General features: G+C 69.0%; 55 protein-coding genes and 3 tRNA genes (2 of these 58 running past the window's edge). 22 read left to right on the plus strand and 36 right to left on the minus strand.

Annotated elements, in window-relative coordinates:
* The 7 genes from OG878_RS19870 to pdhA form a co-directional block, all read right to left on the minus strand.
* Positions 1-687 carry the 5' portion of an NAD(P)H-quinone oxidoreductase gene (locus OG878_RS19870; protein ID WP_328888034.1) on the minus strand. 303 nt of this gene lie to the left of the window's left edge, so 687 of the gene's 990 nt are visible here — the first part of the coding sequence; the start codon lies at positions 685-687; its stop codon lies off the left edge, out of view.
* A gap of 104 nt (positions 688-791) precedes the next feature.
* Positions 792-1,925, minus strand: coding sequence for a potassium channel family protein (locus tag OG878_RS19875; RefSeq protein ID WP_328888035.1), 1,134 nt, complete (start codon positions 1,923-1,925; stop codon positions 792-794).
* Entirely contained in the window at positions 1,883-3,796 is a 1,914-nt protein-coding gene (locus tag OG878_RS19880) for a molybdopterin molybdotransferase MoeA (RefSeq protein ID WP_328888036.1), read from the minus strand. The genes OG878_RS19875 and OG878_RS19880 overlap by 43 nt, the downstream gene beginning before the upstream one ends.
* Before the next feature lie 158 nt (positions 3,797-3,954).
* Positions 3,955-4,803 (minus strand): NTP transferase domain-containing protein, encoded by an 849-nt coding sequence (locus OG878_RS19885; RefSeq protein WP_328888037.1) that lies wholly within the window; start codon positions 4,801-4,803, stop codon positions 3,955-3,957.
* 74 nt (positions 4,804-4,877) lie between these two features.
* On the minus strand, positions 4,878-6,281 hold the full coding sequence (locus tag OG878_RS19890) for a dihydrolipoamide acetyltransferase family protein (RefSeq protein ID WP_328888038.1): 1,404 nt from the start codon (positions 6,279-6,281) through the stop codon (positions 4,878-4,880).
* Positions 6,281-7,309 carry an alpha-ketoacid dehydrogenase subunit beta gene (locus OG878_RS19895; protein ID WP_328888039.1) on the minus strand — a complete coding sequence of 343 codons (1,029 nt, stop codon included), beginning with the start codon at positions 7,307-7,309 and terminating at the stop codon, positions 6,281-6,283. The genes OG878_RS19890 and OG878_RS19895 overlap by 1 nt, the downstream gene beginning before the upstream one ends.
* Entirely contained in the window at positions 7,306-8,469 is a 1,164-nt protein-coding gene (gene pdhA, locus OG878_RS19900) for a pyruvate dehydrogenase (acetyl-transferring) E1 component subunit alpha (RefSeq protein WP_328888040.1), read from the minus strand. The genes OG878_RS19895 and pdhA overlap by 4 nt, the downstream gene beginning before the upstream one ends.
* 264 nt (positions 8,470-8,733) lie before the next feature.
* Between pdhA and OG878_RS19905 the strand changes: the two genes are divergently transcribed.
* The gene (locus OG878_RS19905) at positions 8,734-9,240 is read left to right on the plus strand and encodes an Lrp/AsnC family transcriptional regulator (RefSeq protein WP_443049262.1); all 507 of its coding nucleotides are present in this window, start codon (positions 8,734-8,736) and stop codon (positions 9,238-9,240) included.
* 130 nt (positions 9,241-9,370) lie between these two features.
* Here OG878_RS19905 and OG878_RS19910 read toward each other — a convergent pair whose 3' ends face one another.
* Complete coding sequence (locus tag OG878_RS19910; RefSeq protein WP_328888042.1) at positions 9,371-9,964, minus strand: TetR/AcrR family transcriptional regulator; 594 nt, start codon at positions 9,962-9,964, stop codon at positions 9,371-9,373.
* A 123-nt stretch (positions 9,965-10,087) separates the two neighbouring features.
* Between OG878_RS19910 and paaN the strand changes: the two genes are divergently transcribed.
* Entirely contained in the window at positions 10,088-11,788 is a 1,701-nt protein-coding gene (gene paaN / locus OG878_RS19915) for a phenylacetic acid degradation protein PaaN (RefSeq protein ID WP_328888043.1), read from the plus strand.
* 87 nt (positions 11,789-11,875) lie between these two features.
* Here the strand turns inward: paaN and OG878_RS19920 are convergent, their stop codons facing one another.
* The 3 genes from OG878_RS19920 to OG878_RS19930 are packed head-to-tail and all read right to left on the minus strand — an operon-like array spanning position 11,876 to position 14,669.
* The gene (locus OG878_RS19920) at positions 11,876-12,625 is read right to left on the minus strand and encodes a TrmH family RNA methyltransferase (protein WP_443049137.1); all 750 of its coding nucleotides are present in this window, start codon (positions 12,623-12,625) and stop codon (positions 11,876-11,878) included.
* The gene (locus tag OG878_RS19925; protein WP_328888044.1) at positions 12,622-13,860 is read right to left on the minus strand and encodes an HTTM domain-containing protein; all 1,239 of its coding nucleotides are present in this window, start codon (positions 13,858-13,860) and stop codon (positions 12,622-12,624) included. Before OG878_RS19925 ends, OG878_RS19920 begins: the two co-directional genes overlap by 4 nt.
* Before the next feature lie 32 nt (positions 13,861-13,892).
* The gene (locus OG878_RS19930) at positions 13,893-14,669 is read right to left on the minus strand and encodes a DUF5819 family protein (RefSeq protein WP_328888045.1); all 777 of its coding nucleotides are present in this window, start codon (positions 14,667-14,669) and stop codon (positions 13,893-13,895) included.
* 115 nt (positions 14,670-14,784) lie between these two features.
* Between OG878_RS19930 and paaA the strand changes: the two genes are divergently transcribed.
* The 6 genes from paaA (at position 14,785) to OG878_RS19960 (ending at position 19,665) form a co-directional block, all read left to right on the plus strand.
* On the plus strand, positions 14,785-15,840 hold the full coding sequence (gene paaA, locus OG878_RS19935; protein ID WP_328888046.1) for a 1,2-phenylacetyl-CoA epoxidase subunit PaaA: 1,056 nt from the start codon (positions 14,785-14,787) through the stop codon (positions 15,838-15,840).
* Positions 15,837-16,127: a 1,2-phenylacetyl-CoA epoxidase subunit PaaB gene (gene paaB, locus OG878_RS19940; protein ID WP_328888047.1), complete on the plus strand. Its 291-nt coding sequence runs from the start codon at positions 15,837-15,839 to the stop codon at positions 16,125-16,127. Before paaA ends, paaB begins: the two co-directional genes overlap by 4 nt.
* On the plus strand, positions 16,124-16,825 hold the full coding sequence (gene paaC / locus OG878_RS19945; protein ID WP_328888048.1) for a 1,2-phenylacetyl-CoA epoxidase subunit PaaC: 702 nt from the start codon (positions 16,124-16,126) through the stop codon (positions 16,823-16,825). The genes paaB and paaC overlap by 4 nt, the downstream gene beginning before the upstream one ends.
* Complete coding sequence (gene paaD, locus OG878_RS19950; RefSeq protein ID WP_328888049.1) at positions 16,819-17,325, plus strand: 1,2-phenylacetyl-CoA epoxidase subunit PaaD; 507 nt, start codon at positions 16,819-16,821, stop codon at positions 17,323-17,325. Before paaC ends, paaD begins: the two co-directional genes overlap by 7 nt.
* A complete protein-coding gene (locus tag OG878_RS19955; RefSeq protein ID WP_328888050.1) occupies positions 17,326-18,384 on the plus strand; it encodes a 2Fe-2S iron-sulfur cluster-binding protein in 1,059 nt (352 codons plus the stop codon). It begins immediately after the preceding gene.
* 126 nt (positions 18,385-18,510) lie between these two features.
* Positions 18,511-19,665 (plus strand): acyl-CoA dehydrogenase family protein, encoded by a 1,155-nt coding sequence (locus OG878_RS19960; RefSeq protein WP_328888051.1) that lies wholly within the window; start codon positions 18,511-18,513, stop codon positions 19,663-19,665.
* A gap of 95 nt (positions 19,666-19,760) precedes the next feature.
* Here OG878_RS19960 and OG878_RS19965 read toward each other — a convergent pair whose 3' ends face one another.
* From OG878_RS19965 to OG878_RS19980, 4 genes are all read right to left on the minus strand, one after another.
* Complete coding sequence (locus tag OG878_RS19965) at positions 19,761-20,105, minus strand: rhodanese-like domain-containing protein (protein WP_030930368.1); 345 nt, start codon at positions 20,103-20,105, stop codon at positions 19,761-19,763.
* Positions 20,106-20,151: 46 nt separating this feature from the next.
* Positions 20,152-21,120 (minus strand): J domain-containing protein, encoded by a 969-nt coding sequence (locus tag OG878_RS19970; protein ID WP_328888052.1) that lies wholly within the window; start codon positions 21,118-21,120, stop codon positions 20,152-20,154.
* 58 nt (positions 21,121-21,178) lie between these two features.
* On the minus strand, positions 21,179-22,630 hold the full coding sequence (locus OG878_RS19975; RefSeq protein ID WP_328888053.1) for a DUF2252 domain-containing protein: 1,452 nt from the start codon (positions 22,628-22,630) through the stop codon (positions 21,179-21,181).
* Between the two features lie 136 nt (positions 22,631-22,766).
* Positions 22,767-23,906: a hypothetical protein gene (locus OG878_RS19980; protein WP_328888054.1), complete on the minus strand. Its 1,140-nt coding sequence runs from the start codon at positions 23,904-23,906 to the stop codon at positions 22,767-22,769.
* A gap of 77 nt (positions 23,907-23,983) precedes the next feature.
* On the opposite strand from OG878_RS19980, the gene OG878_RS19985 reads away from it, so the two are divergent.
* A complete protein-coding gene (locus OG878_RS19985; protein WP_328888055.1) occupies positions 23,984-24,460 on the plus strand; it encodes a MarR family winged helix-turn-helix transcriptional regulator in 477 nt (158 codons plus the stop codon).
* A gap of 49 nt (positions 24,461-24,509) precedes the next feature.
* On the opposite strand, the gene OG878_RS19990 is transcribed toward OG878_RS19985, so the two are convergent.
* Complete coding sequence (locus OG878_RS19990) at positions 24,510-24,857, minus strand: winged helix-turn-helix transcriptional regulator (protein ID WP_277327278.1); 348 nt, start codon at positions 24,855-24,857, stop codon at positions 24,510-24,512.
* A gap of 130 nt (positions 24,858-24,987) precedes the next feature.
* Between OG878_RS19990 and OG878_RS19995 the strand changes: the two genes are divergently transcribed.
* Positions 24,988-25,599, plus strand: a complete 612-nt coding sequence (locus tag OG878_RS19995) for an FMN-dependent NADH-azoreductase (RefSeq protein WP_328888056.1) — start codon at positions 24,988-24,990, stop codon at positions 25,597-25,599.
* 229 nt (positions 25,600-25,828) lie between these two features.
* On the opposite strand, the gene OG878_RS20000 is transcribed toward OG878_RS19995, so the two are convergent.
* Positions 25,829-25,911 (minus strand) — tRNA-Leu (locus OG878_RS20000).
* 325 nt (positions 25,912-26,236) lie between these two features.
* Here OG878_RS20000 and OG878_RS20005 point away from each other — a divergent pair.
* The 7 genes from OG878_RS20005 to OG878_RS20035 all read left to right on the plus strand — a co-directional run bounded on the left by OG878_RS20005 (position 26,237) and on the right by OG878_RS20035 (position 35,091).
* Positions 26,237-27,112, plus strand: a complete 876-nt coding sequence (locus OG878_RS20005) for a DUF3662 and FHA domain-containing protein (RefSeq protein ID WP_328888057.1) — start codon at positions 26,237-26,239, stop codon at positions 27,110-27,112.
* Positions 27,113-27,122: 10 nt separating this feature from the next.
* Complete coding sequence (locus OG878_RS20010; RefSeq protein ID WP_277327275.1) at positions 27,123-27,638, plus strand: FHA domain-containing protein FhaB/FipA; 516 nt, start codon at positions 27,123-27,125, stop codon at positions 27,636-27,638.
* A 129-nt stretch (positions 27,639-27,767) separates the two neighbouring features.
* Complete coding sequence (locus OG878_RS20015; RefSeq protein ID WP_328891307.1) at positions 27,768-29,273, plus strand: Stp1/IreP family PP2C-type Ser/Thr phosphatase; 1,506 nt, start codon at positions 27,768-27,770, stop codon at positions 29,271-29,273.
* Between the two features lie 22 nt (positions 29,274-29,295).
* The gene (locus tag OG878_RS20020; RefSeq protein ID WP_328888058.1) at positions 29,296-30,714 is read left to right on the plus strand and encodes an FtsW/RodA/SpoVE family cell cycle protein; all 1,419 of its coding nucleotides are present in this window, start codon (positions 29,296-29,298) and stop codon (positions 30,712-30,714) included.
* Positions 30,711-32,165, plus strand: a complete 1,455-nt coding sequence (locus OG878_RS20025; protein WP_328888059.1) for a peptidoglycan D,D-transpeptidase FtsI family protein — start codon at positions 30,711-30,713, stop codon at positions 32,163-32,165. The genes OG878_RS20020 and OG878_RS20025 overlap by 4 nt, the downstream gene beginning before the upstream one ends.
* Before the next feature lie 173 nt (positions 32,166-32,338).
* The gene (gene pknB / locus OG878_RS20030) at positions 32,339-34,336 is read left to right on the plus strand and encodes a Stk1 family PASTA domain-containing Ser/Thr kinase (RefSeq protein WP_328888060.1); all 1,998 of its coding nucleotides are present in this window, start codon (positions 32,339-32,341) and stop codon (positions 34,334-34,336) included.
* A gap of 248 nt (positions 34,337-34,584) precedes the next feature.
* Complete coding sequence (locus OG878_RS20035; protein WP_328888061.1) at positions 34,585-35,091, plus strand: restriction endonuclease; 507 nt, start codon at positions 34,585-34,587, stop codon at positions 35,089-35,091.
* Positions 35,092-35,172: 81 nt separating this feature from the next.
* Here OG878_RS20035 and OG878_RS20040 read toward each other — a convergent pair whose 3' ends face one another.
* The 6 genes from OG878_RS20040 to OG878_RS20065 are packed head-to-tail and all read right to left on the minus strand — an operon-like array spanning position 35,173 to position 39,693.
* Positions 35,173-35,904: a class E sortase gene (locus tag OG878_RS20040; RefSeq protein WP_328888062.1), complete on the minus strand. Its 732-nt coding sequence runs from the start codon at positions 35,902-35,904 to the stop codon at positions 35,173-35,175.
* A gap of 26 nt (positions 35,905-35,930) precedes the next feature.
* Entirely contained in the window at positions 35,931-37,334 is a 1,404-nt protein-coding gene (locus tag OG878_RS20045) for a class E sortase (protein ID WP_328888063.1), read from the minus strand.
* On the minus strand, positions 37,331-37,969 hold the full coding sequence (locus OG878_RS20050; protein WP_328888064.1) for an aminodeoxychorismate/anthranilate synthase component II: 639 nt from the start codon (positions 37,967-37,969) through the stop codon (positions 37,331-37,333). Before OG878_RS20050 ends, OG878_RS20045 begins: the two co-directional genes overlap by 4 nt.
* Positions 37,966-38,148 (minus strand): hypothetical protein, encoded by a 183-nt coding sequence (locus tag OG878_RS20055; protein WP_328888065.1) that lies wholly within the window; start codon positions 38,146-38,148, stop codon positions 37,966-37,968. The genes OG878_RS20050 and OG878_RS20055 overlap by 4 nt, the downstream gene beginning before the upstream one ends.
* Before the next feature lie 56 nt (positions 38,149-38,204).
* A complete protein-coding gene (locus OG878_RS20060) occupies positions 38,205-38,900 on the minus strand; it encodes a class E sortase (RefSeq protein ID WP_328888066.1) in 696 nt (231 codons plus the stop codon).
* A gap of 25 nt (positions 38,901-38,925) precedes the next feature.
* Positions 38,926-39,693 carry a DUF881 domain-containing protein gene (locus tag OG878_RS20065; RefSeq protein WP_328888067.1) on the minus strand — a complete coding sequence of 256 codons (768 nt, stop codon included), beginning with the start codon at positions 39,691-39,693 and terminating at the stop codon, positions 38,926-38,928.
* A gap of 141 nt (positions 39,694-39,834) precedes the next feature.
* On the opposite strand from OG878_RS20065, the gene crgA reads away from it, so the two are divergent.
* Positions 39,835-40,089: a cell division protein CrgA gene (gene crgA / locus OG878_RS20070; RefSeq protein ID WP_277327263.1), complete on the plus strand. Its 255-nt coding sequence runs from the start codon at positions 39,835-39,837 to the stop codon at positions 40,087-40,089.
* 289 nt (positions 40,090-40,378) lie between these two features.
* On the opposite strand, the gene OG878_RS20075 is transcribed toward crgA, so the two are convergent.
* Entirely contained in the window at positions 40,379-41,275 is an 897-nt protein-coding gene (locus OG878_RS20075; RefSeq protein WP_328888068.1) for a rhomboid family intramembrane serine protease, read from the minus strand.
* Between the two features lie 154 nt (positions 41,276-41,429).
* Complete coding sequence (locus OG878_RS20080; protein ID WP_328888069.1) at positions 41,430-41,957, minus strand: peptidylprolyl isomerase; 528 nt, start codon at positions 41,955-41,957, stop codon at positions 41,430-41,432.
* Between the two features lie 377 nt (positions 41,958-42,334).
* Here OG878_RS20080 and OG878_RS20085 point away from each other — a divergent pair, with 377 nt between their 5' ends.
* On the plus strand, positions 42,335-43,048 hold the full coding sequence (locus OG878_RS20085) for a DUF5324 family protein (RefSeq protein WP_328888070.1): 714 nt from the start codon (positions 42,335-42,337) through the stop codon (positions 43,046-43,048).
* A 247-nt stretch (positions 43,049-43,295) separates the two neighbouring features.
* Here OG878_RS20085 and OG878_RS20090 read toward each other — a convergent pair.
* Positions 43,296-43,368, minus strand: a tRNA-Ala gene (locus OG878_RS20090).
* Positions 43,369-43,539: 171 nt separating this feature from the next.
* Here OG878_RS20090 and OG878_RS20095 point away from each other — a divergent pair.
* Both OG878_RS20095 and OG878_RS20100 read left to right on the plus strand, forming a co-directional pair.
* Positions 43,540-44,088, plus strand: coding sequence for a helix-turn-helix domain-containing protein (locus OG878_RS20095; RefSeq protein WP_328888071.1), 549 nt, complete (start codon positions 43,540-43,542; stop codon positions 44,086-44,088).
* Between the two features lie 79 nt (positions 44,089-44,167).
* Positions 44,168-45,511, plus strand: a complete 1,344-nt coding sequence (locus tag OG878_RS20100) for a serine/threonine protein kinase (protein WP_328888072.1) — start codon at positions 44,168-44,170, stop codon at positions 45,509-45,511.
* A gap of 52 nt (positions 45,512-45,563) precedes the next feature.
* Here OG878_RS20100 and OG878_RS20105 read toward each other — a convergent pair whose 3' ends face one another.
* The 3 genes from OG878_RS20105 to OG878_RS20115 all read right to left on the minus strand — a co-directional run bounded on the left by OG878_RS20105 (position 45,564) and on the right by OG878_RS20115 (position 47,836).
* Positions 45,564-46,916 carry a hypothetical protein gene (locus OG878_RS20105; RefSeq protein ID WP_328888073.1) on the minus strand — a complete coding sequence of 451 codons (1,353 nt, stop codon included), beginning with the start codon at positions 46,914-46,916 and terminating at the stop codon, positions 45,564-45,566.
* A 149-nt stretch (positions 46,917-47,065) separates the two neighbouring features.
* On the minus strand, positions 47,066-47,374 hold the full coding sequence (locus tag OG878_RS20110) for a hypothetical protein (RefSeq protein WP_328888074.1): 309 nt from the start codon (positions 47,372-47,374) through the stop codon (positions 47,066-47,068).
* A 327-nt stretch (positions 47,375-47,701) separates the two neighbouring features.
* Entirely contained in the window at positions 47,702-47,836 is a 135-nt protein-coding gene (locus tag OG878_RS20115) for a DLW-39 family protein (protein WP_003958712.1), read from the minus strand.
* A gap of 275 nt (positions 47,837-48,111) precedes the next feature.
* On the opposite strand from OG878_RS20115, the gene OG878_RS20120 reads away from it, so the two are divergent.
* The gene (locus OG878_RS20120; RefSeq protein WP_328888075.1) at positions 48,112-48,477 is read left to right on the plus strand and encodes a DUF6344 domain-containing protein; all 366 of its coding nucleotides are present in this window, start codon (positions 48,112-48,114) and stop codon (positions 48,475-48,477) included.
* 358 nt (positions 48,478-48,835) lie between these two features.
* On the opposite strand, the gene OG878_RS20125 is transcribed toward OG878_RS20120, so the two are convergent.
* From OG878_RS20125 to gnd, 7 genes are all read right to left on the minus strand, one after another.
* A tRNA-Ile gene (locus OG878_RS20125) sits at positions 48,836-48,909 on the minus strand.
* Between the two features lie 70 nt (positions 48,910-48,979).
* Positions 48,980-49,558 carry a DUF3566 domain-containing protein gene (locus OG878_RS20130; protein ID WP_328888076.1) on the minus strand — a complete coding sequence of 193 codons (579 nt, stop codon included), beginning with the start codon at positions 49,556-49,558 and terminating at the stop codon, positions 48,980-48,982.
* A 90-nt stretch (positions 49,559-49,648) separates the two neighbouring features.
* Complete coding sequence (gyrA, locus tag OG878_RS20135) at positions 49,649-52,267, minus strand: DNA gyrase subunit A (RefSeq protein WP_328888077.1); 2,619 nt, start codon at positions 52,265-52,267, stop codon at positions 49,649-49,651.
* Between the two features lie 46 nt (positions 52,268-52,313).
* Positions 52,314-54,383 carry a DNA topoisomerase (ATP-hydrolyzing) subunit B gene (gene gyrB, locus OG878_RS20140; protein WP_328891308.1) on the minus strand — a complete coding sequence of 690 codons (2,070 nt, stop codon included), beginning with the start codon at positions 54,381-54,383 and terminating at the stop codon, positions 52,314-52,316.
* 416 nt (positions 54,384-54,799) lie between these two features.
* On the minus strand, positions 54,800-55,402 hold the full coding sequence (locus tag OG878_RS20145) for a DUF721 domain-containing protein (protein ID WP_328888078.1): 603 nt from the start codon (positions 55,400-55,402) through the stop codon (positions 54,800-54,802).
* The gene (recF, locus tag OG878_RS20150; protein WP_328888079.1) at positions 55,399-56,529 is read right to left on the minus strand and encodes a DNA replication/repair protein RecF; all 1,131 of its coding nucleotides are present in this window, start codon (positions 56,527-56,529) and stop codon (positions 55,399-55,401) included. The genes OG878_RS20145 and recF overlap by 4 nt, the downstream gene beginning before the upstream one ends.
* A gap of 85 nt (positions 56,530-56,614) precedes the next feature.
* Positions 56,615-57,010, minus strand: the final stretch of a protein-coding gene (gene gnd / locus OG878_RS20155; protein ID WP_328888080.1) for a phosphogluconate dehydrogenase (NAD(+)-dependent, decarboxylating). The gene runs 483 nt beyond the window's last position; only the last 396 of its 879 coding nucleotides appear in the window; its start codon lies off the right edge, out of view; it ends in the stop codon at positions 56,615-56,617.

A 57,010-nucleotide genomic window follows, 5' to 3' on the forward strand; every position in this document is an offset into this window, starting at 1 on the left:
CGCGAGCGCCTGCACATTCCGGTCCAGGTACTTCGCGCCGACGATGTCGAGGATGACATCCGCGCCCGCCCCGTCCGTCGCCTTGTGCAGTTCCTCGACGAAGTCCTGCTCCCGGTAGTCGATCAGGATGTCCGCACCGAGCTCCGCGCAGCGCGCCAGCTTCTCGGGGCCGCCCGCGGTCACCGCGACCCGCGCACCCACGGCCTTGGCGAGCTGGATCGCCATGGTGCCGATGCCGCTGGAACCGCCGTGCACCAACAGCGTCTCGCCGGGACGCAGATGGGCCACCATGAAGACGTTCGACCAGACCGTGGCCGTCACCTCGGGCAGCGCCGCGGCCACCGCCAGATCGACGCCGTCCGGCACGGGCAGCAGCTGGCCGACAGGCACGGCGACCTTCTCCGCGTAACCACCACCGGCCAGCAGCGCGCACACCTCGTCGCCGACCGACCAGCCGGTGACACCGGGGCCGATCGCCGCGATCCGGCCCGCGCACTCCAGACCCGGGTACGGGGACGCGCCGGGCGGCGGATTGTAGAAGCCCTGCCGCTGCAGCACGTCGGCGCGGTTGACGGCGCTGGACACGACCTCGACGAGGACCTCGCCCTCGCCGGGTACGGGATCGGGGACCTCGGCCCACACGAGCGCTTCGGGGCCACCGGGTTCGGGGATCGTGATCGCATGCATGGCGGCGAGGCTACTCCGTAACCTCGGCGCGGCAAGTCTCCGACCGGCTCACACGACATGTCGCGGGCGTTCGCCGTCGGGGGACGGCGGGCGCGCGCGGGCCGTCACCCGCCTTGCCGGTGCGGCGTGTTCAGCGACTGAGCGTCGCCCGAAGCCCGCGCGATGGTGATCAGCCGATCCGTCAGCTGCAGTGGGCTGGCCGACGGATCGTCGTAACCGATCAGCCGGTGGCCGCGCAGCACGCTGACGACCAGATCGTCGGTCTCCCGTACGCTTTTTCCGACCTCGGCCTTTATCACCGGCCGTTCGACGAGATCGAGGCCGCTTCCCTGCTGGATCAGATCCTCCATCACCGTGCCCGCGCTGGGGCTGAGCACGGAGAGGCCGAGCAGCCGGCCCGCAGCACTGGCACTGGTGATCACGGCGTCGGCACCGGACTGCCTCAGCAGCGGTGCGTTCTCCTCCTCGCGCACTGCCGCGACGATCTTCGCGCCGCGGTTGAGCTGCCGCGCGGTCAGCGTGACGAGCACCGCTGTGTCGTCGCGCTGGGTGGCGATGATGATCTGACGTGCTTTCTGGAGCTCCGCCCGCAGCAGCACCTCACTGCGTGTCGCATCCCCGACGACGCCCACGAACCCTTCGGCGTTGGCGGCCTCGATCACCTTGGTCGCCGGGTCGACGATCACGATCTGTTCCTTCTTCAGACCGGTGGCGCAGAGCGTCTGGATGGCCGAGCGGCCCTTGGTGCCGAAGCCGACGACAACGGTGTGCTCACGCAAGTTTGTTCTCCAACGGTTCAGCCGGAAGTCCTCCCGGGTCCGCTCCGTCAGGACCTCCAGGGTGGTGCCGACCAGAATGATCAGGAAGAGCACGCGCAGCGGTGTCACGAGCAGCACATTGATCAGTCGTGCGCCGTCGCTGTACGGGGTGATGTCGCCGTACCCGGTGGTGGAAAGCGTGACCGTCGAGTAGTAGACCGCATCCAGCAGGTCCACCGAGCCATCGGCGGCGTCGTGGTAACCGGAACGGTCGGACCAGACGATCAGCACGGTGACGGCCAGCACCAGCAACGCCATCAGCAGCCGTTTGACCACCTGCCGGATGGGCCGGTCGACGACACGGCGCGGGAGCAGGATCCGGGTGGGGGCGACGTGCTCGTCGACCCGCCTGGCCATCGCATCGTGGCCGGGAAGTTTCACGTGAAACACCCTCCCGTCCACGGTGTCGCCGAGCCCCACGGCAGTTCGAGGATCTGCAGCTCGTCGCCGGATCCCGTGCCGCCCGGAGGTACGACGGCGAGCCCGTCGGCGGCGGCGATCCCGCGGAGCATGGCCGGGCCGTTGTAGTGCAGGGGTACGACATGCCCTGCATCGCCACCGTCGGCCGCGCGGCCGGCGCCCTCTCCGGCAGCGACCCGGTGGACGACGGGGACCAGGCGGGTGTCGTGCGGGTGGCCGTGTACCTCGTCGCGTACGACGACCCGGCGCGTCTCCTCCGGTGGCCGTCCGGCCAGGCCGCGCAGGAGAGGTTCGGCGAGCGTCAGAAGACCTGACACAGCAGCGAGCGGGTTGCCGGGCAGCCCGACGAGATACGGGCCGCCGGAGGGCAGCCGGGCCAGCAGCATCGGGTGGCCGGGGCGTACGGCGACGCCGTCGACCAACAGCTCTGCGCCGGTCTTGGCGAGAACGGGATGGACATGGTCGACCGGGCCCGCCGCGGTGCCGCCGGTGGTGATGACGAGGTCGGCGTCGGAGGTGGTGAGGGCGTGCCGCAGAGCCTCCGCGTCATCGCCCAGACGGCGTGGGGCGGAGACCTCGGCGCCCAGGGCCCGCAGCCAGGGTCCGATCATGGGACCAAGGGCATCCCGGATCAGCCCGTCATGCGGCAGACCGGCGGTGAGCAGTTCGTCCCCGAGGACGAGAACATCGACGCGCGGGCGGAGGACCGTCACCAGCTCGTCGTAACCGGCGGCCGCGGACAGGCCGAGGACGGCGGGCGTCACCAGGGTCCCGGCGGGCAGGAGTTGTTCACCGGACCGGCACTCCTGGCCGCGCGGCCGGATGTCCTGCCCAGGAACCACCTGGTGCTGCGCATACAGCAGCCTCTTGCCCTCGTCCGTGTGAGCGTGTTCGTTGCGGATCACGGCGGTGGCGTTCGCCGGGATGCGGGCGCCCGTGGCGATGCGTACGGCATCACCGTCGGGGAGCGGGGCCGGCGCACTGTGACCGGCGAGAATGCTCAGCCCCGGGGTCCCGTCCTCGCCCGCACGGACGGTCCAGGGTCCGGGTCCGGCGACGACCCAGCCGTCCATGGCGGAGGTGTCGAAGGACGGCAGATCGGTGAGGGCGGTCACGGGTTCGGCCAGCACGTGCCCGAGGGCCAGGTCGAGGGCGACTCGCTGCGTACGGGGGGAGCCTCCGCGGCCGGCCTGCGCCGCCCGGGCACGGGCCTCGCTCCAGACGGCGGCATCTCCGCGTGGGACGCGAGCGGGGGTCTGACCGGAACTGTGGCCGGGACTGTGACCGGAGTTCCGCGCTGCGGCGCCACAACCGGGACCGTGAGCGGAGCGCCGGCCGGAGCCGTGGGTGGGGTCGGGCACAGGACCGGGACCGGAGTCGGGGCTCGGGTCGGCGTCCTGGCCGGCCCTGCCGTCGGAGCTCTGTTGGAGACTCCGCGTCGTGGCCCCCGCGAGCGGCTGCGGGCGAGCCGAAACCCGGCCTCCCACCAGCGCAAGGGCCTCGTCAACGGCACGGTCTTCCTCCGCGACGCGAGCCTGCTCAGCAATGCGGGCTTCCTCGGCCGCGCGGGCTTCCTCGGCCAAGCGGGCTTCCTCGACACCACGAGTCCGCTCCGCCGCACGAGCCTGCTCCGCGACACAAGCCACCTCCACGACGCGGCCCTGCTCAGCCGCACGGGCCATGTCCGCCGCGTGGGCCTGCTCAGCTGCATGAGCCCGCTCCGCGACACTGGCCTGCTCAGCCGCAGGGGCCTGCCCGACCGAAACGACCACCTCGGCGGCGTTGGATTCCTCAGCAGCGCGCGTCTGCTCCGCGACGCCACCCTGCTCTCCAGGAGGGATCTCCCTCGCAGCACGGGTCGCCTCGACCACGCGAGACTCCCTGGGAGTCAGCGGCCGGGCAGCAGATTGCTCAGCCCTCGCGACGCCCGCGGCCCCGTTCACCGGGGCCGGCGGAAGCAGCGGATCCGGCGGTGCTCCCGACGCCCCGTCGGTCGACGGGGCGTCACCGGCCTTGCCTTGATGCGCCGTCATGGCGTCTCGGTCTCGGCCTCGTCTGCCCAGCGGAGGGCGAGAGCGGCCGCCTTGCGAGCCGCCTCGGCCACCGCCTCAGCGCCGCCGTCGCTCGCCTTCGCCGCCGCGTACCCGACGAGAAACGTCGTCAGGGGCGCGGCGGGCCGGGCGACGCCGTGGGCGGCATCGCGGGCGAGGTCGAGCAGGACGCCGGTGTCGACGTCGAGTTCGATGCCCAGTTCGTTCTTGACTGCGGTGATCCATTCGTCCAGCACGGTCCCATGCTCTCTGATACGGGCCCGGGCCGCGGCAATGTCTTCCCAGGTGTCGCAGTCGAACGAGGCGAGGGGACCCGCCTCCACGCGGGCGAGGTCCAGTTCATGTGCCAGCAACCGCAGCGGCAGCCCGGCCAGACTCCCGTGCTCCGTGGCAAGAAGTGCCAGCTCACGGCGGAGTGGCTCGGCACGGTAGACGGCGACGAGTGGCTGGTCCCGCCCGTCCTGGTCGACGGACAGGGCCCCGTCCCGTTCTCCGTGTCCGGTCGCCGCCAGCAGTGCCTTGACCGTGCCCTCACCCAGGAACGGCAGATCCGCGGAGAGCACGAGCACGTGCTCCGCCGTCGTCTGCCGCACCCCGGCGCCGAGTGCCGCCAACGGCCCCCCGCCCTGGGGCTCTTCGCGCGTCCAGGTCACAGCGCGCAGGGTGGGCCGCCGTCCGCCCACCACGACGGTGACGGCGGCATCGGCACAGGCGGCGAGCACCCTGTCGAGCAGTGCCCGGCCGCCGACGCGGACGGCCGGCTTGTCGGCGCCGCCGAGGCGCTTGGCGGCGCCTCCGGCAAGAACGATGGCGTCATACACGGTCATGCCCCGAGTATGCGTGCCGTGCGCCCCCGTTGGGCCTCCTCGTTCCCTCCCTTCTCGTCTTCCTCCCCTTCCCCCTACAACGTGCGCAGCAACAGGGCCGGCTGTTCCACGCAGTCGGCCACGTACCGCAGGAAGCCGCCCGCCGTGCCTCCGTCGCAGACCCGGTGGTCGAAGGTCAGCGAGAGCTGGACGACCTGGCGGACGGCCAGCTCGCCCCGGTGCACCCACGGCTTGGCCACGATCCGGCCCACACCGAGCATCGCCGCCTCGGGGTGGTTGATGATCGGTGTCGATCCGTCGACCCCGAACACCCCGTAGTTGTTCAGCGTGAACGTGCCGCCGGTCAGCTCCGCCGGGGTCAGCGTGCCCGTCCTTGCCGCCTCGGTCAGTCGGCCGATCTCGACGCCGATCGATTCCGCGTTACGGGCCTGCGCGTCCCGCACGACAGGAACGACCAGCCCCCGCTCGGTCTGGGCCGCGAAGCCGAGATGCACGGCGGGCAGCCGTACGATCTCCCGTGCCTCCAGGTCCACAGTGGAGTTGAGCTCGGGGAACCTGGCCAGAGCCGCTGTGCAGATGCGGGCCAGCAGGGCGAGCACCGACACCTTGGGCCCCGCGGAAGGACCACCGGCGCCGTTCATCGCGGCTCTGGCGGCCATCAGCTCGGTGGCATCCGCGTCGACCCAGCACGTGGCGTCGGGTATCTCACGTCGACTGCGCGCCAGCTTGTCGGCGACCGCGCCCCGGACACCGCGCAACGGAATCCGTTCCACGGCGGCCGAAGACGACACCGGCACCGAGGCCGAGGCCGACACCTGAGCAGTCGCCGACACCGCGGGAGAAATCGGAGCCGACGCAGCCGCCGCCCTCCCCGCCTTCCCGTCCGCCGCAGCCCTGATCGCGGATTCGACATCGGCACGCAGGATCAGCCCGTCAGGCCCCGATCCCGTCAACTGCCGCAGATCGAGATCATGTTGCCGCGCCAGCTTCCGCACCAGCGGAGAGACGACCGCCACGGGTCCCGGCACCACCTCCGGAACCACAGCGGAGACCGGCCGCGGCACATCCGGAGCCACCACCGCCGCAGCGGCAGAGGCCGAAATCGCCTCGGGTCGCACCCGCCGGCGACGTGCCCTGGGCGCCCCGGTGCCGTACCCGACCAGCACATTGCCGGACGACTCGGTCTCCGCGACGCCGGCGGCGGAAGGAACCTCGGCACGGTCTTCCTCCGCGGACCCCACCGCCACCGTCAACAATGGGGCCCCGACCGGAAGTTCCGCACCCTCCTCGCCGAAGCGGGCGGTCACGACACCCCCGTACGGACACGGCACCTCCACCATCGCCTTGGCGGTCTCGACCTCGACGACCGGCTGGTCTATGGCGACCACATCGCCGACCTCCACCAGCCAGCGCACGATCTCCGCCTCGGTCAGGCCCTCGCCCAGGTCGGGCAGCTTGAATTCGAGTACCTGGGGCATCAGCTCCCCGCCTCCCACTGCAGCCGCGCGACCGCGTCGAGCACCCGGTCCACGCCCGGCAGATGGTGCCGCTCCAGCATCGGCGGCGGATAAGGGATGTCGAACCCGGCGACCCGCAGCACCGGGGCCTCCAGATGGTGGAAGCAGCGCTCGGTGACGCGAGCGGCGATCTCCCCACCGGGGCCGCCGAACCCGGACGACTCGTGGACGACGACCGCGCGGCCAGTGCGCCGCACGGAGGCGGCGACCGTCTCGTCGTCGAACGGGACCAGCGATCGCAGGTCCACCACTTCGAGGTCCCAGCCCTCCTCGACGGCCGCCTCGGCGGCCTCCAGGCAGACCGGCAGGGACGGTCCGTAGGTGATCAGCGTCGCGCTGCGCCCCGGACGGCGGACAACGGCACGTCCTATCGGTTCGACCTCCACCGGCGCGTCCGGCGACCATGACGCCTTCGACCAGTACAGCCGCTTGGGCTCCAGGAAGACCACCGGGTCGTCGGAGGCGATCGATGCCCGCAGCAGCCCGTACGCGTCGTCGACCGTGGCCGGCGTGACGACATGCAGGCCCGGCGTGGCCATGTAGTACGCCTCCGAGGAGTCGCTGTGGTGCTCGACACCGCCGATCCCGCCGCCGTACGGCACCCGCACCGTGATCGGCAGCGGCATGGCGCCCCGGGTCCGGTTCCTCATCTTGGCGACATGGCTGATGAGCTGCTCGAACGCCGGATAGGCGAACGCGTCGAACTGCATCTCCACCACCGGCCGCAGCCCGTACATCGCCATGCCGACGGCCGTGCCGAGAATGCCCGCCTCGGCCAGCGGCGTGTCCGTACAACGGTCCTCGCCGAACTCCTTGGCCAGTCCGTCGGTGATCCGGAAGACCCCGCCGAGCGTGCCGACATCCTCACCGAGGACGTGCACCGTCGGGTCCTCGGCCATCGAGTCGCGCAGTGCACGCCCGAGCGCCTGCGCCATGGTGGCCGGCTTGACCCTGTCAGTCCGCTCGCCGGCCATCGCTGCCGTGGTCATCGACCGTCCCCCGCACCACTCGTACCGTCCTGGCCCTGCTCGGCGTCCAGCTCCACCCGCAGCCGCGCTGCCTGCTCCCGCAGCTGTGCGGTCTGTTCCGCATAGACATGCGCGAAGAGGTCCATGGGATCGAGCACCGGATCGGCGTTCATCCGCTCGCGCAGCCCGGCAGCCATCCGCTCCGCGGCCGCACGCGCCTCCTCGATGCCGTCCTCGCCGAGCAGCCCGCGCTCGGTGAGCTCCCGCTCCAGCAGCATGATCGGGTCGTGCGCCCGCCACGCCTCCACCTCGCTGTCGCCGCGGTAGCGCGTCGCGTCGTCCGCGTTCGTATGCGCGTCCATCCGGTACGTCACCGCCTCGACCAGGGTCGGGCCGCCACCGGCCCGGGCCCGTGCCACCGCCTCGCCGAGCACCTGGTGCACGGCGGCCGCGTCATTGCCGTCGACCAGCCGGCCCGGCATCCCGTACCCCACCGCTTTGTGCGCCAGTGACGGCGCAGCCGTCTGCTTCGCCAGAGGCACGGAGATCGCAAAGCCGTTGTTCTGGACCAGGAACACCACCGGTGCCCGCCAGACGGCCGCGAAGTTCAGCGCCTCGTGGAAATCGCCCTCACTGGTCCCACCGTCGCCGACCATGGCGAGCGCCACCACATCGTCCCCCTTGAGCCGCGCCGCGTGGGCCAGACCCACGGCATGCGGCAGCTGGGTGGCGAGCGGGGTGCAGAGCGGGGCGATGCGGTGCTCACGCGGGTCGTACCCGGTGTGCCGGTCGCCGCGCAGCAGAGTCAGCGCCTCGACCGGGTCGAGGCCGCGCGCCACCGCCGCGAGCGTGTCGCGGTAGCTGGGGAAGAGCCAGTCCCGCTCCTCCAGCACCAGCGCCGCCGCTATCTCGCAGGCCTCCTGCCCGGTGCTCGACGGATAGACGGCGAGCCGGCCCTGCTTGGTGAGGGCGGTGGCCTGGGCGTTGTACCGCCGCCCGCGCACCAGCTCGGCGTAGAGCCGCAGCAGCAGCTCGGGGTCTGCGTCGGCCACGGCAGCCGTACCGAGCACGCGGTACGGCTCGGGGTCCGGGAGCAGCGGCGCGGGGTCGGTGAGCGGCTTCCAGGCCGGGGGCGGCGTGGGCCGGTAGGCGGCCGCGCCGGGCAGCTCTTGGACCGTCATGACAAGCACCTCCTTGCATCGAGGGATATCGAGCGGCATCTGGCGATATCGAGGGGTCATCCGATATCGAGGGGTGGCTGAATATGTCGAAATGTCGAGCACTGTCCGAGGCACGGATGTGGTGTGCCTCACCTACCGATTGTTCGGTCGCGGGCGCATTTTGGCTACAGGCGCCATCAGCCTGTGGACAAACGGTTCTCCACAGCCTGGGATAGGGGCAGGTCGTCCAGGACAGGGAGGCGCGGGGACATGGCAGCTGAACAAATGGCCGACGGGGTCGAGGGCCCCGGCCAGGTTCCACCCGCGCGCCCGCTCGATGCCATCGACCGTGACATCCTCCGGCTGCTGCAGACGGACGGCCGCGCCTCGATACGGTCGGTGGCCGACCGCGTTCATGTGTCGCGCGCCAACGCCTACGCGCGGATCAACCGGCTCATCGACGACGGCGTGATCCGCGGCTTCAGCGCACGCGTGAACCATGAGCGGGCGGGGCAGGGCGCCTCCGCGTACATCACGCTCAAGATCGTGCAGAACTCCTGGCGGACGGTGCGCGAGCAGCTCCAGGCACTGCCGGGGGCGACCCACATCGCGCTGGTAAGCGGCGACTTCGACGTGCTGCTGCTGGTACACACCCCGGACAACCGGTCGCTGCGCGAGCTGGTCCTGACCAGAATCCAGGCCATCCCGGAGGTGCTGTCCACGCGCACGCTTCTGGTGTTCGAGGAGACCGACCTGGCCCCGGGGCCCGACCACCCCACCGAACTCACCTAGGGAGTCGCTCGCCGTGCCGGTTCCGGCGTTTCCGGCATCCGGCATCCGGCATCCGGCATCCGGCATCCGGCATCCGGCATCCGGCATCCGGCATCCGGCATCCGGCATCCGGCATCCGGCCGTCAACGACTCAGCGGCTGGAACGCATCCCCTCGAACGCCAGCTGCACGACCGTGTCCGCCAGCTGCTCCCCCTCGGCGCCACTGCCCGGCTGCGGCCGGTACCACTCGACCAGGGAGTTGACCATTCCGAAGAGCAGCCTGGTCGCCAGCCGTATGTCCACGTCGGAGCGGAGATCACCGTCCGCGACCGCCGCCTTCAGCAGCTCGGCCACCCGCTGGTCGAATTCGCGGCGCCGCTCCATGGCCCAGCGCTCGGCCGCCGTATTGCCCCGCACGCGCAGCAGCAGCGTGACGTAGGGCAGTTCGGCTATCAGTACCTCGACGGTACGGCGCGTGACGTATTCGACCCTCTCGATCGCGCGCCCCCGCGTCGCTCCGGCCTCGCCGAGAATCCCGAAGAGCCCGTCCAGCGCCCGGCTGACCGCGCGCCGCAGCAGCTCTTCCTTGCCCGCAACATGGTGGTAGATGGACGATTTGGAGATGCCCGCCGCCTTGGACAGGTGCTCCATCGACGTGCCGTCGTAACCGCGCTCGTTGAAGACACGGACGGCGACGGTGAGGAGAGTCTCCGGGGTGTACGTGTCCCGCTTGGCCGTGGTCATGTCCGCGATCCTCCCCTACGAGTTGTCCACAGGTTTCGTGGGCCCCCTTGTCCCGACCGATCGTTCGGTTACTCTAACTCTGTCCGCCCGTCCCTGCCCAGCTCGATGAGGAGTTGGTCCGTCATGGCCGCCGAGCTCTCCCCCCGACTGCTGTCCGAGAAACACCGCCCGACGCTCGACCAGGCCCTCGACGCGATCCGCACGCGCGCGTACTGGTCCCCGCATCCCGAGCACCCGAAGGCATACGGCGAGGGCGGTGCCCCGGGCAGCCTGGGCGCCGCCGAGGGCAAGGCCGCCTTCGACGCCGTGCTGCACACCCGGCTCGACCTCGGCCAGCCGGGCACCGACGGCTGGACGGGCGGGGAGATCTCTCCCTACGGACCGGAGCTCGGCGTCGAATATCCGCATGCCGACCCGGACGTACTGCTTCCGGCGATGCGCGCGGGAATGGCCGAGTGGCGCGAGGCGGGGCCCGAGACCAGGGCCCTGGTGTGCCTGGAGATCCTGGCGCGGATCAGCGCCCGCACCCATGAGTTCGGCCACGCCGTGATGCACACGAGCGGGCAGGCCTTCATGATGGCGTTCCAGGCGGGCGGCCCGCACGCCCAGGACCGCGGCCTGGAGGCGGTGGCGTATGCGTACGAGGAGCAGATCCGCACCCCGCGCACCGCGGACTGGTCCAAGCCGCAGGGCAAGCGCGATCCGCTCCAGCTGCACAAGACGTACATCGCGGCAGGCCGCGGTATCGCACTGCTGATCGGCTGCAACACCTTCCCGACGTGGAACGGCTATCCGGGACTCTTCGCCTCCCTCGCCACCGGCAACCCGGTCCTGGTGAAGCCGCATCCGCGCGCCGTGCTTCCCCTGGCACTCACGGTCCAGGTGGCCCGCGAGGTGCTGAGCGAGGCGGGCTTCGATCCCAACCTGGTCTGTCTGGCCGCCGAGCAGCCGGGCGAGGGCATCGCCAAGACCCTGGCGGTCCGCCCCGAGATCAAGATCATCGACTACACCGGATCCACCGCCTTCGGCGACTGGCTGGAGGCCAACGCCCGCCAGGCCCAGGTCTACACGGAGAAGGCGGGGGTCAACACGATCGTCGTCGACTCCACCGATGACTACCGCGGCATGCTGGCCAACCTGGCGTTCTCCCTCTCCCTGTACAGCGGCCAGATGTGCACCACCCCGCAGAACCTGCTGATCCCCCGCGACGGCATCACCACCGACGCCGGCGACAAGTCGTACGACGACGTGGTCGGTGACATCGCCGCCTCGGTCACCGGCCTGCTCGGAGACGACGCCCGGGCGAGCGCGCTGCTCGGCGCGCTCGTCAACCCGGAGGTGAAGGCCCGGCTGGAGGCGGCGGCCGAACTGGGCGAAGTCGCCCTGGCCTCGCGGGAAGTGGCCAATGCAGAGTTCCCGGATGCGGTGGTCCGTACCCCGGTCGTCGTCAAGCTCGACGCCACCAAGCCGGACGACGAGGCAGCCTTCCTGTCGGAGTGCTTCGGACCGGTGGCTTTCGCGGTCGCGGTCGACTCGACGGCGGATGCGGTGGAGCTGTTGCGCCGCACGATCCGTGAAGAGGGCGCGATGACGGTCGGTGCGTACACGACCTCACCGGAGGTGGAGCTTGCGGTGGAGGAGGTCTGTCTGGACGAGTCGGCCCAGCTCTCGCTGAACCTGACGGGCGGGGTGTACGTCAACCAGACGGCGGCCTTCTCCGACTTCCACGGCTCGGGCGGCAACCCTGCGGCGAACGCGGCACTGAGCGACGGAGCATTCGTGTCGAACCGCTTCCGCATGGTGGAGGTCCGCCGCCAGGCATAGCGCAAGCCCGTCGGCCGGCCCCTCGGGCGTCGAGGAGCGGGGGCCGGGGCAGAAGCCCCCGGTTCCCGCCCCTTCGCCCTCGCCCCCTCAGACCCCGGTCTCCGGAATGTCGGCGTACCGCTGCACCCAGGCATGCATGGCAATGGCCGCCGCTGCCCCCGCATTGATCGACCGCGTCGAGCCGAACTGGGCAATCGAGCAGACCATCGCTGCGTGCTTGCGGGCCTCCTCCGTCAGCCCCGGCCCCTCCTGCCCGAAAAGCAGCACACACCTGCGCGGCAGCTCGGTGCGCTCCAGCGGCACGGCCCCCGGCAGATTGTCGATCCCGATGATCGGCAGCCCCTCGGCCGCCGCCCAGGCGGTCAGATCCGCCGTGTCGGGGTGGTGCCGCACATGCTGGTACCGGTCGGTTACCATCGCACCGCGCCGGTTCCAGCGCCGCCGGCCCACGATGTGGATCTCCTTGGCCAGGAAGGCGTTCGCGGTACGCACCACCGACCCGATGTTGAAGTCGTGACCCCAGTTCTCCACGGCCACGTGGAAGTCGTGCCGTCGCAGATCCAGGTCGGCGACGATCGCTTCCCGCGTCCAGTAGCGGTACTCGTCGCCGACATTGCGCCGGTCGCCGTGCGCGAGCAGCTCGAGGTCGTAGCGCTCGCCCTCGGGCCAGGGCAGCGGGTGCGGCCCGACACCGATCTCCACCCCGAACCCGTCGTCGTACTGCAGGGCCTCCGCCGACGGCTCACCCGCCACAGGGGCTGAGCCCGAGGGGCCGCTGCTGGTGCTGGTACTGCTGCTCGTGCTGGTACGGCCGGTGCTGCCGATATCGCTGCTCACCCGACGAGCGTATGGCCATCGCTTCCGGTGTGCTGCGGGGCCTCCTCCTCGCCGCCCCGCCGCTGCGCGGGCACCCGGCCCGAGCGGGAGAACAGCAGCTGCCGCCCGAGCGTCACCTGGCCCCCCAGCCAGACCAGGAAGGCCGTCGGCAGGAAGACGGAGTCGGCAGCGATCATCGCCATCGAGAAGAAGGGCAGTCCCAGCAGCAGGGCGATGCCGGCGTGCTCGCACATCATGGCGACGAGCAGGACGTTCTTGACTCGCCGGTTGAAGAGCGTGAAGGGGAAGGCGACCTGCACGATGACTGTGCCGTAAGTCAGGACCATGACCATCACACCGTTGGAGGCGAGCAGGTCGGACAGGGCGGGCCATGGGGTGAAGTAGTCGAGCTTGAGCGGGTAGTACAGGGCGGTGCCGTCCTGCCACCGCGATCCCTGGATCTTGTACCAGCCGGCGGTCGCGTAGATCAGACAGACCTCAACCATGATCACGACGAGCGTGGCGTTGTGGACGAGGTTGGCGATGACGTCCAGCAGAAGGCGCGGTTCGCTGCGCGGCGCGTACCGATTCAGGGCCCACCAGGCACCATGGCCGATCCACAGCACCCAGAAAAGTGCCGGCAGCCACCAGGTGCCGCCGAGTCCGCCGGTCGCCGAACCTGCCACGAGGACCAGTCCGAGCAGCACCCACAGGACCGTCCCGGCCACATTCGGCACCGGCCTGCGTGCGCCCTCCCCCTGTGCAGTCACCTCTCGCGTCGCCCGTGCCGCTCGCCGCGCGTCCAGGGACCAGACCTGTCCACAACGCGTCAGCACCAGATAGATCGCCATCAGATGGATGACGTTGTCGCCGCCGTCACCCAGGAAAATGCTGCGGTTCTGCAGCGAGAGCACGCCGGCCATGAAGAGGACGGACATGGCGCGGGTGTGCCAGCCGAGCATCAGCAGTGCGGCGGACACCAACGCGATCGCGTAGACGACTTCGAACCAGGCCGTGCTGTTCGACCACATGAGCACGGAGAAGGATTCGTTGCCCGATATGAGCTGCTTCGCCATGTCCCAGCCCCACGGGGCGTCGGGGCCGTACATCTCGTGGCGGTGCGGCAGCTCGCGGAGCAGGAAGAGCAGATAGGTGACGGAGAAACCGATCCGGATGACCGCGGTCTGATACGGACCGAGCGCCGAGGAGGTGATGCGCTGGGCGGCGCGGGCGAGCTTGCGGCGGGGGGAAGACACGCTCGGGGAAGACGCGCTCGGGGAAGACGTGCTCACTGGTCCGCCTCCTCGGCGTTCTCGGGGAGGTCGGCGGAGGTCACGGTCCACCACGGCAGCACCCGGTAGCTCGGCCTGGTACTGATCTTCTCCGTACTCCACGGCGGCGCTCCGACGGAACGCATTTCGGACCGGACCTGGATGCGCTCGATGGTGCCGCCGTAGTCGTGCTCACTGAGGCGCAGCATCACCATCCGGCGGATGTAGCGCTCGGAGAGTTCGCCGCGCAGGCCGTTCGGACGGTTCTCGACGTCGTGCGAGTTGACGTAGAAGTCCCAGCCACGGCGGAGTTCGTTCTGATGGACGTGGCTGGGGAGAAGATTGCCGCGTATCGCCTTGCCGTCCTCGCCGGAGAGGCTCATCCAGGGAGTGGTACGGCGACCGTCGGCGCCGGCTATCTCGGCCCGGACATGCACGGCGACGTTCTGCTGGAGCGGATTGGGAGCGAAGAGCTTCCAGTTCTGCTCGAACTCGGGATAGACCCAGTCGTCGACCACCTTGCCGTGCTGCTTGGTCAGGGTGTTGGACGGAGCGACGTGCAGGAACACCATGGCCAGGTGGGTGCAGGCGATCAGCCCGATGATCGACAGCGCGACGGCGGTAGCGATCTGGTAGGGAAGAGACAGGCCCGCGACACCGGCACGCGGCGGCTCGGTGGCCGCACCGGAACCGGCGCCCTGACCGGTGTCGAACGGGACGTCCTCATGCCGGACCGCCCCCGGCCCGGCGCTCCCGCTCCCGCCTCCGACGCCCCTGTCGTCGTACGAATCCATCCCGCCCCGATCCCCGTCGATCCCCGGTCAGTTATCCACAGGGTTGACACCCTACGGGCCAGCGACTCACCATTGAAGCCAATGAACCGAACGATCGGTCGGTAGGGAGCCCGGGATGGCGGCAGTGACTGCGGACCAGACAGCGCAGGCGACGGTGCAGGCGGCAACAGGCGGGCACGACGACGCGGAGAGCGCCCTGCTGGCCGTGTTCGACGCTGCGGTGGCGGCGGACGAGCGCATCGAGCCGCGCGACTGGATGCCGGACGCCTACCGGGCCTCGCTGGTCAGGCAAATGGCGCAGCACGCCCATTCCGAAATCATCGGCATGCAGCCCGAGGCCAACTGGATCAGCCGTGCCCCCTCGCTGCGCCGCAAGGCGATCCTGATGGCCAAGGTGCAGGACGAGGCGGGGCACGGGCTGTATCTCTACAGCGCGGCGGAGACCCTCGGGACGAGCCGCGAGGAGCTGCTCGACAAGCTCCACGCAGGCCGCCAGAGGTATTCGTCGATCTTCAATTACCCCACGCTGACCTGGGCGGACGTCGGCGCGATCGGCTGGCTGGTGGACGGCGCCGCGATCACCAACCAGGTGCCGCTCTGCCGCTGCTCGTACGGCCCGTACGCCCGGGCGATGGTCCGCATCTGCAAGGAGGAGTCCTTCCACCAGCGCCAGGGGTACGAGCTGCTGCTCGCCCTCGGCCGCGGCACCCCGGCGCAGCGCGAGATGGCGCAGGACGCGGTGAACCGCTGGTGGTGGCCGTCCTTGATGATGTTCGGCCCACCGGACGACGCGTCGGCGCACTCGGCGCAGTCGATGACCTGGAAGATCAAGCGGCACTCGAACGACGAGCTGCGGCAGCGGTTCGTCGACATCTGTGTCCCGCAGGCCGAGACGCTGGGGCTCACCCTCCCGGACCCGGACCTCAGGTGGAACGAGGCGCGCGGACACCACGACTTCGGGGCGATCGACTGGACGGAGTTCCAGGAGGTCCTGAAGGGCAACGGCCCGTGCAACGAACAGCGCCTCACCCAGCGGCGCCGGGCGCACGAAGAGGGCGCCTGGGTACGGGACGCGGCGGCCGCCTTCGCGGTGAAACACCGGACTGAGAACCCTCACGCGCGGACGCGCGAGGCAGACACACCCACAGCGAACGCGGAGGCGACGGCATGAGCAGCTCGACGGACTGGCCCCTGTGGGAGGTGTTCGTGCGGTCGCGACGCGGCCTCTCGCACACCCACGCGGGCAGCCTGCACGCCCCGGACGCCGAGATGGCCCTGCGCAACGCCCGCGATCTGTACACGCGCCGCTCCGAGGGCGTCTCCATCTGGGTGGTGCCGTCGACGGAGATCACGGCCTCCTCGCCGGACGAGAAGGACTCCTTCTTCGAGCCGTCGGGCGACAAGCCCTACCGGCACCCGACGTTCTACGAGATCCCGGAAGGGGTGAAGCACCTGTGACCGCGGCCCTCGCCCTCGGCGACGACGCGCTGGTGCTGTCGCACCGGCTGGGGGAGTGGGCGGGCCATGCGCCCGTGCTGGAGGAGGAGGTGGCCCTCGCCAACATCGCCCTGGATCTGCTGGGACAGGCCCGGGTGCTGCTCTCGCTCGTGGGGGACGAGGACGAGCTGGCGTTCATGCGCGAGGAGCGGGCGTTCCGCAACGTTCAGCTGGTCGAGCAGCCCAACGGCGACTTCGCCCACACCATCGCCCGCCAGCTCTACTTCTCCGTCTACCAGCGGGGGTTGTACGAGCAGTTGTCAGCCGGTGACGGTGAGTTCTCCGGGCTGGCGGCGAAAGCCGTCAAGGAGGTCGCCTACCACCAGGACCACGCCGAGCACTGGACGCTGCGGCTCGGTGACGGCACGGCGGAGAGCCACCAGCGGATGCAGCACGGGGTGGACGCGCTGTGGCGGTTCACCGGTGAGCTCTTCGAGCCGGTCGAGGGCGTGGAGATCGACTGGCAGTCGCTGCAGAACGACTGGCTGACGACGGTCACCGGCGTACTGGAACGGGCGACGCTGACTGTGCCGGCCGGCCCGCAGTCAGGTGCCTGGACGGCCGGGGCCGGACGTCAGGGCATCCACACGGAACCATTCGGCCGGATGTGCGCCGAGATGCAGCATCTGCACCGCAGTCACCCGGGTGCGTCATGGTGACCGGGACGCTGCTGGAGGAGGAGGTGCGCAGGCTCGCCGGGTCCGTGCCCGACCCCGAGCTGCCCGTCCTGACCCTGGAGGAGCTGGGGGTGCTCCGCGGGGTGGAGGTACTCGCCCCCGGCACGGTCACGGTCCGCCTCACCCCGACATACACCGGCTGCCCGGCGATCGAGGCCATGTCCGCCGACATCGAGCAGGTGCTGCACGACCACGGGATACCCGAGGTCTCCGTGGTCACCGTCCTCGCGCCCGCCTGGTCGACGGACGACATCAGCGCGGAGGGGCGGCGCAAGCTCGCCGAGTTCGGCATAGCGCCCCCTCGCGCGCACGACGCCGCAGGCCGGTCCGGCGGGCCGGTGCCGCTCACCCTCTCGGTGCGATGCCCGCACTGCGGCTCCACGGACACGGAGCTGCTGAGCCGGTTCTCCTCGACCGCCTGCAAGGCGCTGCGCCGCTGTGTGAGCTGCCGCGAACCGTTCGACCACTTCAAGGAGTTGTAGATGTTCCATCCGCTCCGGGTCCGCGCGATCGAGCGGCTGACCGATGATTCGGTGGCCGTCACCCTCGCGGTGCCGGCCGAGTTGCGCGAGACCTTCCGCCACAAGCCCGGCCAACACCTCAATGTGCGTTACACGGTCGACGGCGAGGAGATCCGGCGTTCGTACTCGATCTGCGCCCCGGCCGCCGAGGCGCCCGCCGATCCGGCGCTGCGGGTGGGCATCCGGCTGGTCGACGGCGGTGCGTTCTCCACGTACGCCCTCAAGGAACTCGCCGTCGGCGACCAAGTCGAAGCAATGCCTCCGATGGGGCGCTTCGTGCTCACTCCTCGCGCCGGGCATTTCGCGGCGATTGTCGGCGGCAGCGGCATCACCCCGGTGCTGTCGATCGCATCGACGCTGCTGGCGCGGGAACCCGAGGCCCGGTTCTGCCTGATCCGGAGCGACCGGACAGCGGCGTCGACGATGTTCCTGGACGAGGTCGCCGACCTCAAGGACCGTTACCCGCACCGTTTCCAGCTGGTGACGGTGCTCTCCCGGGAGGAGCAGCAGGCGGGCCTCCCGTCCGGCCGGCTCGACCGGGAGCGTCTCACCGGGCTGCTGCCCGCTCTGCTTTCGGTGGACGAGGTGGACGGCTGGTACCTGTGCGGGCCCCTCGGCCTGGTCGTGGCAGCAGAACGTGCACTGCACGGCCTCGGCGTCGACCGGACCCGTATCCACCAAGAGATCTTCCATGTCGACGACGGGCCGGCCGAGGCCGTCCGCACCCGGGTCGAGGCGCCCGCGCACAGCACGCTCACCGCGACACTGGACGGCCGCTCGGGAAGCTGGCCGGTCCAGGACGGCGAATCGCTGCTGGAGACGGTGTTGCGCAGCCGCTCCGACGCGCCGTACGCCTGCAAGGGCGGGGTGTGTGGGACCTGCCGGGCCTTCCTGGTCTCGGGCGAGGTCCGGATGGACCGCAACTTCGCGCTGGAGCCGGAGGAGACGGGGGCCGGCTATGTGCTGGCCTGCCAGTCGCATCCGGTCACTCCGGAGGTGGAGCTCGACTTCGACCGCTGACCCCGCCGGGCTCCCCGGCCGTTCGCCGAGGTCCCGCTCCCCTGTTCCTTTCTTGTAGAACCTGTTCTATCTTGACGACCCGTCAGGTCCGAGTACGAGCACAACGGTTCGCAGGAGGCCAGGGCAGTGGACTTCACCTTCACCGAGGAGCAGCAGGCCGCCGCCGAGGCAGCGAGGGCGATCTTCTCGGGCGTCGAGCCCGACGCGGTACCCAGCCCCGCCCTCGTGCCGGGTGCAGTGGACCGGGACATCGACCGCTCTCTGTGGGCCGGGCTGGCCGCAGGCGACCTGCTGGGCCTGACGCTGGCACCGGAGCACGGCGGGTCCGGGCTCGATCCGGTCGCGCTCTGCCTGGTCCTGCGGGAGTCCGCCAAGGTGCTCGCCCGGGTGCCACTGCTGGAGACCTGCGCTGTCGCGATGTCGCTCCAGCGAGACGGCGATCCCGGACTGGCCGCCGAGCTGCTGCCCCGCGTCGGCCGGGGCGAGCTGGTCCTCACCGTCGGGGCCAACGGCCGCACCGGCCATGGCCCCGCCGAGCTCGCCGTCACCGCCCGCCCGGACGACGGAGAGAACGACAGCGACGCCCCGGAATGGGTGCTCGACGGGGTGCAGTCGGGAGTGCCGTGGGCGCAGTCCGCCGACTGGATCGCCGTGCCGGCCCGAACAAGCGACGGCCGGGCCGTGCTGGCCCTGGTGAGCCGCACCGCCGAAGGCGTCACCCTGGCCGAACAGGTCTCCACCAGCGGCGAGTTGCTCGCCGAGGTCCGGCTCGATGCAGTACGCATCGACGACCGCGCGCTGATCGGCGCCCCGGGAGCCTGGGAGTGGCTGCGCGCCTTGCTCACCACCGGAACCTGCGCGCTCGCACTGGGACTTGGCGAGACCGTGCTGGCCATGACGAGCGAATACACCGGCAAGCGCGAGCAGTTCGGTTTCCCGGTGGCGACGTTCCAGTCCGTCGCCGTCCAGGCCGCGGACCGTTACATCGATCTGCGGGCCATGGAAGTGACCCTCTGGCAGGCCGCCTGGCGGATCTCCACCGGCGCCGCCGGCGCGCTGCCCGTCGAGGGTGATGTCGCCGTGGCGAAGATCTGGGCGTCGGAGGGCGTACGCCGGGTCGTGCAGACGGCCCAGCATCTGCACGGCGGCTTCGGCGCGGACACCGACTACCCGTTGCACCGCTTCCACGCCTGGGCGAAGCAGATCGAGCTCTCGCTCGGCCCGGCAGCGGCCCATGAGGAGGCCCTGGGCGACCTGCTGGCCGCCCATCCTCTCGGCTGAGGCCACGGTTCCGCCCCGGAGCCGTGGCACCGCTGGCGGACCGTCCGTTCCGGCCGGATCGACGCGTTCCGGCCGGACCAGCGGTTACGACCGGATCAGAGGACGAAGGCCGGGGTGCCGTTGTCGGTGACCATCGGACGGCCGGCACCGTCCCAGGCGAGCATCCCGCCGTCGATGTTCACGGCGTCGATGCCCTGCTGCACCAGGTACTGGGTGACCTGGGCGGACCGGCCACCGACCCGGCACATCACGTGCACGCGGCGGCCGTCCTCGGCCGCCTCGGTCAGCTCACCGAAGCGGCCGACGAAGTCACTCATCGGAATGTGCAGGGCACCTTCGACGTGCCCGGCGGCCCATTCGTCGTTCTCCCGGACGTCCAGCACCAGGCCGTCCGACGGCACCGCCGCAACATCCACCGAGGGCAGCGGGGCGAAATTCATGGGTCATGCCTTCTCTCGTACGTACGCTCCAGGGTTACTGGAAACGCTACTGCACCAGCCCGGCCAGCTCCGCCTCGCGCTGTGAGACCTCACCCAGCAGCTGCTCGGCAATCTCGTCCAGCAGACGGTCCGGATCGTCGGGTGCCATCCGCAGCATGGCCCCGATCGCACTCTCCTCCAGCTCTTGGGCGAGCACCGTCAGCAGTTCCTTGCGCTGGGTCAGCCAGTCCAGCCGGGCGTAGAGCTCCTCGCTCTCGCTGAGCTCCGCCCGCTCCGCGACCGGCCCGGCCTCCCACTCCTGCGCCAGCTCTTTCAGCAGTGCCTCGTCGCCGCGCCCGTAGGCGCCATTGACACGGGTGATGAACTCGTCCCGGCGCGCGCGCTCCTTCTCGTCCTGAGCCAGATCCGGGTGAGCCTTGCGAGCCAGCTCGCGGTAGAGCTTGCGCGCCTCCTCGGTCGGCCTGACGCGCTTCGGCGGCCGAACCGGCTGCTCGGTCAGCATCGCCGCCGCCTCGGGGGACAGCCCTTCGGAGTCGATCCAGTCGTGGAACAGCTCCTCGACGCCCGGCATCGGCATCACGAGCGCCCGCGCCTCCTGCGCCCTGCGCAGGTCCTCGGGGTCACCGGTCCTCGCGGCCCGGGCTTCCGCGATCTGCGCATCGAGCTCGTCGAGGCGGGCGTACATCGGGCCGAGCTTCTGGTGGTGCAGCCGGGAGAAGTTCTCGACCTCGACGCGGAAGGTCTCCACTGCGATCTCGAACTCGATCAGCGCCTGCTCCGCCACGCGCACAGCCTTCGCCAGCCGCGCCTCGGGACGCGCCCCCTCGGCGGCACGGCCGACTGCACCGTCCGTCCCGGCGTCCGCGCCGGCATCCGTTCCGGCGTCGGCCGTGAGGCCCTGCTGCTTGTCCTGCACGGGCTGCCCGTCCTGCACCTGCTGCTCGTGCTGCCGGTCGTTGTCCTGCCGGTCATCGTCGTTCCGGGTGGTCGGCACCCCGGCGGCTTCGTGGGTCACCCGTCCAGCGTATGGCCCCGTCCCACCCCCCGAGGACGCGCGGTCGTGCAGCGGCGCCTCAGACGCCCAGCTCGGCCGCTATTCGCCCGGCGCCGACGGCCCGCACCAGCTCAGCGTGGTCCGCCTCCGTACGGTTCGCGTACGTCACCGCGAAGCTCGCCATCGCCTCGTCCAGCTCGTCGTTCTTCCCGCAGTACCCCGCGATCAGCCGCGGGTCGGCACTGTGCGCATGGGCCCGCGCCAGCAGCGCACCCGTCATCCGCCCGTAGTCGTCGACCTGGTCGGCCGTCAGGGCCACCGGGTCCACACTGCCCTTGCGGTTCCTGAACTGCCGCACCTGGAACTCCCGCCCGTCCACGGTCGCCCACCCCAGCAGAATGTCGCTGACGACCTGCATCCGCTTCTGCCCGAGCACCACGCGGCGCCCCTCGTGCGCCACCTCCGGCACCTCGAACCCGACTGCCGGCAGATACGGCGCCAGCGCGGAGGGCCGCGCTTCCTTCACCTGCAGCACCAAGGGCTCGCCCCGGTGGTCGAGCAGCAGCACCACGTACGACCGGGTGCCGACGCTGCCCGTACCGACCACCCGGAACGCCACATCGTGGATCGCATACCGTGCGATCAGCGGCACCCGGTCCTCCGAGATCGTGCCCAGATAGTCGCCGAGCCCCGCGGCCACGGCCGCGGCCTCCGCATCCGGCACGCGCCGCAGCACCGGCGGTGCATCCACGAAGCGGCGCCCGCCGTCCTCGGACTCCTCCGTGGACTTGGCCGCGAAGCGCGCACTGGTGTTGTTGCGGGCCTTCTCCGAGACCCGCTCCAGCGTGCCGAGCAGATCCCGCGCATCCGTGTGCGAGACGAGCTCCTCGTCCGCGATGGCGTTCCAGGCATCGAGGGCGGGCAGTCTGGCCAGCAGCCGCATCGTCCGCCGGTACGCGCCCACCGCGTCGTACGCACCTTGCCGGCAGGTGCCCTCGTCCGCCCCCGCCTCCCGCCCCGCCAGCACCAACGAGGTGGCGAGCCGCTTCAGATCCCACTCCCACGGGCCGAACACGGTCTCGTCGAAGTCGTTCAGATCGATGACCAGGCTGCCGCGCGCATCGCCGTACAGCCCGAAATTGGCCGCGTGCGCATCGCCGCACAACTGGGCGCCCACCCCCGTCACCGGTGTGCCCATCAGGTCATGGGCCATCAACCCGGCGGAACCCCGCAGGAACGCGAACGGCGTGGCAGCCATGCGCCCCACCCGGATCGGCGCCAGGTCGCGAACGCGGCCCCGGCTCGACTCCTCGACCGCCTGAACCGCGTCGGGCCGACCGGCCGGAAGGACCAAGGCGTCGTGGGAAGCCCTGGGCACCCGGCCGCGCAGCGCCTTGCCTGCCTCCTTCGGCGACGGCGGGGCGCTCCGCTCCGCCACCACCGTGCGCTGCGCGAACCCGGGCACGACCGGAATGCGCGGCCCGACCGTCACAGCCCGCTGCATCGGCACCGTCGCACTGAACTCACCCATGGCACGCAGCCTCCCCCGCCCTCGACCGGCGACCTTGCCCAACATCAACTGCCGACGACGGTACCGCCGGACACCAACAGGCGTCCGCCCCTGTGGAAAACCAGGACGGACACCTGTGGACAACGCTCGGTCCTGGTCAGACGGCGACGGTCTCCTCGAGCTCTTCCTCCAGCTCCTCCTTCGCCCCGGCCTGTGACCGGAGCACCGCCTCGGACGGGCTCCCCGCCGCAGGCCGGTCCTCCGCCCCGGCCCGGTGCCGGGCGCCGACCGAGCTCTGGGCGTGCCCGGCAGCGCTCCGCCGCTTCCCCTCGGCCAGCCCGGCCGCACCCATCACGCCCAGACCCACCACGAACCACAGTGCGAGCACCAGCACATGGCCGCCGAGCGCATGCCCGTCGAAGTACACATGGCTGCGCACGGCCTCGACGAAGCCCGCACCGTTCCAGAAGGCATGCAGCGAACCGAAGAAACCGGGCTGCAGTTCGGGCCGGAAGATTCCGCCGGAGCTGGTGAAGTTGAGCATCACGAACAGCACCATCACGCCGAGCGTCGTCCACCGCTTCAGAAATGTGTGCAGCCCGATACCGACCAGCAGGATGCCCGCCGAATAGAGCCACGCCATCGCCCAGACGCCGCCGAGCCCGTGGTCCACCAGGCCGAACAGCGGCCCTGCGAACGCCGCTCCGACGGCACTCACGACCAGCGACGCGCCGACGGCCAGCGTCGCCCTGATCCGCAGCGCCAGCACCGCGCCGGCGCCGCCGATCACCGCGACCGAGGCGTACGACCCGATGCTCACTGCGACCAGCAGGAAGAAGATGCCCTGGCCGGTCGGGTCGCCGTCCGCGGTCGGCGCCGTGTCCGTCACCTTCAGCGGGTCGCCCTGCGCGGCCGCGACCTTCGTGAAGACCTTCTCCACCACCGTGGCACTGGTGTCGGAGGAGGCGGAGGCCACGAGCAGTTCGGGGTGCTTCCCCGGCAGGTATGCGCCATAACTCGCCTGTGTCCTGAGGTGGTTCACGGCGGTGGCCCGATCGGGGACCGTACGCACGCTCAGCGCCCCATCGCCCTTGTCCTGCAGCGTCTGCGCGAGCACCTGGGCCTGCGGACCCGACCCGACCACGTCCACCCTCAGGTCATGCGGTTCCGGGGCATGGAACGCACCGAGGTAGGCGAGCCCCATGCCGATGCACATCAGCAGCGGGGTGACGAGATGGGTCAGCACATGACGCACAGCCCCGGCGGTGGAGCCGGTGGCGCTCGGGCCTGTAGACATCGGAACTCCAATAGTTGGCTTTTACAACTCCTACATCTGTTGTACTATACAACTGAAATTTCAGGAAGGTGAAACCCGTGACAGGCACCCCCGGGGAACGCGAAGAGTCACTGGACGTCATTCAGCGCGAACTGACCGCGTTCGCACGCCGAGCGCGCGCCGCCGCGGCCCGCCTCCATCCGGAGCTGCCCCTGGTCTCGTACACGCTGCTGGCACACATCGACGACCGCCACGGCTGCCGCGCAACGGACCTGGCGGCGCATTACATGCTCGACAAGTCGACGGTCAGCCGGCAGATCCGCACCCTGGAGAAACTCGGCCTGGTGGAGCGCCACCCGGACCCCGCGGATCACCGCATCCAGGTGCTGCATCCCACCGAGGCCGGAACCCGCGCCCTCGCCTCGACCCAGGCCAGTCGCCGCACCGCCTACCAGGAACGCCTGGCGGAGTGGACCTCGGACGATCTGGCCCGTTTCGCGGAGTACCTGCTGCGCTACAACTCGTCGGGCGGGACGAGCAGCCAGGGCGCCCAGGAGGGGCACCAGCAGCCCTAGAGGCCGGGCGCAGCACCCGAAGCGGCAGAAGTCACAGCCCCGCGGGCCGTCAGCAGCCGCCCCCGTCATCGGCGAGGTACGTCTTCGACCAGAGCGCCAGTTCCTTGAGGGCGGGCTCCATCGCAGCACCCGCCCGCGTCAGACGGTACGAGACCCGCAGCGGAGGCCCCTCGTCGACCTGACGCACCACCAGACCGGCCGCACCGAGCTCGGACAGCCGGTCCGAGAGCATGCGCTCACTGATGCCCGGAATCGCCCGACGCAGATCGGCGAAGTGCACCGGCTGCTGCATGAGCACGGAGACGATCGGGCCCGTCCAGCGCTTCCCGAACAGCTCGAAAACGCGCGTGATGCCCACGTCGACCCGCTGACACGCCTGCTCGCTGTGCTCCGCCATACACCAAGCGTACTGCGTCGCCGTGCGGGACTTACGAATAGTAAGGACCTATGTTATTACTAGGTACGTACAAAACAGATGTCCTCCCAACCGGCCGGACATCACCCCCTAGACATCCGTGGAGACCCCCATGGCCACGCTTCTGCACCTCGACTCCGCCGTCTTCCCCCAGGGCTCCGCATCGCGCGAGGTCACCGCGGCCTTTGTCCGGACGTGGATCGAGCAGCACCCCGACGGACAGGTCGTCTACCGCGACCTCGCCGCGAACCCGCTGCCCCACCTGGACGCCGCCGCAGCCGCCGCCGGCGCCGAGGACGCGCTGCGCAGCGAGCTCGCCACCGAGCTGGAAGCGGCAGACGCCGTCCTGATCGGCGCGCCGATGTACAACTTCGGCATTCCGTCCACCCTGAAGGCCTGGCTCGACCAGGTGATCATCGTCGGCCACAACGCGGGCCCCGACAGCCCCGTGGCGGGCACTCCGGTCACCGTCGTCGCCAGCCGCGGCGGCTCGTACGCGCCCGGCACCCCGCGCGCGGACGCCGAGTTCGTCCAGAACTACCTGGAGAAGCTGCTGACGAGCATGTTCGGCGCCGAGGTCGACTTCATCGTTCCGGAACTCACGCTGGCGCACTCCCAGCCGGCGATGGCCGAGCTCATCCCGCTCGCCGAGGCCTCCCGCGCCCAGGCGTTCACCGATGCCGCAGAGAAGGCCAAGGCGCTCGCCGCCCGCTTCGCCGCCTGAGCCGCACGGGCAATGGGCCGGGGACCGCGGAGTACTCGATCTCCGCGGCCCCCGGCCCTTCCTTTTACTCACACGCCAGAACACCCTGGCATGCACCGGAACGCCCCGAATCAGGCGTTTCACGTGAAACAAGGAACAGAGCAAGGCCGGCACGCCGCGGCAGCACCGGACGCGACATCGGGAAACGAAGAAGCCCCACAGACCATTGGCCTGTGGGGCTTCTCTCTTGTGCGCGAGGGGGGATTTGAACCCCCACGTCCCTAAGGACACTGGCACCTGAAGCCAGCGCGTCTGCCGTTCCGCCACTCGCGCATGAGTGGTGTTTTCAGACTCTCTCACCTGTTGGTGCGAGCGCCTGGCGACATCCGGAAGATTAGCACGCTGGACAGGGTGGATTCACATCCGTTGTTTCGTAGGCAGGTGCGGAACGAACGAAGGCGGCCGGAACCCACGCCGCCCGCCCCCCACTCCTCCTCAGTGCACCCCAGGTGCGGGACACTGTCAGGAGCCCACCTCTACGATCCCTGTGAGAGGTGACACTCATCCACAGGGCAGATAAGGGGAACCAGCCGATTTCCCGACGCGTGGATACGATCAGTAAGCAGTACAGGGACGAGAACACCGGAGGAGGTGCCCCATGGGAGTCATGAAGCGTTTCGAGCAGCGTCTCGAAGGTCTGGTCAACGGCACCTTCGCCAAAGTGTTCAAGTCCGAGGTCCAGCCGGTCGAGATCGCGGGCGCCCTCCAGCGCGAGTGCGACAACAACGCAACGATCTGGAACCGCGAGCGGACCGTCGTCCCCAACGACTTCATCGTCGAGCTCAGCGCCCCGGACTACGAGCGCCTCAGCCCGTACTCGGGCCAGCTCGGCGACGAGCTCTCCGGTCTGGTCCGGGACTACGCCAAGCAGCAGCGGTACACCTTCATGGGACCCATCAAGGTCCACCTGGAGAAGGCCGACGACCTCGACACCGGGCTCTACCGCGTACGGAGCCGCACCCTCGCGTCGAGCTCGTCACAGCAGGGCCAGCAGGCTCCCCAGGGCCACCCGGGACAGCCCGGCCACCCGGGACAGGGGCGGCCCGCCGCTCCCCAGCCCACGGGTGGCTACGGCTACCCGCCCAGCGCCGTTCCGCCCATGCCCGCGGCCCCGCCGCCGGGTGGCGGCCGCCACGGCGCACCCGCCCACGACCGGCGCCCGCCGGCCGCGCCCGGCCCCGTGCCGAATGCGCAGGTCCGACGCTGGATCGAGATCAACGGCACCCGCCATCAGATCTCCCGCCCGACGCTGGTGCTGGGACGCAGCACCGACGCCGACGTGCGGATCGACGACCCCGGCGTATCCCGCCGGCACTGTGAGATCCGGACCGGAACGCCCTCGACGATCCAGGATCTCGGGTCTACCAACGGCATCGTGGTAGACGGGCAGCACACAACCCGCGCTACGCTCCGCGACGGCTCGCGGATCGTCGTGGGCAGCACCACCATCGTTTACCGGCAAGCCGAAGGGTGAAGCGGGGGCAATGTCAGAGCTGACCCTGACGGTCATGCGGCTAGGTTTCCTGGCCGTTCTGTGGCTGTTCGTGATCGTGGCCGTCCAGGTCATCCGCAGCGACCTGTTCGGAACGCGCGTCACGCAGCGCGGCTCACGCCGCTCTGCGTCCGACGCACGGCCGCAACAGGCACGCCAAAACGCCGCGGCACCGCCGCAGCAACGCCAGCAGCCCGGCCGCCAGCGCCGGGGGGCACCCACCAAACTGGTCGTCTCCGAGGGCACCCTCACCGGCACCACGGTGGCGCTCCAGGGACAGACCATCACCCTGGGCCGGGCCCACGACTCAACGATCGTGCTGGACGACGACTACGCGTCCAGCCGGCATGCCAGGATCTACCCCGACCGTGACGGCCAGTGGATCGTCGAGGATCTCGGGTCCACCAACGGCACGTATCTCGACCGGACCCGTCTCACCACCCCGACGCCTGTTCCGCTGGGCGCGCCGATCCGGATCGGCAAGACCGTCATCGAGCTGCGGAAGTAGTACGACAATGAGCGAGCGGAGCGAGCGAGCCGCACGGATCCGGGCAACGGACCCGGCCCGGCTCCCGACCGGAGGGTGGGCAGTGTGGCTCGAGACCGGCTGTACCCCGAGCCGACGGGCGAGGTGCGCATGAGTCTGTCGCTGCGCTTCGCCGCCGGATCGCACAAGGGCATGATCCGGGAGGGCAACGAGGACTCCGGCTACGCCGGTCCGCGCCTTCTCGCGATCGCCGACGGCATGGGCGGTCAGGCGGCCGGTGAGGTCGCCAGCTCCGAGGTGATCTCCACGCTCGTCCAGCTCGACGACGACGTGCCGGGCTCGGACATCCTCACCTCGCTCGGCACGGCAGTCCAACGGGCCAACGACCAACTGCGCATGATGGTCGAGGAGGACCCCCAGCTCGAGGGCATGGGCACCACGCTCACCGCGCTCCTCTGGACCGGACAACGCCTCGGCCTGGTCCACGTCGGCGACTCCCGCGCGTACCTGCTGCGCGACGGCGTACTGACCCAGATCACCCAGGACCACACATGGGTGCAGCGGCTGGTCGACGAGGGCAGGATCACCGAGGAAGAGGCCACCACCCACCCGCAGCGCTCCCTGCTGATGCGCGCGCTGGGCTCCGGCGACCACGTCGAACCCGACCTCTCCATCCGTGAAGTCCGGGCCGGCGACCGCTATCTGATCTGCTCCGACGGGCTCTCCGGCGTCGTCTCGCACCAGACGATGGAAGAGACCCTCGCCAGCTACCAGGGCCCGCAGGAGACCATCCAGGAGCTCATCCAGCTCGCCCTGCGCGGCGGTGGCCCGGACAACATCACCTGCATCGTCGCCGACGTCCTCGACGTCGACAGCAACGACACCCTGGCCGGACGACTCAACGACACTCCGGTCATCGTCGGCGCGGTCGCCGAGAACCAGGCCGCCCAGCTGAACGACGGCGGCATGATGGAGACCCCGGCCGGACGCGCGGCCGGCCTCGGCCGTCCCGTCCCACCGCCCGCAGGCGGCTTCGGGCCGCCCGGAAGCGGTGACGGCCTCGGCTACGGCGGATTGCCGGACGGCTCCTTCGACGCCTACACCGACGACGACTTCATCAAGCCCGGCGGCGGCCGCAAGTGGCTGAAGAGGACCCTGTACATCGTGCTCGCACTGGCCGTCATCGGCGGCGGTGTGTACGGCGGCTACCGCTGGACCCAGAACCAGTTCTACGTGGGCGCGAAGAACGAACACGTCGCGCTCTTCCGCGGCATCAGCCAGGACCTCGCATGGGTCTCGCTCTCGAAGGTCGAGAAGGACCACCCCGAGATCGAACTCAAGTACCTCCCGCCCTACCAGCGCAAGCAGGTCGAGGCGACCATCGCCGAGGGCAACCTGACCGACGCCCGCGAAAAGATCAACGAACTCTCGACCCAGGCCTCCGCCTGCAAGAAGGACGCGCAGCGCCGCGCAGCCGAGGCGGAGAGCAACGCCCGCACCGACGAGGGCGAAGCCGGCGGCACGGGCACGGAAGTCACCAAGACGTCCGCACAGTCCGGCACCACCAAGACCAAGCCGACCACAGCGACTCCCACTCCCGGCCCCAGCCTCTCGGAGGAAGAGAAAAAGCTGGTCCCGCAGTGCGGTAAGCAGTAAGCCGTAGGGGGCCTTCAGCACCATGAGCGTTGTCACCAACACGACCACGATCGGCGCGATCGACGCGCCGAGCCGTCGCAACACCGAACTGGGCCTGATGGCCTTCGCCATCGGTATCTCGGTGTTCGCGTACGCCAATGTGGGCCTTGCCATGGACGGCGAACTGCCCTCCGGCATGCTCGGATACGGGCTCGGCCTGATCCTCCTCGGCGGCGTCGCCCACTTCGTGGTGCGCAAGTTCGCCCCGTACGCGGACCCGCTGCTGCTGCCGCTGGCGACCCTGCTCAACGGGCTGGGACTGGTGCTGATCTGGCGCCTCGACCAGTCGCCGCGACTGATCCAGCGCGCAGAGACACTGTTCGGCGGCTTCACCCCCGATGCCCCCAAGCAGCTGATGTACTCCGCGATCGGCGTCGCCCTGTTCGTCGCCGTACTGCTCGCACTCAAGGACCACCGCATCCTGCAGCGCTACACCTACATCTCGATGGTCGTGGCGCTCGTCCTGCTGATCGCGCCGATGTTCTTCCCCTCGGTGAACGGCGCCAAGATCTGGGTCAGTCTCGGTCCGTTCTCCATCCAGCCCGGCGAATTCGCGAAGATCGTCATCGCGGTCTTCTTCTCCGGCTACCTGATGGTGAAACGAGACGCGCTGGCCCTGGCCAGCCGCCGCTTCATGGGTCTGTACCTGCCCCGCGGCCGTGACCTCGGACCGATTCTCGTGATCTGGGGCCTGTCGATCCTGATCCTGGTCTTCGAGACCGACCTCGGTACGTCGCTGCTGTTCTTCGGCCTCTTCGTGATCATGCTGTACGTCGCCACGGAACGGACCAGCTGGATCGTCTTCGGTCTGCTGATGTCCGCAGCCGGCGCGGTCGGGGTCGCCACCTTCGAACCCCACGTCCAGTCACGTGTGAACGCCTGGGCCGACCCGTTCGCCTGCTACACGAGCGACACGAGCGGCGCGTGCGAGCAGATCGCCAACGCCATCATGTCCTTCGGCTCCGGCGGCACCCTCGGCACCGGCTGGGGTCAGGGCAACTCCGACCTGATCGGCTTCGCCGCCAACGCCGACTTCATCCTCTCCACCGTCGGCGAGGAACTCGGTCTCGCCGGAATGATGGCCGTCCTGCTGATCTACGGCCTGATCGTCGAGCGCGGCGTGCGCACCGCACTCGCCGCCCGCGACCCGTTCGGCAAGCTCCTGGCGATCGGTCTCTCCGGAGCCTTCGCGATCCAGGTCTTCGTCGTCGCCGGCGGTGTCATGGGACTCATTCCGCTGACCGGTATGACGATGCCGTTCCTCGCAGCCGGTGGTTCATCCGTGATCGCCAACTGGGCACTCATCGGCGTCCTGATCCGGATCAGCGACACCGCGCGCCGCCCTGCACCGGCTCCCGCACCCTCCTCCGACGCCGAGATGACCCAGGTGGTCCGACCGTGAACAAGCCCCTGCGCCGGATCGCAATCTTCTGCGGCGTCCTCATCCTCGCCCTGCTCGTGCGGACCAACTACCTGCAGTACGTCCGCGCCGACGAGCTGAACACCCGCGACGAGAACCGCCGCGTCCGCATCGAGCGATACGCCCATGAGCGCGGCAACATCATCGTCGACGGCAACCCCATCACCGGTTCCGTCGTGACCAAGGGCAGCGACTTCAAGTACAAGCGGATCTGGAAGAACGGCCCCATGTGGGCGCCCGTCACCGGATACTCCTCGCAGGCGTTCGACGCCAACTTCCTGGAGAAGATCGAGGACGGCATCCTCACCGGCAACGACGACCAGCTCTTCTTCGACCGCACCCTGTCGATGTTCACGGGCGAGAAGAAGCAGGGCGGCAACGTCGTCACCACCCTGAACGCCGCCGCGCAGAAGGCCGCCTTCGAGGGGCTCGGCAACAAGAAGGGCGCCGTGGCCGCCCTCGACCCGCAGACCGGCGCCATCCTGGCCCTCGCCAGCACCCCCTCGTACGACCCCTCGACCTTCGCGGGCAACTCCGACAAGGACTCCGAGGCCTGGCAGAAGCTCCAGAAGGACAAGGACAAGCCGATGCTCAACCGGGCATTGCGCGAGACCTACCCGCCCGGCTCGACCTTCAAGGTCGTCACCGCGGCGGCGGCCCTGGAGAACGGCCTCTACACCGGTATCGACGACAAGACGGACTCCCCGCTGCCGTACCGCCTTCCGCAGGTGAGCACCGTCCTGCAGAACGAGGGCAACATCCCGTGCGAGAACGCGTCGCTCCGGGAAGCGCTGCGTATGTCCTGCAACACCGTCTTCGGCAAGATCAGCGACGACCTGGGCAACCAGAAGATGATGGACGAGGCCGCCAAGTTCGGCTTCAACAAGGAGATCTTCACTCCAGTCCGCTCGGCCGCCAGCATCTACCCGAAGGACAACCGGCCGCAGAACGCCATGGCCGGCATCGGCCAGGCGTCCAACCGCGCCACCCCGCTGCAGATGGCCATGGTCGCCTCCGCGGTCGCCAACGACGGCAAACTCATGCAGCCGTACATGGTCGCCAAGCGTCAGGCGCCCAACCTGGACGACATCTACACCCACGAGAAGGAACAGCTCAGCCAGCCCCTCTCCGGCGAGAACGCGCAGAAGCTCCAGGAAATGATGGAGACCGTCGTCAAGAGCGGTACAGGAACCAGGGCCCTCATCGACGGCGTCACCGTCGGTGGCAAGACCGGTACCGCCCAGCACGGCCTGAACAACAGCGAGAAGCCGTACGCCTGGTTCATCTCGTACGCGAAGACCAGCGACGGCAGCTCGCCGGTCGCCGTGGCCGTCGTGGTCGAGGACAGCCAGGCCAACCGGGACGACGTCTCCGGTGGCGGACTCGCCGCCCCGATCGCGCGAGACGTGATGAAGGCGGTCCTCGGCAAGTAGACGTGACGCCCATCACATCGGGCGCCATATCTGCACATTGGGATACCGGTCAGATATCAGGTGACGGCTCGGGGCCGATCAGCCGGGGCGTGGCCGGTAGCGTATGCGCGAGCAGCACACCGCCGGACCCCACACCGGTGCGGTTCGGACTGACGGAGAGGGCTGGAACAGTTATGGAAGAGCCGCGTCGCCTCGGCGGCCGGTACGAGCTGGGCTCGGTGCTCGGTCGTGGTGGCATGGCCGAGGTCTACCTCGCTCACGACACCCGGCTCGGCCGCACCGTCGCTGTGAAGACGCTGCGGACCGATCTCGCCCGCGACCCGTCCTTCCAGGCCCGGTTCCGCCGAGAGGCGCAGTCCGCCGCCTCGCTCAATCACCCGGCCATCGTCGCCGTCTACGACACCGGCGAGGACTACGTCGACGGGGTCTCCATCCCGTACATCGTGATGGAGTACGTCGACGGGTCGACGCTCAGAGAACTCCTGCACTCCGGCCGCAAACTGCTGCCCGAGCGCACCCTCGAAATGACGGTCGGGATCCTCCAGGCACTGGAGTACTCGCACCGCGCAGGCATCGTCCACCGCGACATCAAACCGGCGAACGTCATGCTGACGCGCACCGGCCAGGTCAAGGTCATGGACTTCGGCATCGCCCGCGCCATGGGCGACTCCGGCATGACGATGACCCAGACGTCGGCCGTCATCGGCACCGCCCAGTACCTCTCCCCCGAGCAGGCGAAGGGCGAGCAGGTCGACGCCCGCTCCGACCTGTATTCGACCGGCTGCCTGCTCTACGAGCTGCTGACGGTCAGGCCGCCGTTCATCGGCGACTCACCCGTCGCGGTTGCCTACCAGCACGTACGGGAAGAGCCGCAGACCCCCAGCACCTTCGACCCCGAGATCACGCCCGAAATGGACGCGATCGTGTTGAAGGCCCTGGTCAAGGACCCCGACTACCGCTACCAGTCGGCGGACGAAATGCGCGCCGACATCGAGGCCTGCCTCGACGGCCGGCCGGTCGCCGCCACCGCGGCGATGGGCGCGGCCGGGTACGGCGGGTACGGCGGCTACGACGGGTACGGCAACGACCAGCCGACCACGGCCCTGCGCGCCGCGGACCAGAACGGCGCCCAGACGTCCATGCTGCCCCCGGTCAACCCGGACGACGGCGGCTACGGATACGACGACCGCCCGGACCGTCGCCGCCAGAAGAAGAGCAACACCTCGACGATCCTGCTGGTCGTCGCGGGCATTCTGGTGCTGATCGGCGCGATCCTGATCGGCAAATCCGTCTTCAGCGGCGGCAACGGCGACAGCGGCAAGGTCGATGTGCCGAACATGGTCGGTTCGACCTTGAGCGACGCACAGGACCTCGCCAAGAACGCCGGCGTCATCCTCAAGGTCGGCTCGCGCGAACCCTGCGAGGACCAGCCCAAGGGCAAGATCTGCAGCCAGAGCCCCAAGGACGGCAAGATGGCGGAGAACGAGACCGTCACGGTCGTCGTCTCCACCGGAGCGCCGAAGGTCGAGGTCCCGGACGTCACGGAGAAGTCCGAGGAGAACGCCCGCAAGCTCCTTGAGGACAAGGGCTTCACGGTGACGGTCGTGACGGCAGAATCGTCCACCGCGGAGCCCGACACCGTACTCGATCAGAACCCCAAGGGCGGCGCGAAGGCCGAGCGGGAGTCCGAGGTCAAGATCACGGTCGCCAAGCAGGCCACGAAGGACCTTCCCTCCCAGATCGGCAGGTCGTACGACGACGCGCTGGCGCAGCTCAACGCGCTCGGCTTCACGAACGTGTCGAAGACCGAAGTCGAGGACACGAGGCCGGCGAACCAAGTGATCAATCAGACGCCGCCCGGTGGCAAGCAGCCGCTGGACACCCAGATCGTCCTGACGGTCTCCAAGGGCCCGGCACAGCCGACGACGAAACCGATCCCCGATGTCCGGGGCAGGACGGTCGGCGAGGCCAAACAGCTCCTGGCCGCGCAGGGCTTCACGCAGATCCAGTTCACGCCCGGCACCCCGCAGGATGACAACGCCCGGGTCGCCAATATCGACCCGGGGCCGAACACCCAGGCCGACCCGGCCACCACCGTGATCACCCTCACCACCGTGGACAAGAACGGCGGCGGCAATTTCTTCGGCGGCCCAACCGGTTCCCGAAACTGACGCCGGACCGCACGAACGCGAAGGGCCGCGGTCACCTCGAAGGTGACCGCGGCCCTTCGCTGTACCCCATGGGCACAGCACCGTCACGGATCTCGCCGCCCTGTGCGGCGGGCGTCCAGGGACGCCCGAATGGAGAGCATCGACCCATCGTGTCTTCATATGTCCTGACTCGTTGATCGAATGAGGTGGTGTGGGGGATCAAAATCCCGCACTCGCAGCCACCCTGGGCGAGCCGAAGGGACATGAGCGTGATCAACGATGCAGTACTGCTGGAGTCGAGGTCGCTACGAGCAAGCATCGTGGAGCAGACGGAAGCGCTGGACAGGGTCAAGGTGCTGTCACTGCTGCCGGACGGAATACATGTGACGACGGCGATGGTGGCGGCGTACTTCCAGGTCGGAATCAAAGCCATCCGGTCGCTGGTACTCGACCATAGGGACGAGCTCGAGGCCAGCGGCTACCGCGTTCTGACAGGTACAGAACTGAGCTCCTTCAAGGAGCTCAGTGGGATCCAGTCGCGTACCCGCACCCTCGCGCTGTTCAGCCGCCGAGCCGTCCTCAACGTCGCCATGCTCCTCCGGGACAGCGAAGTCGCACGTCAGGTGCGTACGTACCTGCTCGACAGGGAGTATGCGGCGCGAACTCACCCTGTGGACAACTTTGTCCACGGTGGGCCCGAGTCCCTCGACGCCCGCATCGACCGACGCAACACCCGCATTCTCGGCGCCGGGGTGCCACTCCCGGTCCTGCAGTAGCCGACCAGGAGTCGACCAGACGTAGAGAGGCCCGAAGTCGCAAAGAGAAGTTGCGGCTTCGGGCCATTCGCCATCCTAGGGTCAGCGCAGCTCCGCCGGGACCGTACGGTCCTTGTCGACCTTCTCCGTACGCACCAACTCGCCCCAAACGATGTAGCGGTACCTAGACGTGTAGACCGGCGTACAGGTCGTCAGCGTGATGTAGCGGCCACGCTTCTTCACACCCGCTTCCTTCGGGACCGGCTGGAGCACCTTGACGTTGTACTTCGAGGTTTCGGGAAGCTCCTTGAAGACCTTGTAGACGTACCAGGTGTCCTTCGTCTCGAAGACGACCGCGTCGCCCGTCTTCACCTTGTCGATGTTGTGGAACTTCGCCCCGTGCCCGTCACGGTGCGCCGCCAGCGTGAAGTTGCCCTGCTTGTCCCAGGGGAGAGCCGACTTCACCGGATCGGTGTAGTAGCCGGCGACACCGTCATTGAGGATTTTGGTGTCGGTGCCCTTCTTGACCAGTACCTCGCCGTTCTTCATCGCGGGTACGTGCAGGAAGCCGATGCCGTCCTTGGTGTCCAGGGCGCCGGGTTCATCCGCCCAGTGATCGCGAACACTATGGCTCTGCTTCGTGGCTTCGCGGTCGGCGAGCACGTTCGTCCACCACAGGGAGTAGACGACGAACAGGCCGAGGACCAGGCCGGCGGTGATCAGCAGCTCCCCGAAGACACTGATCGCGGTCGCGACCGGGTGGCGGTCCCTGCTCCGTAGCGGGGGCGCGGTCTCGTCGGTCTGCTCTTCCTGCTGCTGGGTCCTCGCTGCCACCGCACCCGTCCCTGTTGTGGTGATGTTCAGCCGACGAGCACGTCGGGCAATCCCTTGCTGCGCGGCCGTTCGTCGACCATCTTGCCCCAGACGATCAATCGGTAGGTACTCGTGAATTCCGGCGTACAGGTCGTCAGAGTGATGTAGCGGCCAGGCTTGGTGAACCCTGATCCGGGCGGCACGGGGCCGATGACCGAGACGTTGGACGGCGACGTCTGTGGAAGCACACTGGTCATCTCGTACGTGTAGTACGCATCCCGCGTCTCGACCACGATCGCGTCTCCCGGGCGCAGCCGGTTGATGTAGCGGAACGGTTCGCCGTGCGTGTTGCGGTGGCCGGCGAGCGCGAAGTTGCCCTGCGCGGCCGACGGCATCGCGGTGCGGAGCGCGCCCTCGCCGTAGTGACCGACCATGCCTCGGTCGAGGACCTTCTCCTTGCTGGTGCCCTCGGCGATGGGCGCGACCACATCCAGTTTCGGGATGTGGATGATGGCGAAGCCCTGCCCCGGTTCGAACGCCACGGGTTTGCGGTCGCCACTCGCCCAGTCGTCCTGGATCTTGTGTGTCTCGTTGCCGGCGATCTGGTCGGCTCGGACGTTGGTCCACCAGAGCTGGTACGTCACGAACAGCAGCATCAGCACACCGAGCGAGATGAACAGCTCGCCGACGACCCGGCTGGCGACGACGGCGGGGCTGTCCTTGGCTGCGCGGGCGGCGCGGCGCGCCTCGACGCGCGTCAGCGGCCTGCCGTCCGAAGGCGCCGACTCCGGCCGCGAATCCTGCTGCGGCTCGGCGTGACGGCGGCCGCGCCCCTTGGCGGCGCGCCGGCGCTCGGCGCGACCTCCGGTGGGTGGATCCGCCAGCGGTTCGGGGCCCGGGATCTCCGGACCGGGGCCGGTCACTGCCGTGCCGTCCGCATCCGGCACCGGGCCGTACCCGGCCACGTGGTCCGGCTCCGGCTCGAGCCGCGGTGGGGGAACAGTGGCGGGAGCCGATGCAGTTGTCGGTGTCGGTGTCGGAGCCGATGCCGCTGCTCCGGCGACCGATCGGCGGATGTCGGCCGTCCGCAGACCGACTGTCTCTTCGTTGGAGGGGGGCGGCAGGGGCGAAGGCGCCGCAACAGGCTCCTGCTGCCCGTACCAGTCCCGTTCGTACCCCTCGGGGTCGTACCACTCACGCGGGGCCCCTTGGGGCTCCTGAGGCCCCTGTGGCGTCTGCATCTGCCCGACCTTCGCCGTCCCGGCCTGTGCCCCCTCCGGCGAAACGCTCTCCGCCCGGAACCGCGGCGCGGCATGCTGCCCCGGCAGCGGGTCGTTCAGCGGATCCGCCAGCTGGTCGACTGCCGCCTCGAACGCGCCCTTGGCCTCGTACGCATGCTGCTCGTACGGGCCGTCCTGTCCGGCGTCGTGCTCGGGACGGAGTGCGGTCACGCGACGGCCTTGCCCACCACCGGCGCGAGCCCCACCGACCTCGCGACGGCTCCCGCATCCCCGCACTCCACAAGCCAGTTGGCCAACATCAGATGGCCGTACTGGGTCAGGACCGACTCCGGGTGGAACTGCACTCCTTCCACTGCCAGTTCCCGGTGGCGCAGTCCCATGATGATGCCGTCGGCCGTGCGCGCCGTCACCTCCAACTCCGCTGGAATCGTCTCCGGTTCGGCAGCGAGCGAGTGGTAACGGGTCGCGGTGAACGGGGACGGCAGCCCGGCGAAGACGCCCTTGCCCTCGTGGATCACCGGTGACGTCTTGCCGTGCAGCAGCTCGGGCGCCCGGTCCACCACACCTCCGTACGCCACAGCCATCGACTGCATGCCGAGGCAGACACCGAAGACCGGGACGCCGGTCGCCGCACAGTGGCGCACCATGTCGATGCAGACACCCGCCTCCTCGGGGGTGCCGGGGCCCGGCGAGAGCAGGACACCGTCGAAGCCGTCCTGGGCGTGGGCCGTGGTCACCTCGTCGTTCCGCAGCACTTGGCACTCGGCGCCGAGCTGGTAGAGGTACTGAACGAGGTTGAAGACGAAGCTGTCGTAGTTGTCGACGACAAGGATGCGGGCGCTCACTGGCCGGCCCCCGTTCCGTTCATGCCGTCGACCGTCACGTCGCCGAACGGAAGCAGCGGCTCGGCCCACGGGAAGACGTACTGGAAAAGCACATAGACGACGGCCAGTGCCAGAACGAGCGAGATGAGCCCGCGCACCCACGCATTGCCCGGCAGATGCCGCCAGATCCAGCCGTACATGCTGTCCCCTTCATTCGGTACGGGACCAGACTAAAGGGCCGGGGCAGGAGCGTGGGTCAGCTGTGGAAAGCTGCTGGTCTGCCGTCAGTCACAGGCTGGGTCGCGTCGAGATGTGCCCAGACGATCAGCCGGTGGCTGCTTCCCCATTCGGGGTCGCAGGTGGTCAGGGTCAGATAGCGGCCGGGACCGTCGAATCCGGACTTGCGGGGGACCGGGTCGATCACCCCGATGTCGCTCGGCACGGTCCGGTACGGCTTCTTGTCGATGCGGTACGTGAACCACGTCGTGCCGTCCGTCAGTATCACCGGATCTCCGCGGCGCAGCTTCGGGAAGTCCTTGAAGGGATCCCCGTACGTACGGCGGTGCCCGGCCACCGCGAAGTTGCCGGTCGCACCGAGCGGGGCAGTTCCCCGGTAGTGGCCGAGGCCCCGCTGCAACGTCTTGACCGCGGTGTTCTCCAGGACGGGCCACACCCAGCCCTTGCCGAGGCGGGGGATGTACAGCATCGCGAACGGTTTTCCGTCGCGGTATGCGTCGGGCGTGGATGCTGCGGGCGTGGGCGACGAGGCCGGCGCGGGCGCGGACACGGCCCCCTGCGCCCATTGGCTCTGCAAGTCGTCGATCTGTCCTTCGGTCGCGCCGGCGGCCTTCACCCCGGTCCAGAACAGCACGTACACCACAAAGAGGACGATCAAGGTGCCTGCGGTGATGCACAGTTCGCTGAACGTTCTGACGATCAGTCGCACCGACACCGGTCGGCCTCCCCGGAACTGCTCGCTACTTCACCGGCTGGGCATAGTGGAGATCCACTGTGCCGGAGTAGCCGGGAAGAGTCACCGTCTCGTGCTCGTCGACTTTCCAGCCCAGCCCGTACGCCTTCACGTACAGCAGGTAGTTCTGGATCGCCGGGGAGTCGTCGAGGGCCTTCTTGAGATCATCCGGATCGCCCACCGCGGTGATCTTGTACGGGGGTGAGTAGACCCGGCCCTGAAGGATCAGCGTGTTGCCGACGCAGCGCACCGCACTGGTGGAGATCAGCCGCTGGTCCATGACCCGGATGCCGCGGGCGCCGCCCTGCCAGAGCGCGTTGACCACGGCCTGCAGGTCCTGCTGGTGAATGACCAGGTCGTTGGGTTGCGGGTCGGGGTAGCCGGGCTTCGCCGTGGCGTTCGGCGGGGCGTCGTCGAGCGTGACGGCCACAGCCGGGCCGGAGAGCTTCTTGGTGCCCGCCTCCTGCTCCAGCGCCTTGAGCCTGGCGTCCTCCGCCTTCGTGCTGCCGTCGTCGCGCTGGGCGAGGGCGTCGATGTCGTCGCGCAGGGCCGCGTTGGAGTCGTCGAGCCCGGCGTTCTTCCCGCTGCGCTGCTGGATCAGGTCGGAGAGCTTCAGCAGCGAGGAGTCGGTACGGATGTTGGTGCCCTTGGCCGTGTTGGCGCTGGTGACGAAGATCAGTCCGGCAAGGGCGAAGACAGCGGCGGTGAGCACCCGGACCGGGCGCCGGAAGGTACGCCGGACCGGCCCTTGGGGAGAGTCGGCAGAATTGCTCAACGTACCCTTATCTCCTTCGACGCCACGGAAGCACTACGCTAACGGACGCCCGGGGGAGGCAGCATTCCCCCTTGCGCCCTGCCCCGGCGCCAGCCATAGTTCCCTGCGCGGTCACGCAGCGCATCGACAGGAGAGTTCCTCGTGCCGAAGTCACGTATCCGCAAGAAGGCCGACTTCACGCCGCCTCCGGCGAAGCAGGCAACCAACATAAAGCTGACCAACCGCAGTTGGGTGGCGCCGGTGATGCTGGCGTTCTTCCTGATCGGTCTGGCCTGGATCGTCGTTTTCTATGTGACCGACGGCGACCTGCCGATCAAGGCGCTGGGGAACTGGAACATCGTGGTCGGCTTCGGCTTCATCGCCGGCGGCTTCGGTGTCTCCACGCAGTGGAAGTAGCTCCACCCCGCACCCGGCACCACAGATGACCCCGGTATCGCAACCCTTGCCCTGAGTTACCCACAGCGTTATCCACAGGCGGGGGAAAAGGTCAGACGATCTGTGGATAACTCCCTGGATGTTGACGCCGGTATGACTGCAGCCTCCCCCGTCCAGGGGTGGTGCGCCCCTTGTCCGAGCTGGAAAAACCCAGCTCAGAGGCAAGGGGCACAGTTGTTCGCACGGAATGCACAAGATCACACCCTGACTGTGGACAACTGTCGTGAGACGGCTTGCGAGCGCTCCGTCATCAGGTCAGTGCGGCGGTTCTGGCGAGCACGATGAGGACCACCGCCACCAGGACCAGCGCACAGGTCCCGTACTGCACCAGTGCACGCCGCCCGCGCGGTGCGTGCACCATGGCGATGGCGACCACCGTCCCCGCGATCAGACCACCGACATGCGCCTGCCAGGCGATCCCGCCCCACGTGAAGGTGAAAAGCAGGTTCAGCGCGAGGAGCACGAAGACCGGCCGCATGTCGTAGTTCAGGCGGCGCATGAGCACGGCGGTGGCGCCCAGCAGACCGAAGATGGCGCCGGAGGCACCGAGCGAGGGCTGATTCGGTGCGGCGAGCCAGTAGGTGAGAGCGCTGCCCGCCAGGCCGGAGATCAGATAGAGCGTGAGATAGCGGGCGCGGCCGAGTGCCGCCTCCAGGGGGCCGCCGAGCCACCACAGTCCCAGCATGTTGAACGCGATGTGCCACACCTCCTGGTGCAGGAACATCGACGTCACCAGCCGGTACCACTGGCCCTCTGCAACGCCTTCCGGCGGCCCGCCGTAGTAGAAGGTGGCCCGGCCCAGCAGTGTCAGGTCGTCGAGCAGTGACGCCTTCACGTGCACCGCGATGAACAGGGCGACATTGAGGGCGAGCAGGACCTTGGTGACCAGCCTCGGATCGGCCGCGACGGTCCCGCCGGCGAGGGTACGCGGCTGGTTGGCGGCCGGGCCGTGCCCGGTACCGGATCCCTGGCGGACGCAGTTCGGGCACTGGAAGCCGACCGAGGCGCTGACCATGCACTCGGTGCAGATCGGGCGGTCGCAACGCGTGCAGCGGATCCCGGTCTCACGGCCCGGGTGGCGGTAGCAGGCGAGCGGACCGCCGGTGGCGGCGGACTGGTCCTGGGCGCCGGGCGGCTTCTCGTCCATCGGTTCCCTCACTTCCTGGTCCCCTCGGTCGTCGTCGTGGACGCCGCCACATACGACGCCGCCCTGCTCGTCCGCTATGTAACAGTACGGACGAGCAGGGCGATTGGTTCCCGGAAGGGGGATCAGAGAGTGATCATTCGGTGACCGCCGGCGATCAGCGGGTCTCGACGACGACCGACTCGATCACGACGTCCTGCACCGGGCGGTCGGTACGGGCGTTGGTCTGGGAGCCGGCGATGGCGTCCACGACCTTCTTGCTGGCCTCGTCGGTCACCTCACCGAAGATGGTGTGCTTGCCGGTCAGCCAGGCGGTCGGCGAGACGGTCACGAAGAACTGCGAGCCGTTGGTGCCCGGGCCCGCGTTGGCCATGGCCAGCAGGTACGGCTTGTTGAAGCTGAGATCCGGGTGGAACTCGTCACCGAACTCGTAGCCCGGGCCGCCGGTTCCGTTGCCCAGCGGGTCGCCGCCCTGGATCATGAAGCCGCTGATGACGCGGTGGAACACGGTGCCGTCGTACAGCCTGTCCTTGGACTTCTTGCCGGTCGCGGGGTGGGTCCACTCGCGCTCGCCCGTGGCGAGCTCGACGAAGTTCTTGACCGTCTTGGGCGCGTGGTTCGGCAGAAGCCGGATCTCGATGTCGCCTTGGTTGGTCTTCAAGGTGGCGTAAAGCTGCTCGGCCACGATCTGCCTTCCGTAAGTCTTCGCTGACGTCCACCGATCCTTGCACGGACCGTCCCTCGCGTCGCCCGACCGCCACCGGCGAACGGACGTCCCTCACCTTCTTGCCCGATTGGCCGCTGTCCGGCTGCCGCTTCCCGCAGGAACAAATGAGGCCAAGCGCGTGACGAACCGGCGCGTACTGAGCCGAACCGTGGCATTGTCGTCGGCAAGCTCCCCTTGCACCGCATTGCCCGAGGACGTCTTTCGTGGCCGTCTCTCACGACCGTCGTTCATGACCCGGATGCCCGGCCCCGCATGCCACTTGGGCCAGCGGGAGGCATGATCTCGAAATGGGTGGAAAGGCGGAGTATCGACCCGCCACCAAGGAGGAGGATCCCGTGACCCGCATCGACAGCGTGCGCGCCGCAACCGACTCGGCGAAGGAAAGCGTGCAGCACGCCGCGGAAGTGGTGGCGCCCTACGCCGACACGGCCAAGGACCAGGCCGCTCGTTATGCGCTCGAGGCCCGTGCGCGGCTCGCGCCGAGGGTGTCGAAGGCAGCACAGCAGGCCCGCGTCCACTACGACGCCCATCTCGCCCCACGTATCGAACTGGCCCGCACTCACGTGCCCCCCAAGGTCGACGAGGTCGCCCAGCTGGCCGCGCTCCGCACCCGCCAGGCCGCCAGGAGTGCCGCGGACTACACCGTGCCCCGCGTCGAGTCCGCAGTGGCCGCCGCCCAGCCCGTCGCCGAGGAGGCCACGTCCCGCAGTATCGCGGCCCTGGCAGCGCTGCGCGGGCAGGTCACTCCGAAGGAGATCCAGCAGCTGGCCAAGAAGCACCGGCGGAGGGCCAAGGCCGGCCGCCTGCTCAAGGGCTTCGCGGTGGTCTCCCTCCTGGTGGGTGGCGCCTATGCCGCGTGGCGGTGGTGGGACAAGCAGGCCAACCCGGACTGGCTGGTCGAGCCTCCCGCTCCCACGGAGGTCTCCGATCACGCGCCGCTGACCTCGGTCGACGGCACCGGCCCGACGGTCCTCGACCCGGACGTCCAGGCGAAGGAGGACGACGGGTCGGACGAGGTGGACGGCACCGACTTCGACGACCGCCCCTGAATCCCCCGCCCGCCACCGGCCGAGCAGCACGGGCGCCGGGAACCCCAGAGGTTTCCCGGCGCCCGTTGCGTTGCCCATCGAGTACAGCAGCTGCGGACCCGGTACCGCCGCCTCACTGCGAGCGGGGGCCTCGTCACCGGGCTCGCGCCGCTCGACGTGACCGTCCTGGTGTCCTCCGCAGGGATGCCGGGAACGAAGAAAAGACCCCTCCGACCGCGTTTCCGCAGGTCAGAGGGGTCTTTCGATGTGGAGCCTAGGAGATTCGAACTCCTGACATCTGCCTTGCAAAGGCAGCGCTCTACCAACTGAGCTAAGGCCCCGAAAAGGTGGACAGCACCGGACGCATCAACGTCTCGGTCTCCGTCGCAGACCACAGTACCGGGTGACCCCCTGAATCTTCCAAAAAGATAGGGACTCCCGGTCGGCAACCACTCTCCGTAAGATGCTCGTCGAGGTTCGCAGCAGCGAAGCCGCAGCGAAGGGGAGACGCCATGGACGCAGCTCAGCAAGAGGCAACGGCAAGAGCCAGAGAGCTTCAGCGCGGTTGGTACGGAGAGCCGCTGGGGGCGCTCTTCCGTCGGCTGATAGACGATCTCGGCCTGAACCAGGCCCGGCTCGCCGCCGTACTCGGGCTGTCCGCGCCCATGCTCTCCCAGCTGATGAGCGGCCAGCGGGCGAAGATCGGCAACCCGGCGGTCGTCCAGCGCGTCCAGGCCCTGCAGGAGCTGGCCGGTCAGGTCGCCGACGGCAGCGTCAGCGCGGGGGAGGCCACCGACCGCATGGAAGAGATCAAGAAGTCTCAGGGCGGCTCCGTCCTCACCGGCACCGGTCAGACCTCTACCACCGGCGGGGCACCCACCGTCCGGCGCGTGGTCCGTGAGATCCAGTCGCTGCTGCGGTCGGTCGCGGCCGCCGGGGACATCATCGATGCCGCCGACTCCCTCGCCCCGAGCCACCCGGAACTGGCAGAGTTTCTCAAGGTGTACGGCGCAGGCCGCACCGCGGAAGCGGTCGCGCACTACGAGGGACACCAGAGCTAGGGCCTCCCCACAGTCCTAGGGCACTACCCCCGAGAGCCGGCCACGAGCCGAAACAGGAACTGGGAGCGGGCGCAGCGCAATGGGTGAGGTCTTCGCTGGTCGGTACGAGCTGATCGACCCGATCGGACGCGGTGGCGTCGGCGCGGTCTGGCGTGCCTGGGATCACCGGCGCCGTCGGTATGTGGCGGCCAAGGTTCTCCAGCAGAGTGACGCTCACACGTTGCTGCGCTTCGTCCGCGAGCAGGCGCTGCGGATCGAGCATCCGCATGTGCTCGCCCCGGCCAGTTGGGCGGCGGACGACGACAAGGTCCTGTTCACCATGGATCTGGTCAGCGGTGGTTCGCTGGCACATGTCATCGGTGACTACGGCCCGCTGCCTCCGCGCTTCGTCTGCACGCTGCTCGACCAGTTGCTGTCCGGGCTGTCGACGGTGCATGCGGAGGGGGTCGTGCACCGCGACATCAAACCCGCCAACATCCTGATGGAGGCCACCGGTACCGGCCGGCCGCACCTGCGGCTGTCCGACTTCGGCATCTCCATGCGCAAGGGCGAGCCGCGTCTCACCGAGACCAACTATGTGGTGGGAACGCCGGGGTACTTCGCGCCCGAGCAGATGATGGGCGCGGAGCCCGACTTCCCCGCGGACCTCTTCGCCGTCGGTCTCGTCGCGCTGTATCTGCTGCAGGGCCAGAAGCCGGACGCCAAGGCTCTCGTCGACCATTTCGCGTCGCACGGCACGCCCGGCGCCCCCCAGGGCATCCCGGAACCGCTGTGGCAGGTCCTCGCAGGTCTGCTTCAGCCGGATCCCCAGGCCCGCTTCCGGACGGCCACGGGTGCGCGCAAGGCCCTGGCCGCGGCTGTCGAGATGCTGCCGGAGCCGGGCATCGACGACGAGCCCGTGGAGGTCTTCGACCAGATCGGCCCGTTGCCCGCCGGATTCGGCCCCGAGGGCCCCGTTGCCGTCACCCGGACTCCTCCCCAGCCCGGCCTGACTGCACCGACCACCCCCACGGGCGAGGCATTGCAGCAGGACGCCCACCAGTCCGTACAGCAGCCGCATACCCCGCCGCCCTCGCTGATGTCGGAGACGGGCAGCTTCCACCTCGCCCCGCCTCCGCAGCCGCCGGCCACCCCACAGCCCCGGCAGCCCGCTGCCCCGGCTCCGCTCCCGGCGCATACGGGTTCCCCCTTCCCTGCCGCCGCACCGGACCCTTCGCAGGCCCCGACGTCCGCAGTGCAGCACGAACAAGCTCTCACTCGTGCATACACCGCTCAGCAGCCGCAGGTTCCGCATCCCGGCGCAGGAGTTCTCGCGCATCCGCCGCAGAAGCGTCCGGGACCGCCCCCGAAGGTGGCGGTCCCGGTCCTGCTGGTGGCGCTGATCTGCTTCGCCGTGGGCATCTGGGCGCTGACCCAGGCCTGAGTCCGCCGGCCCCGACGACCGACGGGTCCGGACCAGCGGGCCCGGGACGGTGCTACCAGGCCTGCGGCGGACCTCCGTACGGCGCATGCCCGGCCGCGCCGGTGGCGGTCGGCCCACCTGCGGCGCTCGCCGCGCGGCGCCGCGCGATCAGCGTCCAGGCCCCGAGCCCGACAACCAGTACGGTGCCTGTGCCGATCCCGGCCGCTGCGACCGTGTTCATCGTGTCGCTCTTGGCGGCCTGAGGGGCGCTCTGGCCGCTCCTGGCCATGTCCTTGTCGTCCTGCGTGACACCGAAGACGCCGGCAGAACCCTCGTAGGGCGACGGACCCGCGGAGTTCTCGACCTTCACCGTGAGGGTCATCGGGATCGCCTTCTTGCCGTACGCCTTCTCGACCTCCGGGCTCAGCGAGACCGACAGGTAGTACCAGCCCGCGAACCGCATGGCGCTGACATCGGCGCTGGAGGCGAACCGGTTCTCGTGCGCCACCGGGGGCAGCGGATCGAGTGACACGGAGGCCGGCTTGCCGGAGTACGACAGCGGAGAGGCTTCGTCGACATGGCCGTGCGCCGGATTGTCCAAGGACAGGGCGAGCGCGCTGCCGATGTACTCGTTCGAACCGCCGACGCTGTTACCGAGGTCGACGCTGGCGAAGATCTGCTGTCCCCAGTCCACGGGTACCCGGTAGAAGTGGGTCTGCCCCGGCTCGATGCCGTCCTTCCACTTGCCGGTCTCCAGGCTGGTGGCGTCGTAATAGCTCGTGCCGCCCGTCCGTTCCTGCGCGGCCTGGGTGAGCGGTGCCGGCGACGCCGAGGGCCAGTTCTTCGGCGCCTCGGTCGGGGCCGGCCCTCCTTCCTTCAGCTTCGGCTCCGACTCGTAGCGGAGCTCCAGGTCCCACGCGTCCTGCGACGAGGTGGCCTTGCTCTCCCGCTCGACCAGCACGTTGTACGTACCGGCCTCGCTGCAGGTGGTGCTGTCCTTCTCCGGGACCCGGTAGGCGTACGCGGCGATCGGGTGAGGAAACTCCGCCGACTCGAACCTGGCATCCTCCGAGCTGCACTGCAGGTCGGTGCTGTCCCGGATGCTGACCGTGATGCCGTCCCCGTAGGCCACCTGACCGCCGAGCGCGGGTACCGCCACCGCCGACACGTACGCGTTCGTGTCGGTGTCGAGGACGAGACGGTAGTAGAGCTTCTCGCCCGGCTTGATCGAGCTCTTGTACACGGATCCGGGGGTCAGCTCCGACGCGTCGGTGCTGACCTCGGCGCCCCCGACCGTCTTGGCCTCGGGGGCAAAGGTGTACGGAGCAGGCTCACCGGCTGCGTGCGCCTGCACCGGCAGCGCCGCCACCGCGCACATCGCCGCGACCGCGGCCAGCGTCGCCCGGCCTCTTCTGCGCTGCCTCATCACGCGCTTCCCCTCGTCGTCCGTGCGGCCACTCTGCGGCGGCCGAACACGAGCCCCGCGGTCACCACCACCACGGCACCCGCCCCGGCAGCGGCCGCGATGCCGGTCCATCCTGCCCCGCCCGCACCGTCGCTGTCTGCGGCCGCAGTTCAATTGCCCTTCTTGTCCACGTCGTTGTCGGCCTTCTTCGCCAGGACCGCCACGTCGCGCTCCGGCCCCGCCCGCTCGTCGCCGAGCACGGACACCCGTAGCGCCACACCGGTCTGCGGGGTCTCGGCGAACTCCGCGGTCGTCGAGCGGCTGCACCGGCCGTATGTGCCGGGTGTCCGTGCATCCCCGGGGGTGGTCGGCGCGTACACGCGCAGACCGGCCGAATGGCCGTCGGGAAGACCCTCCGAGACCGTGCGCACGGCGGTACGTGCGGAGTCCGTCCGGGTCCAGCCGGCGCCTTCCGCCATAAATCCGGAGGGCCGGGCACCGTCACAAGGCTGCTGCTGTCCGGTGCGGCAGGTGCGTCGCGGACGGCGGATTCCGTTGCCGCGGCCGGCGGCGTGCCTGTCATCGGAGCGAGCAGCGCCCCGCCGGTCAATGCCCCCCCCTGCTGCTGCAGTCCGGCGGTGATTGAGTGCCCCCACCCGCGCCCCCTCGACCGAAGCACCGACCCCTTCGCTCACGCAACCCATTGATTTGCTTGGGTGAACTCAAGAGCACAGGTGGCACGGCCCCGCAACAGCACGAAGCCCCGGCCGCTCAGCGACCGGGGCCCGCAACAGGCTGATTCCGTCTCACACACCCGAACCTGCGGGCACGGAGTCGGTCGCCTCCGTCCACAGATCCTGCTCGGCGCGATCCGCCTGGATCTGGCGGTACACGAGGAGCCCGCCGATGGCGGCCAGTGCGACCAGGAGAAGCTTCTTCACCGCGCGACCTCGTCTTTCCTTGACATAGGAGACCTCTGCCGCCCGACTATACACACCGGCCGATACCGATCAGTGACCTCCCCGCGGCCCAACTGGGGCTCGGGCAAATGCGACCTTCCCGGCCGCCCTCGCGCCGACTCGTCCAGCCCGGTTGAACCATACGAGTGGTGTTCATCTGAAGATCGGCGGATCCGTGGCGTCGGTCCATGAATTGGCGAGCCGGATCCACATCATCAGAAAGGTAAGCAAACCGGACCACCCGAAAGTGAGGGGCCATGAGCACCTTCAAGGTCAAGAGCCTCTGGACCGCCTTCATCACCGCCTTCTTCGCGCTTCTCGCGTCGATGGGCCTCGTCAGCGCCCCCGCCGCGGCCGCGCAGCCGACGGCCACGAACCAGGAGCACACGGGTGCTGCCGTCGCAACCGCGACCGCCCCGTCGGTGCGATGGACCCTTCCGCGTGACAGGGCGCTGCCGCCCACAATGAAGCAGCGCATCCGCGCCGAGGCTCACGGCTCCTCACCGGCCGCCAGGAACCTGTCCGTGGACACGAGGAGCACGCTGGCCGCCACAGGCAACACAGGCGCCGCCCGCACCGCCCACGGTGCCCCGGCAGGGGACGCATCACTCCTGCCGCCGTGAGAGCGGCACAACCGACGCACAGGGCCCCTGGTCCGGTTCACACCGGACGGGGCCTTTTTCGTGTGCCCCGCCTTTTCGTGTGTCCTGCCGGAGAGCCGGCACAGCACACCCTCGTGCGCCCACCCGGGCTCCCGTCGCCGCGTACGACTGGCGGGCACACGAGCGCCTCTTCCGGCAGGGCCGGTCTGCCACGCCCCGGCCGCCCGGACACAGCGAGCCGGCTCCGGCAAAAGGCGGGAGGCGGCCATGTGCCGACGGTCACACGCGCAGCACGTCGGGGCGACGCAGCCAGAACCGCTGCCGCACCCGGGCATAAGAAGAGGGCGCCTCCCGCTCGGGAGACGCCCTCTTCTTGCTGTGGGGCTAACAGGATTTGAACCTGTGGCCTCATCCTTATCAGGGATGCGCTCTAACCAACTGAGCTATAGCCCCGCCGCGCTGCGCGCTGACTTCTGAAGATTAGCGCACGTCGGGGCCAGTCCCAAAATCGATACCCGAACCGCTACTCGTCCTCGGCCAGCGTGAGCTCGACACCGCCCACGAAGCCGGCCGACAAGTTGTAGATGAAGGCGCCCAGCGTCGCCAGCGCAGTGGCCAGCACCACGTCGATCACCGCGATGACCGACGTGAAGATGAGAACGCGCGGAAGCGACAGGAACGACTGCAGATCGAAGCCGTTGCTCTCGTTGGAACCGGTCGCCTCACTGATCGTGCCGCCCACGGTGGTGAAGACGCCCATGGCGTCCATCACCATCCACAGGACCGCGGCCGCCACGACCGTGCAGATTCCGAGCGCGATGGAGAGCAGGAAGCTGACCTTCATCACCGACCACGGGTCGGCCTTGGCCACCCGCAGCCGCGCCTTACGGGTTCGCGGCGTCGTCCGCGCCCCCGTCCGCGGCCGACGGGTCGCCTGCGCTCCTTGGGACCGGCCGCCCTGCGTCCCGCCCGCGGGCGAGGGGTACGCCTGAGGCGGGTGGTACGGCCCGCCTGCCTGCCCCGCTGCGGGATCACGCTCACCGGGCAGCGGCCCGGTCGCGTATCCCTCGTACTGGGGCTGAGGCCCCCGGGTGTCCGTCACAGTGCCCCCTTGGGAGTCCGTGGCAGGGCCACGGGCACCGTTCGCTCCAGCTCCGGAAGCGGCCCCGGCGCCCGTGGCTCCACTCACGCTCTACTCCTCGTGCTCCCCGGCCGAAGGCGACGTGCCTTCGACTGTGCTTTCGACAGTCGCCTCGGCGGTCGTCTCACCCTCGGGGCCCTCGGCCCCGTCGACCTCTTCGGCCTCGCGACCGGCCTCGGCGTTACGAGCGATGCCGACGACGGCGTCGCGCTTGCCCAGATTGATCAGTTGGACGCCCATGGTGTCACGGCCCGTCTCCCTGACTTCATTGACCCGCGTACGAATCACACCGCCGCCGAGCGTGATGGCGAGGATCTCATCCGTCTCCTCGACCACCAGCGCGCCGACCAGCGAGCCCCTGTCCTCCACAATCTTGGCGGCCTTGATACCCAGGCCGCCGCGACCCTGGACGCGGTACTCGTCGACGGCGGTCCGCTTCGCGTACCCACCATCGGTGGCAGTGAAGACGAACGTACCGGGCCGGACGACATTCATCGAGAGCAGTTCGTCGCCCTCGCGGAAACTCATGCCCTTCACACCCGATGTGGCACGGCCCATCGGGCGCAGCGCATCGTCCGTCGCAGTGAATCTGATCGACTGGGCCTTCTTGCTGATAAGCAGCAGATCGTCGTCGGCCGAAACCAGCTCCGCACCGATCAGCTCATCATCGCTGCCGTCCTCCGTCTCGCGGAGGTTGATCGCGATGACGCCGCCCGAGCGCGGCGAGTCGTAGTCCTTCAGCGCGGTCTTCTTCACCAGACCACCCTTGGTGGCCAGGATCAGATAGGGCGCGGCCTCGTAGTCGCGGATCGCCAGGATCTCGGCGATCTGCTCGTCCGGCTGGAAGGCCAGCAGGTTGGCGACGTGCTGGCCGCGCGCGTCCCGGCCGGCGTCCGGAAGCTCATACGCCTTGGCCCGGTAGACGCGGCCCTTGTTCGTGAAGAACAGCAGCCAGTGGTGGGTCGTCGACACGAAGAAGTGGTCGACGATGTCGTCTTCCTTTAGCTTCGTGCCACGCACGCCCTTGCCGCCGCGCTTCTGCGAGCGGTAGTCGTCCGTCTTCGTACGCTTCACATAGCCGCCGCGCGAGATCGTGACGACGATGTCCTCCTCGGCGATCAGGTCCTCGATGGACATGTCACCGTCGAAGGGCACCAGCTTGGAGCGCCGGTCGTCACCGAACTTCTCGACGATCGCCGCCAGCTCCTCGCTGACGATCTGCCGCTGCCGCTCCGGCGACGCCAGGATCAGGTTGTACTCGTTGATCTTCGCCTGGAGTTCGTCGTGCTCGGCGGTGATCTTCTGGTGCTCCAGCGCGGCCAGTCGGCGTAGCTGCATCTCCAGGATCGCGTTCGCCTGGATCTCGTCGATCTCCAGCAGGCCCATCAGGCCCTCACGGGCGACCTCGACCGTCTGGCTGCGCCGGATGAGGGCGATGACCTCGTCGATCGCGTCGAGCGCCTTGAGCAGGCCGCGCAGGATGTGCGCCCGCTCCTCCGCCTTGCGCAGGCGGAACTTCGTACGCCGGACGATGACCTCGATCTGGTGCGTCACCCAGTGGCGGATGAAGGCGTCGATCGACAGTGTGCGCGGCACCCCGTCGACCAGCGCCAGCATGTTGGCGCCGAAGTTGGTCTGCAGGTCGGTGTGCTTGTACAGGTTGTTCAGCACGACCTTGGCGACCGCGTCCCGCTTCAGCACGACCACGAGGCGCTGGCCGGTGCGCGACGAGGTCTCGTCGCGGACGTCCGCGATGCCGCCGACCTTGCCGTCCTTGACCAGGTCGGCGATCTTCTGCGCGAGGTTGTCGGGGTTGGTCTGGTACGGAAGCTCCGTGACGACCAGGCACTGCCGGTTCTGAATCTCCTCGACCGCGACGACCGCGCGCATCGTGATGGAGCCGCGGCCGGTGCGGTACGCCTCCTCGATGCCCTTGCGGCCCACGACGAGCGCACCGGTCGGGAAGTCCGGACCCTTGATCCGCTCGATCAGGGCGTCCAGCAGCTCCTCGTGCGAGGCCTCCGGGTGCTCCAGGTACCACTGCGCACCGGACGCGACCTCGCGCAGGTTGTGCGGCGGAATGTTGGTCGCCATGCCGACCGCGATGCCCGCGGAACCGTTGACGAGCAGGTTCGGGAAGCGCGCCGGCAGAACCGTCGGCTCCTGGTTGCGGCCGTCGTAGTTGTCCTGGAAGTCGACGGTCTCCTCGTCGATGTCCCGGACCATCTCCATGGACTGCGGCATCATCTTGCACTCGGTGTACCGCATGGCGGCGGCCGGGTCGTTGCCCGGAGAACCGAAGTTGCCGTTGGAGTCCACCAGCGGCATCCGCATCGACCAGTGCTGCGCCAGTCGCACGAGCGCGTCGTAGATCGAGGAGTCGCCGTGCGGGTGGTACGTACCCATGACGTCCCCGACGACACGGGCGCACTTGTAGAAGCCCTTCTCGGGACGGTAGCCGCCGTCGTACATCGCGTACAGCACGCGGCGGTGCACAGGCTTGAGGCCGTCACGTACGTCGGGCAGCGCACGCGAAACGATGACGGACATCGCGTAGTCGAGGTAGGAGCGCTGCATCTCCGTCTCGAGCCCGACGGGCTCGACACGCATTCCCACACCCGCGGCTGCGGGATCCTCTTCGGGCATCACAGGGGTGTTCTCGTCGGCCATTGCTGGTCAAAGTCCTTTCGAGCGGCTGCTTGCTGGTAAGGCCGACTCAGATGTCGAGGAAGCGGACGTCCTTGGCGTTGCGCTGGATGAACGAGCGCCGCGCCTCGACGTCCTCACCCATCAGCACCGAGAAGAGGTCGTCGGCCTGCGCCGCGTCGTCCAGCGTGACCTGGCCGAGCACCCGGTGGTCGACGTCCATCGTGGTGATGCGCAGCTCCTCGGCGTTCATCTCGCCGAGACCCTTGAAGCGCTGGATCGAGTCTTCCTTGATCCGCTTGCCGTTCTGCTTGCCGAGCTCTACCAGGGCGTCGCGCTCGCGGTCCGAGTACGCGTACTCGAAGTCGTCCCGGCCCCACTTGATCTTGTAGAGCGGCGGACGGGAGAGGTAGACGTGCCCGGCCTCGACGAGCGGACGCATGAAGCGGAAGAGGAACGTCAGCAGCAGGGTGTTGATGTGCTGACCGTCGACGTCGGCGTCCGCCATCAGAATGATCTTGTGATAGCGGAGCTTCTCGATGTCGAAGTCCTCGTGGACTCCGGTGCCGAAGGCCGAAATCAGCGCCTGGACCTCGGTGTTCTGCAGGATCTTGTCGACCCGGGCCTTCTCGACGTTCAGGATCTTGCCTCGGATCGGCAGGATGGCCTGGTACATCGGGTTACGGCCGGACTTCGCCGAACCACCGGCGGAGTCACCCTCGACGATGAAGATCTCGCACTTCGTCGGATCGTTCGACTGGCAGTCGCTCAGCTTGCCCGGCAGCGAGGCGCTCTCCAGGAGCCCCTTGCGACGGGTCAGATCGCGCGCCTTGCGGGCCGCGACGCGGGCTGTGGCCGCCGCAATGCCCTTGCGGATGATGTCCGCAGCCTCGTTCGGGTTCCGGTCGAACCAGTCAGTGAGGTGCTCGTGGACGACCTTCTGGACGAAGGTCTTCGCCTCCGTGTTGCCCAGCTTGGTCTTCGTCTGACCCTCGAACTGCGGCTCGCCCAGCTTCACCGAGATGATCGCCGTCAGACCCTCACGGATGTCGTCACCGGTGAGGTTGTCGTCCTTCTCGCGCAGCAGCTTCTTGTCCCGCGCGTACTTGTTGACCAGCGTGGTCAGCGCCGCACGGAAACCTTCCTCGTGGGTACCGCCCTCATGCGTGTGGATCGTGTTGGCGAAGGAGTAGACACCTTCGCTGTACTGCGTGTTCCACTGCATCGCGATCTCGGCCGAGAGCAGTCGCTCCTTGTCCTCGGCCTCGATGTCGATCACCGACTGGTGAATGACTTCGCCCTTGCGGGAGTTGAGGTACTTCACGAAGTCGACGATGCCGCCCTCGTAGTGGTACGTGACCGTGCGGGCCGCTTCCTCCTCGGCGACCTCGACCGCCTCCGCGACATCCGCGCCCGCCGTCGCCTTCGCCGAATCGCGCTCGTCCGTGAGCTTGATGGTCAGGCCCTTGTTGAGGAACGCCATCTCCTGGAAGCGGCGCGACAGGGTCTCGAAGGAGTACTCGGTGGTCTCGAAGATGTCCCCGTCGGCCCAGAAGGTGACGGTCGTACCGGTCTCGTCGGTGGCCTCGTTACGGGCCAGCGGCGCCGTGGGCACACCGAGCTTGTAGTCCTGGGTCCAGCGGTAGCCGTCCCGCCTGACCTCGACGGCGACGCGCGTCGACAGCGCGTTCACGACGGAGACACCGACACCGTGCAGACCACCGGAGACGGCATATCCGCCGCCACCGAACTTACCGCCGGCGTGCAGCACCGTCAGCACGACCTCGACCGCGGGCTTCTTCTCCGACGGCACGATGTCGACGGGGATACCGCGACCGTTGTCGATCACCCGGACCCCGCCGTCGGCAAGGATCGTGACGTCGATGGTGTCCGCGTGCCCGGCCAGGGCTTCGTCGACCGAGTTGTCGACGACCTCTTGCACAAGGTGGTGCAGTCCACGCTCACCGGTCGAGCCGATGTACATGCCAGGCCGCTTGCGGACCGCGTCCAGGCCCTCGAGGACAGTGATCGCGCTCGCGTCGTACGAAGCAGGCACCTCGCCGCTCTCACCGGGTGTGGACGGAATGTTCTCGTTGGGGTTGCCGGAATCGGCCACGAAGCGCCCTTTCTGGCACAGCACAGGCCGTTCTCCGGGCAGGCGGGAGCGGCTGCGTCGTTCGGCTTGTATCGACGACTCCCGCAAGTAAGCGGGATTGTTCACCAGTCTACCGGTAGCGCCGACATGAATGGGGGTTTGCCGGTACCTGAGTCCGCATGTGCCGCCCTGAATGAGCGCCTGACGACTCCCCATATTCAGGAAGGGGCCCTAAGAGGCTCACGCGGGCATTGAGCGCTTCGACCTGTCAACCTCCCGCTACGGTGAGGGACGCATCAGCCCATCCGCACGGTTTCAACCGCCACATACCAGCACATACAGGAAGCGCCGGGCTCCACGACGGGCAAGGCGGCACACCGCCACAGCCATACCGCGACGCGACCGGAGACAGTGGCCGCCAGAAAGCGGCAAAGCGCGGGATACGGAGAGGAAAGTCCAGGTCAGCCGTAGGTGTCGCCAGGACCTGTGGAACCCGGCGCACGCAGTGGACCGAACCGGCGCTGCGGACCACCCGGCCCCAACACCTTGATCAATTTCACTGTGCCGTGCCCCAGATCCGCGTTCAGCCGGGCCACCAGCTGCGGCGCCAGCAACCGCAGCTGCGTCGCCCACGCCGTCGAATCGCACTGCACCGTGAGCACCCGCTCGTCGGGGTCCTCGTCGTACCGCAGCGGCACACAATGTTTGGCCAGATCCTCACCGACGATCTGCGGCCAGCGGCCCATCACCCCGCCCACCGCGGCCGGCGTCTCCCAGCCTCGCTCAGTGATCAGACGATTGATCGCAGCGCCCAGCGGCAGAGGATCACGGCCGTCCGCCCGGGCTCCGGAACGCAGTCCTCCGCCCAGTCTGGCCTGCTTCTTCTGCTGCGCCGCAGCACCACGCGCCCGCGCCTGCTCCTTCGCCGCGCGCAGCGCCACCCGGGCCAGATCGACCCCCGACGCCTCCGGCTGCTTCGCCTCGCCCGCCGGCCGACCCGTATCACCCGACGGCTGCGGCGAGCCCTGGCCGCCGCCCTTCACCGGACCACCGGAGCCGCTCATACGCGCTCCACCCCGCCCGCCGACACCGCATACCGCGTACCCGCCAGCACACCCGGAACGTCATCGTCCACCGCGGCCGTCACCAGCACCTGCTCGCCCGGAGCCACCAGCTCCGCCAGCCGCTCCCGGCGCCGCGCGTCCAGCTCGGCGAAGACGTCGTCCAGGACGAGCACCGGCTCATTGCCCTCCCCGCGCAGCAGATCGTACGAGGCCAGCCGCAGCGCCAGCGCATACGACCAGGACTCGCCATGGCTCGCGTACCCCTTGGCAGGCATACCGCGCAGCCCCAGCAACAGATCGTCCCGGTGCGGTCCCACGAGCGTCACGCCCCGCTCGATCTCCTGCTTACGGACCTCGACCAGGGCGGCGATCAGCTGCTCGTACAACTCGTCACGGGTACGCGCGGGCTCAACCCCCGCACCGACCGAACTGCGGTACTCCAATGTCACAGGGCCGCCGCCCGGTGCGACATCCCCGTACGCCTTGTCGGCGAGCGGCTGCAGGGTCGCTATCAGATCCAGCCGCTGCGCCAGAAGCTCCGCACCCACCCGGCCCAGATGCTGGTCCCACACATCGAGGGTGGACAGATCCATCGACCGGCCGCCGTGCCTGCGCGCCATCGCGGCGGACTTCAGCAGGGTGTTGCGCTGCTTCAGCACCCGCTCGTAGTCCGAGCGGACCCCTGCCATCCGTGGCGACCGCGCCGTAATCAGCTCGTCGAGGAAGCGCCGGCGCTCCCCGGGATCGCCCTTGACCAGCGCCAGGTCCTCCGGAGCGAACAGCACAGTCCGTACGATCCCCAGCACATCACGCGGTCTGACCTGCGACGACCTATTGATCCGGGCGCGGTTGGCCTTGCCCGGATTGAGCTCCAACTCGATCAGCTGGGAACGTTCGCCCTGTGTGACTGCGGCCCGGATGACGGCCCGGTCAGCGCCCATCCGCACCAGCGGCGCATCGGAGGAGACACGGTGGCTGCCGAGCGTCGCGAGGTAGCCGACGGCCTCGACCAGATTCGTCTTGCCCTGGCCGTTGGCCCCCACGAACGCGGTGACGCCCGGATCGAGAGGTACCTCGACCCGGGCGTACGAGCGGAAGTCGGCCAGCGAGAGATGCGTGACATGCATGGGTGTACGCCGACCTTCCCGGCTTCCTGCTCCGTGCTCCGTAGCGCGGGCCGGTGATGCTGGTCCGGCCCGCCTTTCGTTGCGGTTACTTCTTGTTCTCGACCGCGTGGCCACCGAACTGGTTGCGCAGCGCGGCGATCATCTTCATCTGCGGGGAGTCGTCCTGCCGCGAGGCGAAACGGGCGAAGAGCGACGCGGTGATGGCGGGCAGCGGCACCGCGTTGTCGATCGCCGCCTCCACCGTCCAGCGGCCCTCACCGGAGTCCGCGGCGAAGCCACGGAGCTTGTCCAGGTGCTCGTCGTCGTCCAGCGCGTTGACCGCCAGGTCGAGCAGCCAGGAACGGATGACCGTGCCTTCCTGCCAGGAGCGGAAGACCTCGCGCACATCGGTGACGGAGTCGACCTTCTCCAGCAGCTCCCAGCCCTCGGCGTAGGCCTGCATCATGGCGTACTCGATGCCGTTGTGGACCATCTTCGCGAA

It is taken from the genome of Streptomyces sp. NBC_00316 (assembly GCF_036158715.1).
Lineage (GTDB): Bacteria > Actinomycetota > Actinomycetes > Streptomycetales > Streptomycetaceae > Streptomyces.

Coding starts and splice junctions, on each gene's coding strand:
- OG878_RS19965 (WP_030930368.1), bottom strand. CDS start 20,105: ATGAATTTCGCCCCGCTGCCCTCGGTGGATGTTGCGGCGGTGCCGTCG.
- OG878_RS19910 (WP_328888042.1), bottom strand. CDS start 9,964: ATGACCACGGCCAAGCGGGACACGTACACCCCGGAGACTCTCCTCACC.
- OG878_RS19955 (WP_328888050.1), top strand. CDS start 17,326: ATGTTCCATCCGCTCCGGGTCCGCGCGATCGAGCGGCTGACCGATGAT.
- OG878_RS20145 (WP_328888078.1), bottom strand. CDS start 55,402: ATGAGCGGCTCCGGTGGTCCGGTGAAGGGCGGCGGCCAGGGCTCGCCG.
- OG878_RS19885 (WP_328888037.1), bottom strand. CDS start 4,803: ATGACCGTGTATGACGCCATCGTTCTTGCCGGAGGCGCCGCCAAGCGC.
- OG878_RS20055 (WP_328888065.1), bottom strand. CDS start 38,148: ATGTACGGCTGGATCTGGCGGCATCTGCCGGGCAATGCGTGGGTGCGC.
- OG878_RS20015 (WP_328891307.1), top strand. CDS start 27,768: ATGAGTCTGTCGCTGCGCTTCGCCGCCGGATCGCACAAGGGCATGATC.
- OG878_RS19890 (WP_328888038.1), bottom strand. CDS start 6,281: ATGCCCCAGGTACTCGAATTCAAGCTGCCCGACCTGGGCGAGGGCCTG.
- pknB (WP_328888060.1), top strand. CDS start 32,339: ATGGAAGAGCCGCGTCGCCTCGGCGGCCGGTACGAGCTGGGCTCGGTG.
- OG878_RS19975 (WP_328888053.1), bottom strand. CDS start 22,630: ATGGGTGAGTTCAGTGCGACGGTGCCGATGCAGCGGGCTGTGACGGTC.
- OG878_RS20110 (WP_328888074.1), bottom strand. CDS start 47,374: ATGGCGGAAGGCGCCGGCTGGACCCGGACGGACTCCGCACGTACCGCC.
- paaA (WP_328888046.1), top strand. CDS start 14,785: ATGGCGGCAGTGACTGCGGACCAGACAGCGCAGGCGACGGTGCAGGCG.
- OG878_RS19980 (WP_328888054.1), bottom strand. CDS start 23,906: ATGTCTACAGGCCCGAGCGCCACCGGCTCCACCGCCGGGGCTGTGCGT.
- OG878_RS20010 (WP_277327275.1), top strand. CDS start 27,123: ATGTCAGAGCTGACCCTGACGGTCATGCGGCTAGGTTTCCTGGCCGTT.
- OG878_RS20005 (WP_328888057.1), top strand. CDS start 26,237: ATGGGAGTCATGAAGCGTTTCGAGCAGCGTCTCGAAGGTCTGGTCAAC.
- OG878_RS20120 (WP_328888075.1), top strand. CDS start 48,112: ATGAGCACCTTCAAGGTCAAGAGCCTCTGGACCGCCTTCATCACCGCC.
- OG878_RS19995 (WP_328888056.1), top strand. CDS start 24,988: ATGGCCACGCTTCTGCACCTCGACTCCGCCGTCTTCCCCCAGGGCTCC.
- OG878_RS20095 (WP_328888071.1), top strand. CDS start 43,540: ATGGACGCAGCTCAGCAAGAGGCAACGGCAAGAGCCAGAGAGCTTCAG.
- paaN (WP_328888043.1), top strand. CDS start 10,088: ATGGCCGCCGAGCTCTCCCCCCGACTGCTGTCCGAGAAACACCGCCCG.
- gyrA (WP_328888077.1), bottom strand. CDS start 52,267: ATGGCCGACGAGAACACCCCTGTGATGCCCGAAGAGGATCCCGCAGCC.
- OG878_RS20075 (WP_328888068.1), bottom strand. CDS start 41,275: ATGGACGAGAAGCCGCCCGGCGCCCAGGACCAGTCCGCCGCCACCGGC.
- OG878_RS19905 (WP_443049262.1), top strand. CDS start 8,734: ATGGCCGACGGGGTCGAGGGCCCCGGCCAGGTTCCACCCGCGCGCCCG.
- OG878_RS20020 (WP_328888058.1), top strand. CDS start 29,296: ATGAGCGTTGTCACCAACACGACCACGATCGGCGCGATCGACGCGCCG.
- recF (WP_328888079.1), bottom strand. CDS start 56,529: ATGCATGTCACGCATCTCTCGCTGGCCGACTTCCGCTCGTACGCCCGG.
- paaB (WP_328888047.1), top strand. CDS start 15,837: ATGAGCAGCTCGACGGACTGGCCCCTGTGGGAGGTGTTCGTGCGGTCG.
- OG878_RS20105 (WP_328888073.1), bottom strand. CDS start 46,916: ATGAGGCAGCGCAGAAGAGGCCGGGCGACGCTGGCCGCGGTCGCGGCG.
- OG878_RS20100 (WP_328888072.1), top strand. CDS start 44,168: ATGGGTGAGGTCTTCGCTGGTCGGTACGAGCTGATCGACCCGATCGGA.
- OG878_RS19895 (WP_328888039.1), bottom strand. CDS start 7,309: ATGACCACGGCAGCGATGGCCGGCGAGCGGACTGACAGGGTCAAGCCG.
- OG878_RS19990 (WP_277327278.1), bottom strand. CDS start 24,857: ATGGCGGAGCACAGCGAGCAGGCGTGTCAGCGGGTCGACGTGGGCATC.
- paaD (WP_328888049.1), top strand. CDS start 16,819: ATGGTGACCGGGACGCTGCTGGAGGAGGAGGTGCGCAGGCTCGCCGGG.
- OG878_RS19930 (WP_328888045.1), bottom strand. CDS start 14,669: ATGGATTCGTACGACGACAGGGGCGTCGGAGGCGGGAGCGGGAGCGCC.
- pdhA (WP_328888040.1), bottom strand. CDS start 8,469: ATGACGGTCCAAGAGCTGCCCGGCGCGGCCGCCTACCGGCCCACGCCG.